The 43,474-nt window shown below is 67.3% G+C and carries 40 protein-coding genes; 31 read left to right on the top strand and 9 right to left on the bottom strand.

Going from position 1 to position 43,474, the window contains the following annotated elements; genetic code table 11:
• Window positions 1-63: 63 nt before the first annotated feature.
• From D7X99_RS30600 to D7X99_RS30620, 5 genes are all read left to right on the top strand, one after another.
• Complete coding sequence (locus D7X99_RS30600) at window positions 64-501, top strand: host attachment protein (RefSeq protein WP_121780862.1); 438 nt, start codon at window positions 64-66, stop codon at window positions 499-501.
• Between the two features lie 78 nt (window positions 502-579).
• Window positions 580-2,472: a methyl-accepting chemotaxis protein gene (locus D7X99_RS30605; protein ID WP_121780863.1), complete on the top strand. Its 1,893-nt coding sequence runs from the start codon at window positions 580-582 to the stop codon at window positions 2,470-2,472.
• A 13-nt stretch (window positions 2,473-2,485) separates the two neighbouring features.
• Window positions 2,486-3,085 carry an HAD family phosphatase gene (locus tag D7X99_RS30610; protein ID WP_121780864.1) on the top strand — a complete coding sequence of 200 codons (600 nt, stop codon included), beginning with the start codon at window positions 2,486-2,488 and terminating at the stop codon, window positions 3,083-3,085.
• Between the two features lie 123 nt (window positions 3,086-3,208).
• A complete protein-coding gene (locus D7X99_RS30615) occupies window positions 3,209-3,463 on the top strand; it encodes a helix-turn-helix domain-containing protein (RefSeq protein ID WP_121780891.1) in 255 nt (84 codons plus the stop codon).
• Entirely contained in the window at window positions 3,460-4,692 is a 1,233-nt protein-coding gene (locus D7X99_RS30620) for a type II toxin-antitoxin system HipA family toxin (protein WP_121780865.1), read from the top strand. Before D7X99_RS30615 ends, D7X99_RS30620 begins: the two co-directional genes overlap by 4 nt.
• A gap of 5 nt (window positions 4,693-4,697) precedes the next feature.
• Here D7X99_RS30620 and D7X99_RS30625 read toward each other — a convergent pair whose 3' ends face one another.
• Together D7X99_RS30625 and D7X99_RS30630 are read right to left on the bottom strand one after the other, a co-directional pair.
• Window positions 4,698-5,348 carry a glutathione S-transferase family protein gene (locus D7X99_RS30625; RefSeq protein ID WP_121780866.1) on the bottom strand — a complete coding sequence of 217 codons (651 nt, stop codon included), beginning with the start codon at window positions 5,346-5,348 and terminating at the stop codon, window positions 4,698-4,700.
• A 38-nt stretch (window positions 5,349-5,386) separates the two neighbouring features.
• Entirely contained in the window at window positions 5,387-5,998 is a 612-nt protein-coding gene (locus D7X99_RS30630; protein WP_121780867.1) for an adenylate/guanylate cyclase domain-containing protein, read from the bottom strand.
• A gap of 306 nt (window positions 5,999-6,304) precedes the next feature.
• Here D7X99_RS30630 and D7X99_RS30635 point away from each other — a divergent pair, with 306 nt between their 5' ends.
• Complete coding sequence (locus D7X99_RS30635; protein ID WP_121780868.1) at window positions 6,305-7,147, top strand: hypothetical protein; 843 nt, start codon at window positions 6,305-6,307, stop codon at window positions 7,145-7,147.
• A 52-nt stretch (window positions 7,148-7,199) separates the two neighbouring features.
• On the opposite strand, the gene D7X99_RS30640 is transcribed toward D7X99_RS30635, so the two are convergent.
• Window positions 7,200-9,278 carry a S46 family peptidase gene (locus D7X99_RS30640; RefSeq protein WP_121780869.1) on the bottom strand — a complete coding sequence of 693 codons (2,079 nt, stop codon included), beginning with the start codon at window positions 9,276-9,278 and terminating at the stop codon, window positions 7,200-7,202.
• Between the two features lie 129 nt (window positions 9,279-9,407).
• On the opposite strand from D7X99_RS30640, the gene D7X99_RS30645 reads away from it, so the two are divergent.
• Window positions 9,408-10,550: a triacylglycerol lipase gene (locus D7X99_RS30645; protein WP_120578153.1), complete on the top strand. Its 1,143-nt coding sequence runs from the start codon at window positions 9,408-9,410 to the stop codon at window positions 10,548-10,550.
• 36 nt (window positions 10,551-10,586) lie between these two features.
• Window positions 10,587-11,450: an N-acyl homoserine lactonase family protein gene (locus tag D7X99_RS30650; RefSeq protein ID WP_121780870.1), complete on the top strand. Its 864-nt coding sequence runs from the start codon at window positions 10,587-10,589 to the stop codon at window positions 11,448-11,450.
• 3 nt (window positions 11,451-11,453) lie between these two features.
• Here D7X99_RS30650 and D7X99_RS30655 read toward each other — a convergent pair whose 3' ends face one another.
• Entirely contained in the window at window positions 11,454-11,984 is a 531-nt protein-coding gene (locus tag D7X99_RS30655; RefSeq protein ID WP_233613854.1) for a DUF4442 domain-containing protein, read from the bottom strand.
• 40 nt (window positions 11,985-12,024) lie between these two features.
• On the opposite strand from D7X99_RS30655, the gene D7X99_RS30660 reads away from it, so the two are divergent.
• From D7X99_RS30660 to D7X99_RS30715, 12 genes are all read left to right on the top strand, one after another.
• Entirely contained in the window at window positions 12,025-13,395 is a 1,371-nt protein-coding gene (locus D7X99_RS30660) for an FAD-dependent oxidoreductase (RefSeq protein WP_121780872.1), read from the top strand.
• A 163-nt stretch (window positions 13,396-13,558) separates the two neighbouring features.
• Window positions 13,559-14,122, top strand: a complete 564-nt coding sequence (gene dps, locus D7X99_RS30665) for a DNA starvation/stationary phase protection protein Dps (protein ID WP_120578157.1) — start codon at window positions 13,559-13,561, stop codon at window positions 14,120-14,122.
• 101 nt (window positions 14,123-14,223) lie between these two features.
• A complete protein-coding gene (locus tag D7X99_RS30670; protein ID WP_121780873.1) occupies window positions 14,224-15,099 on the top strand; it encodes an SDR family oxidoreductase in 876 nt (291 codons plus the stop codon).
• Entirely contained in the window at window positions 15,096-15,713 is a 618-nt protein-coding gene (locus D7X99_RS30675; RefSeq protein ID WP_121758292.1) for a glutathione S-transferase family protein, read from the top strand. The genes D7X99_RS30670 and D7X99_RS30675 overlap by 4 nt, the downstream gene beginning before the upstream one ends.
• 18 nt (window positions 15,714-15,731) lie before the next feature.
• Window positions 15,732-17,198, top strand: a complete 1,467-nt coding sequence (locus D7X99_RS30680; RefSeq protein ID WP_121780874.1) for a YdiU family protein — start codon at window positions 15,732-15,734, stop codon at window positions 17,196-17,198.
• 84 nt (window positions 17,199-17,282) lie between these two features.
• Window positions 17,283-17,783, top strand: coding sequence for a hypothetical protein (locus D7X99_RS30685; protein WP_121780875.1), 501 nt, complete (start codon window positions 17,283-17,285; stop codon window positions 17,781-17,783).
• 52 nt (window positions 17,784-17,835) lie between these two features.
• Window positions 17,836-18,792 carry a hypothetical protein gene (locus D7X99_RS30690; RefSeq protein WP_121780876.1) on the top strand — a complete coding sequence of 319 codons (957 nt, stop codon included), beginning with the start codon at window positions 17,836-17,838 and terminating at the stop codon, window positions 18,790-18,792.
• Window positions 18,793-18,882: 90 nt separating this feature from the next.
• The gene (locus D7X99_RS30695; RefSeq protein ID WP_121780877.1) at window positions 18,883-19,422 is read left to right on the top strand and encodes an inorganic diphosphatase; all 540 of its coding nucleotides are present in this window, start codon (window positions 18,883-18,885) and stop codon (window positions 19,420-19,422) included.
• Between the two features lie 6 nt (window positions 19,423-19,428).
• Complete coding sequence (locus tag D7X99_RS30700; protein WP_121780878.1) at window positions 19,429-20,316, top strand: CHAD domain-containing protein; 888 nt, start codon at window positions 19,429-19,431, stop codon at window positions 20,314-20,316.
• 77 nt (window positions 20,317-20,393) lie between these two features.
• Window positions 20,394-22,229 carry a DUF4114 domain-containing protein gene (locus tag D7X99_RS30705; RefSeq protein ID WP_121780879.1) on the top strand — a complete coding sequence of 612 codons (1,836 nt, stop codon included), beginning with the start codon at window positions 20,394-20,396 and terminating at the stop codon, window positions 22,227-22,229.
• A gap of 86 nt (window positions 22,230-22,315) precedes the next feature.
• Window positions 22,316-24,475, top strand: coding sequence for a DUF4114 domain-containing protein (locus D7X99_RS30710; RefSeq protein WP_147476301.1), 2,160 nt, complete (start codon window positions 22,316-22,318; stop codon window positions 24,473-24,475).
• A gap of 325 nt (window positions 24,476-24,800) precedes the next feature.
• Window positions 24,801-25,688: an RNA polymerase factor sigma-32 gene (locus D7X99_RS30715; protein WP_120578168.1), complete on the top strand. Its 888-nt coding sequence runs from the start codon at window positions 24,801-24,803 to the stop codon at window positions 25,686-25,688.
• A 90-nt stretch (window positions 25,689-25,778) separates the two neighbouring features.
• On the opposite strand, the gene D7X99_RS30720 is transcribed toward D7X99_RS30715, so the two are convergent.
• Entirely contained in the window at window positions 25,779-26,630 is an 852-nt protein-coding gene (locus D7X99_RS30720; protein WP_147476302.1) for a hypothetical protein, read from the bottom strand.
• 159 nt (window positions 26,631-26,789) lie between these two features.
• Between D7X99_RS30720 and D7X99_RS30725 the strand changes: the two genes are divergently transcribed.
• The 3 genes from D7X99_RS30725 to D7X99_RS30735 are packed head-to-tail and all read left to right on the top strand — an operon-like array spanning window position 26,790 to window position 29,132.
• Window positions 26,790-28,046 (top strand): Hsp70 family protein, encoded by a 1,257-nt coding sequence (locus tag D7X99_RS30725; protein WP_121752104.1) that lies wholly within the window; start codon window positions 26,790-26,792, stop codon window positions 28,044-28,046.
• Window positions 28,047-28,049: 3 nt separating this feature from the next.
• On the top strand, window positions 28,050-28,544 hold the full coding sequence (locus D7X99_RS30730; RefSeq protein WP_216671980.1) for a hypothetical protein: 495 nt from the start codon (window positions 28,050-28,052) through the stop codon (window positions 28,542-28,544).
• Between the two features lie 18 nt (window positions 28,545-28,562).
• On the top strand, window positions 28,563-29,132 hold the full coding sequence (locus D7X99_RS30735) for a hypothetical protein (RefSeq protein ID WP_121780883.1): 570 nt from the start codon (window positions 28,563-28,565) through the stop codon (window positions 29,130-29,132).
• A 509-nt stretch (window positions 29,133-29,641) separates the two neighbouring features.
• Here D7X99_RS30735 and D7X99_RS30745 read toward each other — a convergent pair.
• The 4 genes from D7X99_RS30745 to D7X99_RS30760 all read right to left on the bottom strand — a co-directional run bounded on the left by D7X99_RS30745 (window position 29,642) and on the right by D7X99_RS30760 (window position 34,724).
• Window positions 29,642-30,535, bottom strand: coding sequence for a hypothetical protein (locus D7X99_RS30745; protein ID WP_121780885.1), 894 nt, complete (start codon window positions 30,533-30,535; stop codon window positions 29,642-29,644).
• 5 nt (window positions 30,536-30,540) lie between these two features.
• On the bottom strand, window positions 30,541-33,159 hold the full coding sequence (locus tag D7X99_RS30750; protein WP_121780886.1) for a TonB-dependent receptor: 2,619 nt from the start codon (window positions 33,157-33,159) through the stop codon (window positions 30,541-30,543).
• A gap of 30 nt (window positions 33,160-33,189) precedes the next feature.
• The gene (locus D7X99_RS30755) at window positions 33,190-34,002 is read right to left on the bottom strand and encodes an OmpA family protein (RefSeq protein WP_121780887.1); all 813 of its coding nucleotides are present in this window, start codon (window positions 34,000-34,002) and stop codon (window positions 33,190-33,192) included.
• A 119-nt stretch (window positions 34,003-34,121) separates the two neighbouring features.
• Complete coding sequence (locus tag D7X99_RS30760) at window positions 34,122-34,724, bottom strand: chalcone isomerase family protein (RefSeq protein WP_233613855.1); 603 nt, start codon at window positions 34,722-34,724, stop codon at window positions 34,122-34,124.
• 384 nt (window positions 34,725-35,108) lie between these two features.
• On the opposite strand from D7X99_RS30760, the gene D7X99_RS30765 reads away from it, so the two are divergent.
• From D7X99_RS30765 to D7X99_RS30800, 8 genes are all read left to right on the top strand, one after another.
• Window positions 35,109-36,104, top strand: a complete 996-nt coding sequence (locus tag D7X99_RS30765; RefSeq protein ID WP_121780888.1) for a DNA cytosine methyltransferase — start codon at window positions 35,109-35,111, stop codon at window positions 36,102-36,104.
• Window positions 36,105-36,106: 2 nt separating this feature from the next.
• On the top strand, window positions 36,107-38,308 hold the full coding sequence (locus tag D7X99_RS30775) for an ATP-binding protein (RefSeq protein ID WP_147476303.1): 2,202 nt from the start codon (window positions 36,107-36,109) through the stop codon (window positions 38,306-38,308).
• A gap of 2 nt (window positions 38,309-38,310) precedes the next feature.
• Complete coding sequence (locus D7X99_RS42445) at window positions 38,311-39,435, top strand: two-component system response regulator (protein ID WP_147476304.1); 1,125 nt, start codon at window positions 38,311-38,313, stop codon at window positions 39,433-39,435.
• A 52-nt stretch (window positions 39,436-39,487) separates the two neighbouring features.
• Window positions 39,488-39,901, top strand: coding sequence for a very short patch repair endonuclease (locus D7X99_RS44720; protein ID WP_121780889.1), 414 nt, complete (start codon window positions 39,488-39,490; stop codon window positions 39,899-39,901).
• Between the two features lie 178 nt (window positions 39,902-40,079).
• Window positions 40,080-42,257: a molybdopterin oxidoreductase family protein gene (locus D7X99_RS30785; RefSeq protein ID WP_121780890.1), complete on the top strand. Its 2,178-nt coding sequence runs from the start codon at window positions 40,080-40,082 to the stop codon at window positions 42,255-42,257.
• A gap of 82 nt (window positions 42,258-42,339) precedes the next feature.
• Window positions 42,340-42,654: a hypothetical protein gene (locus tag D7X99_RS30790; protein ID WP_120578479.1), complete on the top strand. Its 315-nt coding sequence runs from the start codon at window positions 42,340-42,342 to the stop codon at window positions 42,652-42,654.
• A gap of 4 nt (window positions 42,655-42,658) precedes the next feature.
• Entirely contained in the window at window positions 42,659-43,024 is a 366-nt protein-coding gene (gene tnpB, locus D7X99_RS30795; RefSeq protein ID WP_120578478.1) for an IS66 family insertion sequence element accessory protein TnpB, read from the top strand.
• A 46-nt stretch (window positions 43,025-43,070) separates the two neighbouring features.
• Window positions 43,071-43,474 (top strand): IS66 family transposase zinc-finger binding domain-containing protein (locus D7X99_RS30800; RefSeq protein WP_171805363.1); only part of this gene is annotated, 404 nt, incomplete at its 3' end.

The raw sequence follows: 43,474 nt of genomic DNA on the forward strand, positions 1-43,474 counted from the left end.
GTGGGGGAAGCTTGCCGGTGGGCGGGGGGGTCCGCATCCCTCAAGAGACAAGGAGGCGTGAAGATGGCGGACAAGAGGCTCTGGATCCTGGTGGCCAACGCGAGTCGCGCCCGGCTCTTCGCCACGGATGCGAAGGCGGAGAAGTGGGACCTCATCGAGCAGTTCCAGCATGACGAGAGCCGCACCAAGCCCGTCGAGCTGTTCAACCAGGCGGACAACCCCAACGCCGGCACGCTGCACGGCCCGGTGCCGGAGAACGACCCGAACGGCCGCAGGGAGCTGGAGCACGAGCGCTTCGCCCGGGAGCTGTCCGGGCGCCTGGACAAGGGGGTGGACTCGCACGCGTTCGACCAGCTGGTCATCGCGGCGCCTCCGGCCTTCCTGGGCATGCTCCGGGGGCTGCTCAGCACGCGCGTGAGGCAGCGGGTGCGGCTGGACCTGGACGCGGACTACTCCAGCCTGCCCGCGAGGGAGCTGCCTGACCGGGTGCCGGTGCTGTAGGCGGCCAGCCGGACAGGGGGTTCGGGGCCCGGGTTCTGGTATAGGAATCCGGGTCCTCTTCTTTAGCGCCGGCGTGCCATGCCTTCTTTCATCCTGCCGTCCCTGACGCTGCGTGGGCGGCTGCTGCTGTACATGACCCTGGTGTCGTGCGTGCCGCTCCTGGCACTGACCGGCATGCAAGACAAGCTGATGCGCCAGCAGACGGAGGCGCAGATCAACACCTCCCTGCGCATGGAGGCGGAGGGGTTCAAGGACCTGCTGGAGTCCACCCTGGCGGAGCGCGAGGCGAGCGCTCACAGCTGGGCGGAGGATCCGGTCCTGCGCCAGGCGCTGCGCACGAAGGACCCCACCGCGAGCGACGCGATGCTGTCGCTATTGCAGCGGCGCTACCTCACCCTCAACGGCATCGTGCTCTTCAGCGACGACGGCGCGGCGGTCTCCGCCAGCACGACAGCGCTGCGCGAGGCCTACGCCGGGAGCGCGGACGCGGTGCGCAAGGCGCCGTGGTTCCAGAAGGCGCAGGCTGGCACCACCACCGCCGAGGGCGTGGAAGCCGAAGACCCCATCTACAGCGTGCACGTGCTGCCGCTGGCGGTGCCGGTGATGGACGAGCGAGGCCAGCGGCTGGGCGTGCTGCTCGCCGCGTTCGACTGGGGCCAGGTGGGAGAGCTGGTGAAGCCCGCGCTCGCCCGCGCCCAGCTCCGCGGCCACGCCACCTTCTCGCTGGAGATCCAGGGCGCGGACGGCCGGACGCTGTTCGACACGCGCCAGGGCGAGCACGACGACTCGGGCCGCGTGGGAGTGGTCGCGGTGAACGGCTCGGAGGTGCGCGACGTGGGGGACGGGTGGAGGTTCATCGCCCAGGTGGACCCCGCGGAGGCCTACGCGCCCCTCAACGAGATGCGCCGGCTGGTGCTGGGGCTGGCCGCCCTCTTCGTGGCGTCGGTGGGCCTGGGCTCGTGGGTGCTGGCCCGAGGCATCACCCGGCCGCTGCGCGCGCTCGGTGAGGTGGTCCGCCGCGTGGTGAAGGAGGGCGACCTCACGCAGGAGATGGAGGTGAAGGCGGGGCGGGACGAGGTGGGCGAGCTGACGCAGGCCTTCGCGCAGATGATGAAGAACCTGCGCGAGACGGCCACCAGCCTCCAGGAGGGCACGCACGTCCTCAGCGAGACCGTGGCGGAGCTGAACCTCGCCTCCGAGGTCCAGGAGCGCAACGTGGCCCGCCAGGCCGCCGCGCTCCAGGAGACGCAGGTGACGGCGCAGGAGATCAAGCAGACGTCGCTGCTGGCCGCGGAGAAGGCGGAGACGGTGCTGGGCGTGGCGTCGCGCGCGGAGGAGGTGGGCCGCGCGGGCGAGGTCGCCATCCGCGACAGCCTGGGCGGCTTCCAGGGGCTGCACGAGCAGTCCGGTGAGATGGCCATGCGCATCGTGCAGCTCAACGAGCGCACGCAGCAGATTGGCGGCATCACCCAGACGGTGAAGGACCTGGCGGACCAGTCCAACATGCTCGCGCTCAACGCGGCCATCGAGGCGGTGCGCTCCGGCGAGCACGGCAAGGGCTTCAGCGTGGTGGCGCGCGAAATCCGCAACCTGGCGGACCAGTCCATCCAGGCCACGGAGAAGGTGCGCGACATCCTGGGGGACCTGGGCCACGCCATCATCTCCACGGCGAAGATGACGGAGCAGAGCCACTCCAGCGTCGCGGAAGGGCTGGAGCAGGTGCGCACCAGCGGCGAGCACCTGAAGGAGCTGGCCACCATCGTCCAGGACAACGCCGCGGCGGCGCGGCAGATCGCCGGAGCGGTGAACCAGCAGAACGCGGGCATCGCGCAGATCTTCAGCGCCGTGACGGATTTGTCCTCCATGATGACGGAGACGCAGACCAGCCTGAAGTCCACCACCGGCGCGGCGAAGCGGCTGCAGGAAGTCGCCAGCCAGATGGAAGGCGTCGCGCGCGCCTACCGCATCTGAAACAGGAGTCACCGTGTCCGCCGTGAAGGCCGTGTTGCTGGACCTGGGCAACGTGCTGGTGTTCCACGACAACTCGCTGCTCTTCGCGAGGCTCGCGGCGCGGGCGGGGTTGGAGCCGCAGGAGGCCGCGAGGCGGCTCACCGGCGCGGGCTGGACGGCGGCGAACCGGGGCCTGCTGGACGCGGAGGGCATCCGCAAGGACGTCTGCGGCGCGCTGGGCGTGGACCTGCCCATGGAGGAGTTCGCGCCCATGTGGAGCAGCCACTTCAAGGTGCACGACGCGGTGCTGCCGCGCGTGGAGGGGCTGGCCGGGCGGGTGAAGTTGGTGCTCGTTTCCAACACCAACGCGCTGCACGTGGCCTACCTGAAGCCGCTCTTGCCCGTGCTCCAGCGCTTCGACGCGCTGGTGATGAGCTGCGAGGTGGGGCACGTGAAGCCGGAGCCGGCCATCTACCAGCTCGCGCTCCAGCAGGCGGGCTGCGCGCCGCAAGAGGCCGCCTTCTTCGACGACCTGCCGGAGTTCGTGGACGCGGCCCGCGCGCTGGGACTGCGCGGGTACGTCTTCACGGATGCCCCTGCGTTCGACGCGCAGCTGAAGTCGCTGGGGCTGTGAGCCCCGAAGCGGATGGATTCAGAGTCCATCCGCTCGCATGGATATTGACGTGACAGCCTGTCATGCCGATACATTCCGGGATGAAATCCATTCGAACGGATGGATTTTGGGAGTCCACGGCACATGGCTCGACCGGAAACCTCCTGGCTCCGTCCCCTCGCGGAGGCAGTCAGGGCACAACGCACGAAGCTTGGATTGACCCAGCAAGAGGTCAGCGTCCTGGCGGGTTGCGGACCTGTCTTCATCTACGACGTGGAGAACGGCAAGAAGGCCACGCTGCGCCTGGACAAGCTCCTGGACGTCCTCCATGTCCTGGGACTCCAGTTGACGCTCGAGCCGGGCCAGCACCGCCTTCGGGTGAGCGAGCCGGCGTCATGATCCGCCCGACCGACATCGAGGTCGCGGAGGTGTGGCGCGAGTCCACCCACGTCGGCTCCATCACCCGAACCGCTCACGGCTCCATCTTCGAGTACGCGGCGGACTTCTTCGAGCAACACGCGGCAAGGCCTGGTGGCATCGCGGTCCACCTGCCCTATTCGAGACGCCGCACCGAGACCCTGGGCACCAACCTCCACACCTACTTCGCGGGACTCCTTCCTGAAGGACTCCGGCTGCGGGTCCTCCTCCAAAACGTCAAGACGTCGGAAGACGACCTGCTCAGCCTGCTGGTGGCGGCGGGGGCCGATACCGTGGGGGACCTCTCCGTCGTTCCCCAGGGACAGACATTCCCGCGACCCGTCCCTCGCGGAGCGAAGTGGAAGCCCGAGTCCGTTCTCTTCACGGACCTCTTCGCCCAGAGCCTCCCGCGCCTGGGGACGGAGAACACCGAGCCGACGATTCCAGGCGTCCAGGAGAAGCTCTCCGCCTCCACCATCTCCTTCCCGGTGTCTTCGTCGGGGCAGCGTGACTACATCCTGAAGCTCAACCCACGGGACAAGCCCGAGCTCGTGCGCAACGAGCACTTCTTCATGAACATGGCGAAGCAGTGCGGCTTGCGCGTCGCCACCACGCGGCTCATCCATGACCGTGATGGGAACGACGGGCTGCTCGTCGAGCGCTTTGATCGCAGCTGGATGAAGGCGGAGAAGCACCTGCGCCGCATCCACCAGGAGGATGCCTGTCAGTTCCTGGATCGCTACACCAGCGACAAGTACCGGCTCACCTGCGCGGCCATCGCCGAGGGCCTGCGAGAGAACTGCGCCGCGCCCGTTCCCGAGCTCGCGCGCTTCCTCCACCTTCTCGCGTTCAGCTACCTCATCGGGAACGGGGACCTGCACGCCAAGAACGTGAGCATCCTGGCGGAGGGGCCCGGAGGCGGTTTCCGTTTGTCACCCGCCTATGACCTGCTCACCACCCTGCCCTACGGCGATCACCGCATGGCCCTGAAGTTCGAAGGGCGCGACGACAACTTCCGGCGCGCGCACTTCATCTCATTTGGTGAGCGTTACGGCGTGAACGCGAAGGCCGTCAGCGCCATGCTCGACAAGCTGTGCACCGGCGCGGAGCCCTGGCTGGAGCGCCTGGAGGAGATTGGCTTCGACGCGCGCCGCACGGACTTCCTGCGGCGGACGATGCACAAGCGCCTGCAGGAACTCCGCGCCCCGTAGCGCGCCTACCGGTAGCGCGCGAGCGGCGGCTCACCGTGGGCGGCCTCCGTCCACTTGAGCATCGCGGGCAGGCCCAGCACCGCATCGCGGTACGCGGCGATCTCCGGGCGGAACGGGATGCCGTAGGTGACGAAGCGGGTGATGACGGGCGCGAAGAACGCGTCCGCGATGGAGAAGGCGCCGAAGAGGAAGGGCCCGCCCTTTCCGTAGCGCTCGCGGCAGCCCACCCACAGCGCCTGGATGCGCGCGATGTCCGCGTGCACGCCCGGCGCGTCCACCCCCGGCACCGTCTTGCGCGCCAGGAGGTCCATGGGCAGGTTCGTGCGCAGCGCCGTGAAGCCCGAGTGCATCTCCGACGTCACCGAGCGCGCCATCGCGCGCATCGCGCTGTCCGCGGGCCACAGCTTCGCTTCCGGGAAGGCCTCCGCCAGGTACTCGCAGATGGACAGCGAATCCCACACCACCGTGTCGCCGTGCTTGAGCACCGGCACCCGGCCGCTGGGCGAATGCAGCGCGATGAGTGCCGCCGTCTCCGGCGTGTCCAGCGGCACCAGCACCTCCCGGAACGGCTGGCCGGTGTGGGCCAGGGCCAGGTAGGGGCGCAGCGACCACGAGGAGTAGTTCTTGGAACCAACAACCAGGGTGAGCTCGGACATGGCGCGGCACCATACCGCCGCGCGTCCGGCAGTCAGCGTCAACCGTCCGCGCGCGCGCGCTTACGGCCCAGCAGTGAACGCACGCGCGACATGAGCGCCCGCTCGCCGCGGCCCTCCGCCGGCGAGTCGATGCGGAACACCGCCACCGGCAGCCGGATGTTCTTCAATTCGTTGCGGCCCAGCTTCACGGGAGGCGCCTTCAGCCGTCCCTCCAGCTGCGCGGCCACCGTCTCGCTGACGTAGACAGTGCCCGGACGCGCCAGGGACTCGATGCGGGCCGCCAGGTTGACGCCCTCGCCGAAGATGTCGCCGTCGCGGTGCACCACCATGCCCAGGTGCGCGCCCGCGCGGACGGACATCCGACGCTCGGTGGGGACGGCGCGGTTGCGAGCATCCACGGCGTCGCGCCACTCCAGCGCGAAGGCCACCGCGGGCGGACCCGACTCGAACTCCAGGAGGAAGCCGCCCTCCTCCATCCGCTTCACCTCGCGGCCACCGTGCCGCGCGAGCAGCCCGCGCACCAGTTGGCCCTGCTCTTCATGCAGCGCTTGTTGTAGCGACTCATCCCGCCAGCGTTGACCTGCAGGGGCCTCCATGTCCGTGAACATGATGGCCGACATCGTCCGGGGCTCCGGGGCCTCCACCACCATCGTGCATCCTCCCTCCCCCCGGCGTGAGACGACCGAGATGCTACCGCACGTCGGGCGCCGACTCCCAACCACCCCGGGAAGGCGCCCGGACGGAAGGCGTTCCGGGGAACGCAACCGTGCGAAGACAGAGGCGGATCCAGGTCCGCATCCCCAAGGTAGCGACTTCCTGACGCGACGCACCAAGCACCCGTGAGGTTCTGGACCGGGGCTGTCGTGCACCCGACGCGTCGCGGTGGGAGACGTCCAGTGCGAGTCAGGTGACGGGGGCGAGCCACGTCCGCGCACGGCCATGGGGGCCCGCGGGCGATGATCCACTCAGACGAGAAGGTCCGGCAGATGGCGCGCTCGCTGCTGCCGTCGAAGCACCGGAAGCAATCGCGCGAGGCGCGGGAGCGCATCCACCGTGAGGCCCGCCAGGAGGTCCGCCTGGAGCTGGCGGCCTGGGTCCGAAGTGGAGACCTGGAGCAGGACGTGCCGCTCCTCGCGCCGTGGGAGCGCAAGGAGATCCGCATGGAGGTGCGGTGGCGGCGCGACGGCGACAAGGTGATGCCGTTCATCCGCTGGGCCACCGCGCGCACGCGCGAGCTGCGCCGGGAGGACCGCTTGAGCCACGTGCGCAGCCTGCTGCCCAGGGGCGTCATCGGCGAGCACGCGCTGGGCCACGTGAAGCACACGACCGCGTTCGAGGATCCCATCGAGAAGGCGTGGCGCAATCGCTACTGGCTGCGCAAGCAGGCGCAGCGCAAGGGGGCACTGTGGGATCGAGGTGAGCAGGCGCGGCTTCTGCGTGCGCTCATCCAGGAGCCCGACGGCCAACGCACCTTCAACCGCTTCCTGCGAGAACGCCACGCCTGTGCATCCGCGCCGCGCAACCAGGGGTCCTGGCCCAGGAAGGGACTTCCGCCGCACCGGCCGCTCCTGGGCCTGCATGACGTGCTTCCCTTCCTGGACACCCTGACGCGTCATCCCTGGGGCAACGCCGTCCGCACCTGGGGACAGCAGGAACCGCCGGCACACTGGGTGCGGCTGTTCCTCCAGCGCTTCAAGGCGCACCGGGGTTACATCCCGTCGGTGCGCGCCACGCTGGAGGCGGAGGGCCTGCTGGAGCGCCCCGAGAAGGCCCGGCTCTGGAAGCCCCCGGGACGATGAGCCCTCCCGAACCTGTCCGGCCGCCGGACAGGTCGGGACCGCGTCGACGCCCTCAGCGAGCCGGAGCCGCGGACGCCGCCTGCGCGCCCTTCAGCTCATTGACGACGCGGGTGGCGCCGTACACGTGCTCCAGCGCGGCCATGATGCCGTCGCCGTGCACCGCCACCGCGCGGTTCGTCTCCGGCACGTAGAGGTAGCGGCCGCCCAGCGACGGGAGGTTGCCGTCGAAGATGAGCCCCACCACCTGCCCGTCCCGGTTCACCACCGGAGAGCCGGAGTTGCCGCCGATGATGTCGTTCGTCGTCGCCATGTCCAGCGGCGTCGCGTCCGGCACCTTCCCCTTCGCCTTCACCCACGGCGCCGGCAGCTTGAAGGGCTCCTTGCCCGTGTCGCGCCCGTAAGCCCCACCGAACGTGGTCAGCGCGGGCACGGCCTTGCCGTTGTCCTCCCAGCCCTTCACCTGCCCGTAGTTGAGCCGCAGCGTGAACGTCGCGTCCGGAGCGCCCGCCGTGCCGTTCACCAGCAGGTACGCCTTCGCCAGCCGCTCACCGTTGCGCTTGAGCACCGCCTCCACCGTGTCCTCGTAGCGCTTGCGCGACGCGCGCGTCTCCGCGTCCACCTTGCGCGCCAGGACGATCATCGGATCCTTCGACGCGTCCACCGCCGCCTTGCCGCCCTCCAGCAGCGCCTTGCGCACCTTCACGTCGCCCAGCTTGGAGCCCTTCACCAGCGCCTTCGCCAGGTCCGCCGGGGCCTCCTTCTCCAGCACCAGGCGCACGAACGGATCATCCGCGCCCAGCGTCTCGCGCAGCTTGTTGAAGCCGAACGTCAGCGTCAGCGTCTCCAGCTCCGCCGGGATGGGCGCCTCCCGCAGCAGCCGCTGCTTCAGCGCCGGCAGCTGGCCGTCGGTGTACTCGCGCAGGCGCTCCGCGTTGGCCTTGGGCAGCTCATCCGCCGCGCGCACCAGCGCCTGGGCGTAGGAGAACAGGTCGGAGCGGAACGCATCCCCCGCGCCCTTCATGCGGTGGTCGTTCGTCATCCGGCGCCACGCGTCCAGCGCCTGCGCCGTCTCCTCCCACATGCCCTGCGTCAGCGCCTTGGCCTGGGGGTTCGCGTCGATGCGCTTGCGCAGCTCCGCCTCCTCCTGACGCTTGCGCGCGAGGACCGCCGGGTCCGCCAGCGTCTCCTGCCGACCCTTCAGCGCCTTCAGTCCGTTCTCCACGCCGCGCAGGCTGGAGCGCGCCACGCGGAAGCGCTCCGGCGACGCGCTGGTGAACTCGCGCAGCGCCCCCCGCATCTCCGACAGCTGGAGCAGCGTCTGGGGCAGCGCCACGTCGCGCTGGAACTCCAGCTCCGCCACCGTGCTCTTGCGCTCCGTGCCGCCCGGGTGGCCGGAGACGAAGACGAGGTCCCCCTCCTTCGCGCCCTCCTTGGCCCACGGCAGGAAGTCCGGGCTCTTCGCCGGCGCGTCGTCCTGCCACACGCGCACGAAGGACACGTCGTAGCCGTAGCGCGGGAAGTTGAAGTTGTCCGCGTCCCCGCCGAACGCCGCCATGGAGAACTCCGGCGCGAAGACGAGCCGCACGTCCTGGAAGCGGCGGTACTTGTAGAGCTGGTACCTACCGCCGTTGTAGAGCGTGACCACGTCGCACCGCACGTCCGCGCCGGTGGTGCACGCGGCCTCCACCGCGGCCATCTCCTTCTTGAGCGCGGTGTTGAAGGCGGCGCCGGTCAGGCTCTTCGTCGCCGCGTTCATCCGCTCGGTGACGTCCGTCATCTCCACCAGCTGGTTGGCTTCGACCTTGGGACAGCGCCGCTCCTCCTTCGCCGTCTTCGCCTGGAAGCCCTTCGCCAGCAGGTCGTCCTTCGCGGTCGTCAGCTCTTCGATACAGCTGCGCACGCAGTGGTGGTTCGTCATCACCAGGCCGTCCGGCGACACGAAGCTGGCGGAGCAGCCACCCGCGAGCCGCACGGAGCCCAGGCGCACCTTGTCCAGCCACGCCTGGGTCGGCTCGAAGCCGTAGGCCTTCTTCACCTGGGCGGCGGGAAAGGCGTCGTAGGTCCACATGCCCTCTTCCGCCGCGGCGGGGAGGGACGACAGCAGGCCAAGCGCGAGCAGTCTGCGGTACACGGGGAGTCTTCCTTCGTGGGTAGGGGAAACGGGCGACCGTTTTGTCAATGCGTCCGGGCGCGCGTCAACCCCGTGGGACGCCGGGTATTCCAAGCCCATCCGGGGAGCGTGGGGTATGCTGGGCGACCCATGTCCGTGAAGCACCACGTCTACCTCGTCCCTGGTTTCTTCGGCTTCACCAACCTGGGCGAGCTCCTCTACTTCGGCCACGCGTACGAGTTCCTGAAGCAGGACCTCGCCCGCAGGGGAATCGACGCGGAGGTGGTGACGATCGTCTCGCACCCCACTGCCTCCATCCGCCAGCGCACCGCGGACCTGCTCAAGGCCGTGAGCGAGACGGCCTCCGGGGATGACGGCCCCATCCACCTGGTGGGCCACTCCACCGGCGGACTGGACGCCCGGCTGTTCGTCTCCCCTGGCGCGCAGGTGTCGGACGCGCTGGAGCTGGAGCCCTTCGCGCGCCGCGTGCGCTCCGTGGTGACGCTGTCCGCGCCCCATGCGGGCACGCCGCTGGCCACGTTCTTCCTGGGCCTCTTCGGCCAGCAGCTGCTGAAGCTCCTGTCGCTGTTCACCATGTACGTGCTGCGCTTTGGCCGGCTGCCCCTGAGCGTGGTGTTCCGCTTCGGGCACCTGATGGCGCGGGCGGATGATCAGCTGGGGTGGAAGGCCACGCTGCTGGATCAGCTCTTCGACCAGCTCCTGGGCGACTTCTCCAGCGAGCGGCGCGACGCGGTGACGAAGTTCCTGTGGGACGTGGGCCGAGACACGTCGCTCATCCCCCAGCTCACGCCGGAGGGCATCGACCTTTTCAACGGCGGCACGCATGACCGGCCCGGCGTGCGCTACGGCTCCGTGGTGACGCAGGCCCGGCCGCCGTCCCTGCGCACGCGGCTGGCCGCGGGCCTGGACCCGTACGCGCAGCTCACGCACACCATCTACGCGTTCGTGTACGGCAAGACGCAGAAGATGCCGCTCACGCAGCTGCCCCTGCACACGCCCGCGCAGACGGCGGCGCTGGTGCAGGCCTACGGCGCCATGCCCGGCCCCACCGCGTGTGACGGCATCGTGCCCACGCGCTCGCAGGTGTACGGCCGCGTGCTGGCGGCGGTGCGCGCGGACCACCTGGATGCCATTGGCCACTTCGACCAGCCGGCGCACCAGCCTCCGCACGTGGACTGGCTCATCTCCGGCTCCGGCTTCCGCCGCCCCCAGTTCGAGGCGATGTGGAAGACCATTGGCGACTTCCTCATGGAAGAGGAAGCGCCGCGCTAGCTTCCTCGCCTCGCTTCACCGCCCTGGAGCCGCGCCATGAAGACCCTTCGCTTGTGGTCCGCCTGTCTCACGCTCACCGCCTGCGCCAGCACGAACACCGCTTCACGCACGCCCCCCGCCGCGCCCGGCGTGAAGCTCTACGCCATCAATTGCGGCCGCGTGGAGCTCGGCGACTCCGGCTTCATGGCGGACGACGGTTCGATGAAGGGCGTGCCCGCCGAGACCGTCGTTCCGTGCTACCTCATCCGCCATCCGAAGGGAGACCTGCTCTGGGACAGCGGCCTCTCCGAGAGCATCGCGGACATGCCGGACGGCCTGCGCCCGCAGGGCCAGCCCGTGCACTTCGAGGTGAAGAAGAAGCTCACCGCCTCGCTCGGCGAGCTGGGGCTCTCCCCCGCCGACATCGAGTTCGTGTCGTTTTCCCACCTGCACTTCGACCACGCAGGCAACGCCAACCTGTTCGCGGGCTCGACGTGGATCGTGGATGCGGAAGAGCGCGACAGCGCCTTCTCCGAACAGGCCCACCGGCGCGGGGAGGTCCCCCACTACAGCGCCCTGGAGCAGGCGAAGACCGTGCGCATCGAGGGTGACGCCCCCTACGACGTGTTCGGCGACGGCACCGTCTCCATCCACCAGGCGCCCGGGCACACGCCCGGCCATACCGTGCTGCTGGTGAAGACGGCGAAGTCCGGCGCCGTCCTGCTGACCGGCGACCTGTGGCCGCTGCGCGAGTCCCGCGAACGGCAGCTGGTGCCGGTCTACAACGCCAGCCGCGAACAGACGCTGGAGTCCATGAAGCGCGTGGAGGCGCTGGCGAAGGACTCCAACGCCCGGGTCATCCGCGAGCACGTGCCCGAGGACTTCGCCGCGCTGCCCGCGTTCCCCGCGCCGCTGGAGTAGGCCCTACCCGCGCTTGAACACGGCCAGGAAGCGCGATTCGGCGACGCACTGGCCGTCGGTGCCCAGCAGGCGCACCGGGATCCACGCCTCCGACTTGTCGCCCGTCGCGCGCAGCTCCGACGCGAGCTTCTGAAGAAGCTCCTCCCCCGGCTCGCACACCGCGCTCACCGCCGTCTTCGCCTTCGCGTGGAAGGCGACCTCCATGCGGTTGACCAGCATCTTGTATTGGCCAGGCGGGAAGCGGCGGAAGAGCATCACGCCCATCGTCAGCTCCATCACCGTCACCTGGGCGCCCAGGTACACGCTGCCCACGTGGTTCTTCGTCTTGCGGTTCAGCGGCACCGTCGCCTTCACGCGCGCGTCCGTCACCTCGTCCACGCGGTAGCCCATGGCCGCAGCCAACGGGACGATGTTCTTCACCGCCAACGTCGTCAGCGCGTTCGCCGCGCCCGGCGACACCTGCCGCACCTTCTCCACCATCTCCAACGCGAACATCCGGTCCTCCACCCTTCCCTGCTGACGTCCCGCGCGCATCCTAGCCACCCGGCGCTTCCGGCATAGAGTCCGCGGACCTATGGGTGATAGCGCGGACGTGGTCGTCATCGGCGCGGGCGTCGCGGGACTCACCGCGGCCCGGGACATCGCTCGCACCGGCGCCACCGTCGCCGTGCTGGAGGCACGAGACCGCGTGGGCGGACGCACCCTCACCCGCGAGCTGGGTGGAGGGCTCGTGGACCTGGGCGGCCAGTGGGTGGGCCCCAAGCAGCGCCACGTGCTCAAGCTCGCGGACGGCCTGGGCCTCCAGCGCTTCCCCCAGCACCACCAGGGCACCAAGGTGCTGGAGCTGCGCGGCGAGCGCCGCACGTACCAGGGCAAGGTCCCGTCCCTGCCCCTCCTGTCGCTGTTGGATTTGCAGCGCATCGTCTGGAAGCTGGATGGACTGGCGAAGCGAGTCCCCCGCGAACAGCCCGCCGCCGCGCCGAAGGCCGCCGAGTGGGACGCCCTCACCGTGGAGGACTGGAAGCAGCGCCACGTGCCCACCTGGGGGGCCCGCGCCGCGCTGGACATCGCCACCCGCGCGGTGTTCGCGGCGGAGCCTTCCGAGTTGTCCTTCCTGCACTTCCTCTCCTACGTGCACTCCAATGGCGGCCTCATGCCGCTCACCGAAATCGAGGGCGGTGCCCAGGCGGAGCGCTTCGTGGACGGGGCGCAATCCCTCTCACGGCGGCTGGCGGAAGGACTGCCCGAGGGCCGCGTCGTCCTCTCCGCGCCCGTGAAGGCCCTGCTCCAGGACGCTCGCGGCGTCACCGCCACCACGGAGGATGGCCGGACCTTCCGCGCTCGCTACGCGGTGGTGGCCACTCCGCCCGCGCTCGCGGAGCGCATCGACTTTGGCGCGGACCTGCCGCCGGGCCGCCGCCGCGCGCACGCGGACATCCCCATGGGCAGCGTCATCAAGGTCGTGGCCACCTACGCCACGCCCTTCTGGCGCGAAGCGGGCCTGTCCGGCGAGGCCGTCAGCGACGCGGGCCCGGTGCGCCTGTGCTTCGACGACTGCGGTCCGCACGGCCACCACCCCGCGCTCGTGGGCTTCTTCCTGGGCGACACCGCCCGCGCGTGGACCGGGCGCCCCGCGGAGGACATCCACCGCGCGGCGCTCGCGGACTTCGCGCGCTTCTTCGGCCCCCAGGCCCTGTCGCCCGTGGCCATCGCCGCGCTGGACTGGAAGCAGGAGGCGTTCAGCGCCGGCTGCTACACGGGCCTGCCCCGCCCCGGCACCCTCACCGCCATTGGCGACGCGCTGCGGGCGCCGTTCGGCCGCGTGCACTGGGCGGGCACCGAGACGGCCATCGAAGGCTGTGGCTACCTGGACGGCGCGGTGGAGTCCGGCGAGCGCGCCGCCACGGAGGTCGCCGCCCGGCTGACCGCCCCCGACGCGGGCTGATCATCCATGACGCCCGGCCGCCCGCCCTTCGAGCCAGCCGGGCGGCCAGGCGAAATATGCCGCGCCGTGGCCAAGGGCACGGCCCATCCCCACCCTGTGGGAAGCGCCGAGACGTCATGCCGACGGCCTGCCGCGCGCACCCCACCAGCGAGGGACCAGGACCATGTACACGACCAGCCACGTGAACCTTCCCCAGGACGCGCGCGAGGAGCTCATCGACATGCTCAACACGCTGCTCGCCAACGCCATCGACCTGCACTGGCAGGTGAAGCAGGCCCACTGGAACATCCGCGGCACGCACTTCTACAGCCGCCACCTGCTCTTCGACGAAGTGGCCAAGCACGCACGCAAGCACGCGGACTCCTACGCCGAGCGCGCGGGCGCGCTGGGCGGCTACGCCCAGGGCACCATCCGCCTGGCCACCAACAACAGCCAGCTGCCCGAGTACGACCTCCAGGCCGTGGACGGCGAGGCCCACATCCGCGCGCTGGTCGAGCGCGTGGGCCGCTACGCCGCCAGCCTCCGCGACGGCATCAACAAGTCCGACGAGGCGAACGACCCCGTCACCGCGGACATCCTCACCCAGACCCTGGGCGAGACCGAGGAGGACCTCTGGTTCCTGGAGAGCCACCTCAACGGCGACGCGCGCGCGGGCGCCACCCTGCCTCCCAAGGGCGGCAACCGCCGGGGCCGTCAGGCCGAGGACATCAGCCAGGCCTCCACCTGACGCCTGACGCCACTCGCATCCGCCTCCCTGGCAGGTTCTCCTGCGCGGGGAAGGCGGGGAGCGTATAGAACGCGTCCCCGGATTCCAGGAGGACGCGTCCCATGGCGGCAGGGCTTCCCGAAGACCGTCTCGACGGCAAGGTGTGCCTCATCACCGGGGCTACCGGTGGCATTGGCCAGGAGACGGCCAAGGCGCTGGCGCGGCGGGGGGCCACGCTGGTGCTCTCCGGCAGGGATGAGGCCCGCACGGCGGCAACGGTCGCCGCGGTGCGCGAGGCTGCCCCCGGAGCGCAGGTGGAGACGCTGCTCGCGGACCTGTCCTCCCTCCAGTCCGTGCGCGACCTGGCGAAGGCGTTCCGCGACCGCCACCCTCGGCTGGACGTGCTCATCAACAACGCGGGCCTCATCATCGACCGGCGCCAGGTGACGGTGGACGGCTACGAGGCCACGTTCGCCACGAACCACCTGTCCCACTTCCTCCTCACCCACCTGCTGCGCGACCTGCTGGTGGCGAGCGGCCCCGCGCGCATCATCAACGTGTCCTCGGAAGGCCACCGGCTGGCGCACTCGGACTTCCTGGACGACCCGCAGACGGAGAAGCGCCGCTACGACGGCATCCGCGTCTATGGCAACGCCAAGCTCAGCAACATCCTCTTCTCGCGCGGGCTGACGAAGCGGCTGGCCGGCACGCAGGTCACCGCGAACGCGCTGCACCCCGGCGTGGTGGCCACGGGCTTCGGGCTCAACAGCCAGGGCTTCTTCAAGCACCTCATCAAGCTGGGCGCGCCCTTCATGCTCTCCCCCGAAAAGGGCGCGAGGACGTCCATCTACCTGGCGTCGTCGCCGGAGGTGGCGGGCGTCAGCGGCGAGTACTTCATCAAATGCCGCAAGGCGAAGCCGTCGTCCGCCGCCCGGGACGAAGCGCTCGCGGAGCGGCTCTGGCAGGTGAGCGAAGAGCTCACGGGAGTGAAGGCATGATCGACCTGTACACGTTCAAGACCCCCAACGGCCGCAAGATCTCCATCGCCCTGGAAGAGCTGGGCATCCCCTACAAGACGCACGCGGTGGACATCTCCAAGGGCGAGCAGTTCAAGCCCGAGTTCCTGGCCATCAATCCCAACAACAAGATTCCGGCCATCGTGGACCACGACGCGCCGGGTGGACGGCCGTTCGCCCTCTTCGAGTCCGGCGCCATCCTGCTGTACCTGGCGGAGAAGACGGGCGCGCTGATGCCAGCGGATCCGCGCGGCAAGGCGGAAGTGACGCAGTGGCTGATGTTCCAGATGAGCGGCCTGGGGCCCACCCTCGGCCAGCTCAACCACTTCGGGCGCTACGCCTCCGCGAAGATTCCCTACGCCATCGACCGCTTCGAGGCCGAGGCGAAGCGCGTCCTGGGCGTGGTGGAGCAGCAGCTGTCGTCGCGGGACTACCTGGCCACCACGTACTCCATCGCGGACATCGCCACGTACCCGTGGCTGAAGGGCTCGCGGGACTTCTTCCCGGAGCTCTTCAACAACATGCCCAACATCCTCCAGTACCTGCACCGCGTGGGCAGCCGTCCCGCGGTCCAGCGGGGCATGCAGATTCCCTGACGTCTGTTGTTTCCATCCATGGCCTCGCTCGAACAGCTCGTCTTCGACAACAGCTACGCCCGCCTGCCCCCCGGGTTCGCCGCCCGGGTGGCCCCCGCGCCCTTCCCGGACGCGCACGTGGTGAGCGTGAACCCGGCGGCCCTGCGGCTCTTGGGATTGGACGCGGAGGAGGCCGCGCGCCCGGAGTTCGCGCGCGTGTTCGGCGGGGCCACGCCGCTGCCCGGCATGGAGCCCCTGGCCATGGTGTACGCGGGGCACCAGTTCGGCGTGTACGTGCCGCGCCTGGGAGACGGCCGCGCGCTGCTCCTGGGCGAGGTGCGCGGCCCGGACGGCGACAGATGGGACCTGCAGCTGAAGGGCGGCGGGCCAACGCCCTTCTCGCGCGGCGGTGACGGACGCGCGGTGCTGCGCTCCACCGTGCGCGAGTATCTGGCCAGCGAGGCCCTGCACGCACTGGGCATCCCCACCACGCGGGCCCTGTGCATCCTGGGCAGCCGCACGCCGGTGTACCGCGAGGAGGTGGAGACCGGCGCCATGCTGGTGCGCCTGGCCCCGTCGCACGTGCGCTTCGGCACCTTCGAGTTCTTCCACCACACCGAGCAGCCCGGCCACGTGGCCACGCTCGCGGACCACGTCATCGCCGCGCACTTCCCGCACCTCGCGGGTCAGGAGGGCCGCCACGCGCGCTTCTTCGCGGAGGTGGTGGAGCGCACCGCGCAGCTGGTGGCGCGCTGGCAGGCGGTGGGCTTCGCGCACGGCGTGATGAACACCGACAACATGTCCATCCTGGGGCTCACGCTGGACTACGGCCCCTATGGGTTCCTGGACGACTTCGACCCCGGCTTCGTCTGCAACCACTCCGACCACCAGGGCCGCTACGCGTTCGACCAGCAGCCCCGCGTCGCGCTGTGGAACCTGGCCTGTCTGGGCGAGGCGCTGCTCACGCTCATCACCGAGGACGAGGCGCGCGCCACGCTGTCCCTCTTCCAGCCCACGTTCGCGCGGCACTTCCTGACGCGCATGCGCGAGAAGCTGGGCCTGACGCAAGGCCGCGACGAGGACCGCTCGCTCCTGGAGGACCTGTTCACGCTGATGGCCGGCTCACACGTGGACTACGCGCGCTTCTTCCGCGCGCTGAACCGGTTCGACTCCAGCCCCGGTGCTCGCAACGACGCGCTCCGCGACCACTTCCTGCCGCCAGAGGGCTTCGACGGGTGGGCCGAGCGCTACCGGGTGCGGCTGGAGTCAGAAGGGAGCGTGGACGGTGAACGCCACGCGCGCCTGGACCGCGTCAACCCGAAGTATGTGCTGCGCAACTGGGTGGCTCAGCAGGCCATCGCCCGGGCTCAGGAAGGCGACTTCGCGGAGGTGGACCGCGTGCTCGCGCTGGTGTCCGCGCCCTTCGACGAACACCCCGGCCAGGAAGCCTACGCGGCCTCGCCGCCGACGTGGGGCCGGCACCTGGTGGTGAGCTGCAGTTCCTGACGCGCGGGCACAACGGGATGCCGGGCAGGCGGGCAGGCGCCCGCGGACGGGAATCCCGTGGTCGCGGTGCCTAGCTTGGAAGGCATGATCGAACCTGCCGCTCCGCCCCGCATCGTGTTCCGAGCCCTGGGTCCTGGCCTCGTCGGCGCCGCCGCGCTCACGCTGGTGCACGAGAGCGCCCGGCGCGTGTTGAAGCACCCGCCACGCATGGACGTGCTGGGCATGCGCTCCCTGGAGAAGGGCGTCCGCTTCTTCGGCGGCGAGCCCGCGAAGGGACGCCAGCTGCATCGCCAGACATTGGCGGGCGACATCCTGTCCAACGGCCTCTTCTTCTCGCTCGTGGCCCTGGGACGTCCCAAGCGGCCGTACCTGCGCGGCGCCGCGCTGGGCCTGCTCGCCGGCCTGGGTGCGGTGGTGCTGCCTCCGAAGCTGGGATTGGGCCGCAAGCCGTCCCAGGCCCGCCCGTCCACGTCGCTGCTCACCGTGGCCTGGTACACGTTGGGAGGACTGGCCGCGGCGCGCGCCACACGGAAGCTGGTGGCGCGCCGTCAGCCGGAGCCGCCCCTGGGCCGGCCCCTGCATTAGCGCCGGGCGGTGACTGGAATGCGTTGCACGCGGTGGACTACAAGTCTCCGCGATGCATCACATCGACATCCCTTCCGGCGCGATGAACGAGTTCGACCTGCCACCCATCTGCATCGTCACGGGTGAGCGGCAGGGCGTGGTCTTCAAGCCGGTGGGGTTCTCCTGGTATCCGCGCTGGGTTGGCTTCCTCGCCCTCCTCAACCTGCTCATCGCCATCATCGTCGCGTCCGTGATGACGAAGCGGGTGACGGGCACCCTTCCCTTCACGGAAGAGGCCTGGAGCCGGTGGAAGCGCGGGCAGATCATCATGGTCGTGTCGGTGGTGGCCGGCATCGCGCTGCTCATCCTGGCGTTCTCCCTGCTGGCATCCGACGCGCCCGAATGGCAGGGCCTGGTCGCGCTGGCGTCGAGCGTGGCCCTCCCCGTGCTCGCATGGGTCTTCTTCCTGCGCGCCCGGGGCCCCCAGGTGCGGCGCATCGACCCGGACAACATCTCGCTCGCCATCCCCAACGGTCCCGCGGCGTATGCCATCACAGGCCACTTCCTGGCCGGGCTGCCTTCCCCGGTACTGGATGACGGGGAGAGACTGGACGCGAACGACGCTCCGGATCGCGCCGTCTGCGCGCGGCACGACGACATCGTCGCGAACCAGGTGTGCACCCGTTGCGGCGTGTTCATGTGCCCGCGCTGTGAGCGCCGCGTCCGCAGGGAGTCGCCGCCGATGTGCCTGGGCTGCTGGGAGCTGCGGGGCCGCACCATCGGCGCGCAGGCGAAGGACCCCGGCATCACGCTGGCGAACTCAGGCCTGTTCGTGGGCGTCATCTCGGTGATTCCCATATGCTACGTGGTCCAGGTCGTATCGCTGGTGCTCAACACCGTGAGCCTGGTGCGCAACCGGCATCCCGACTCGCCCCGCATCGACCGGAAGAAGGCCATCGCCGGGCTCGCGCTCACCGGCATCGGGCTGTTGCTGACGCTCGGAATGCAGCTGTATTCCGGGGACGGGTAGGCGCTCGGCGCCCCCCAAGGTTGGCGAGTGAAACCCCCTGGCACGGGGGCACTTGCCGGAGACGGAACGGCGACCCCAGCCTGAAGGTCCATGGCCACCGACTTCACCCTCCTGCCCCTGCGCGGCGCTCAGGATGCGTTGCACGTCGTCGTCGAGTCGCCCCGCGGTTCGACGGTGAAGCTGAAATACGACTCGAAGCTCCAGGCCTTCACGCTGTCCCGGCCGCTGACGCGCGGCTTCCGTTACCCATTCGACTGGGGCTTCATCCCCAGCACGAAGGGCCCGGACGGAGACCCGCTGGACGCGCTGGTGTACTGGGACGTGCCCACCTGGCCCGGCGTGGTGCTGCCCTGCCGGCCCCTGGGCGTGCTCCTGGTGGACCAGAAGCCGAAGGGCGCGACGAACGGCGAGCGCGAACGCAATGACCGCCTGCTGCTCGTCCCGGTGAACGCCACCCGCTCGGACGACCTCAATTCCTATCAAGACCTGTCCAAGCGCGAGCGCGAGGAGCTGGAGCACTTCTTCCTCGCGGTGGTGCACTTCGCGGACAAGGACGCGCGCATCCTCGGTTGGGAGGGCCCGGACGCCGCGGAGCGCATGGTTCAACAATACGCCCTCAAGGAGGACTGACCCGCCATGCCGCCTCCCACTCCCATCCGGGGCCTGGGCCCCGACACCGCGCTGGGCGACGCCGCCCGCCGCATCCTCGCCGGCCGGCTCGCCGACGTGCGCCACCCCGAATCCCAGCTGGACGACGAGCTGGGCGAGGACGGCGTGCACGACATGCGCGTGGCCACCCGCCGCCTGCGCGCCGCGCTCCAGGTGTTCCAGGCCACCGGCAAGCTCACCCGGCTGGAGGCGGACGTGAAGCGCCTCCAGGACGCGCTGGGCGACGTGAGAGATTTGCACGTCCAGGACAAGTGGTTGGACACCGCCGCGAAGGGCAAGAAGGACGCGGGCAAGGCGCTGGCCGGCCTGCGCGAATCCCACCTGTCCGGACTGAAGACCCGGGAGAAGAAGCTGCGCGCGGAGTTGGAGCGCTGGACGGACAGCACCGTGCCGCGCCTCCTGAAGAAGGTGGACACGCTGGAGGACACCCACCGCTTCGCCGGCAAGCGCGTGCGAAGCCACCTGCGCCTGCGCCTGCGCCGCGTGGAGAAGCGCCTGGAGCGCTACGCGGACGCGCCGGACGCGGCCTCCGCGCACGCCCTGCGCAAGGACTTGAAGAAGCTGCGCTATGAGCTGGAGATCTTCCAGCCCGCCTTCCGCCGCACCGTGGGCGCGCTGCTGGAGGTCCTGGTGCCGCTCCAGGACGGCCTGGGCGAGCTGCACGACGCCGACGTGCGCCTGGAGCTCTTCGAGCGCGCCGCAGCCGAAGCCCCGCCCGGCCAGCGCAAGGCCGCGCGAAAGCTGCTGCCCCAGGCCCGCGACGAGCGCGCGGAGCGGTCCGCCGAAATCGCCCGCGAGGTGCAGCGCTGGCACGCGGAGGCCATCCCCAAGAGGCTGCGCAAGGCGTTGACCTGACGCACCTGGGTACAATCATCCTGTCAGGCGGTTCTGGTAGACCCCTCGGGGCTGTATCCATCCCGAGGAGTCTGTCCTTGCACCCGAATCCCTCTCGTCTCCTGGCCCTCGTGGCCGGGAGCGCGTTGTTTGTCATTCCCTCGCTACGTCCTGCCCATGCGGCCGACACCTGCGGCCCCGGGGACCTGTACGCGGACGTGCAGCCCGCGTTCACCGCCGCGGGGTTCGACCAACTCCAGCAGGTGACGCTCACCCCTCAGCGGACGCTGCGGTCGGTGAACCCGTTCTGGACGCCCACGTCGGTGGACTCCTTCGTGTTCCCGTCGGACCAACACGTCACCATCAGCTTCGTGTACGAAAGCGCCGGCGCGAGCCACGCGCTGGGCTACCTGTACGTGAGCGACCTGCAGGCGCGCGGCTACGTCAACGCCCAGGGCGACCTGGTGGATGGCAATGGCAACGGCATCGCGGACCTGCACGAGGACCTCTACAACCTGGCCCCGCCCTCCGGTGCCCAGGCCCGCCCGTACATCGGCGTGAGCCCCCGCTGTTTCCAGATCTTCTCGTCCCGTGGCTTTCTCTACCGCCAGCCGGACATGGCGCTCAACGCGAACTGCGCTTCGGCCTTCCTCCCCAACTTGAACATGACGGATGCCCGTCCCGGCCGCACCTCCTCCGCCTACAACCTCATCGTCGACGTCGTCGGGAGCACCCAACTGGGAGCGGGCGGCAACGGCTTTTCGGACAACGGTCTCTTCACGCGCATCCCCAACCTGCTGGAGCCCGCCCACGCGTCCAACAACAACATGGGCATCGGCCACCTGGCCTTCCTCCTGGCCGACGACGACTTCGACAGGGAGACCTACCAGGGGCTGGGCGCCGTCGCTGACGCGACGGAGGTGAACGACGGCGTCCCCGACTACGACGTCTCCGCCTATGACGGCCATGGCCGCCCGAGGACCTCCAACCCGGATCCCGGCATCACGACCTACGACCGCACGGTGGACCTGGGGGTCATCCCGGGCGGACAGGAGGTGGTCTTCTTCCTCGTCTCCGCCTTCGAGCCGATCCACAACACGGACGCGGGCATGGTCTTTCCCTGCCTGCGCAGGGATGCCGACCTCAAGTGCACGCTGCACCTGAGGACGCCCATCAACGTGTTCTTCTCCAAGGCGAAGTGGAACCTGGATCAGGACTTCATGGGCCAGAACCCCGTCGTGTCCCGGAACATGGGTTGTGATTACGACGAGGCCTGCAACTGGACCAACCCGAACTCGTCTTCGCGCGCCTGCACCCTGGCCGGCACCAGCCAGAAGTTGTGCGGGTGGTTGGATTCCGGGGCCCGGATCCGCATGGGAACGTTGCCCTACGGCAACACGACCCTGCCCATGACCGCCACCACCGTCGCCGCGCCGGGCAACCTCGTCATGCCCCACGCCGTGCTGGGCAACGTGGGCCCCGCGTCCGACCGGTGGCTCCTGGCCTTCGAGGACCTCCCGGGTGGAGGCGACCGGGACTTCAACGACGTCGTCTTCATGCTGCGCAACCAGGCGCCCACGGCCGGCCGCGTGCGCTCCACCGTGCTGAGCCCCGAGTCCTCCAGCTGCGCCATCCAGCAGGTGTACATCCACAAGGACGACGCCCAGGACCCCACCTGCACCCCTCCGGTCGCCATCAACTACGCGGTGGCCACCGACTGCCGACTGTGCAGCGCCAGCACGTGCTTCCCCAATCCCACGCCCACCTGGCATCCGGTGACGTTCGACTGGAACCGGGATGCCTTCCTCGACGTGTCTGGTACTCCCGGCCATCAGCTCTGCTGGAAGGCCGACCTGAACCCCGGAAGCGGTTCGTGCCAGGCCACCATCAACAACGTGGACATCGGCTACGAGTCCGGACCCGTCAATCCCTGACAGCCAGGGATTGGCCACCGCTGGAGATACCCGTCACCTCCATCTGATAGACCCTCGGGGCCGTCTCCACCCCGAGGAGTCTGTCCTTGCAGCCTCATCTCCTTCGCCTCCTGGCCTTCGTGGCCGGGGGGCTCCTGCTTGTCATTCCCTCACCGCGCGCGGCCCACGCGGTGCCCTCTGGGACAACCAAGCCCTTTCATGTGCTGCCGCGGCTCACCGGCTTCTCGCAGTCCTCGGCGGTCCTGCCTCCCGGCGGCACCGCGGAGGTGGGCATCCTGGCCATGGATCCCCAGGGAAATCCGCTGACGTTCTCCTGGGACGCCAGCGCGGGCACCCTGGGGACGCAGGTGGACACCGGGTCCTCGAGCCTCCAGACCTGGACCGCGCCGCAGTGCCTGGCGGAGGACGCCACGCCGGTGGCCGTCACGGTCACCAGCTTCTATGGCCAGTCCATCTCCTCGCAGTTCGGATTCAGCGTCGCCCAGGACCTGGCGGTGAACCGTCAGCCGCCGTTCGTGGACTCGGGCTTCGAGCTGTTGGAGAACGCAACCGCCGTGCTCCCGCAGGAGCTGTGGTTGACCGCGCCTGCGGCCCCCACGTCCGCGGAGCGCATCGTGTTCGCGAAGGACCAGCAGCTGAGCGTCACCTTCATCTCCAAGGAATCGGAGGCCACGCACGCGTTCGGCTACGTGTACTACGACGACCTCGTCGCTCGCGGCTACGTGAACGTCCAGGGCACGCCGGGGGATTCGTCGGACGACACGCTGGTGGACGCCAACGGCAACGGCATCGCGGACCTGCACGAGGACCTCTACAACCTGGCCCCGCCCTCCGGTGCCCAGGCCCGCCCGTACATCGGCGTGAGCCCCCGCTGTACCCGGACCTTCTCGTCCCGTGGCTTCACCTACCGCCAGCCGGACCTGGCGCTCAGCTCGACCTGCGCTTCGGCCTTCTTCACCAACCAGGACATGACGGATGCCCGCCCCGGCCGCACCTCCGCCGACTACAACATCATCGCCGACGTCGTGGGAACCGTCCCCCCCATCCCTTCAGCGAACGCGGGCACCGGCTTCTCCGACGAGGGGCTCTTCACGCGCATCCCCAACCTGATGGAGCCCGCCCACGCCGCCAACAACTTCATGGGATTGGGCTCGATGGTCTTCCTGAGCACCGAGGACGACAGCGATCGGGCCACCTATCGCGCGATGGGCCTGGTGCCGGACGCCGATGAGTTCGAGGACGGCATCCCTGACTACGACGTGTCCCGGTACGACACGCGGGGCCAGGTGCGCGCCGTCAACCCGGATCCCGGCATCACGACCTACGACCGCACGGTGGACCTGGGCATCATCCAGGGAGGCAAGGAGATGGTCTTCTTCCTCGTCACCGCCTTGGACGCGGACCACAACCTGGACAACGGCACCGTCTTCCCCTGTCTGCGCAGGGACGCCGACCTCAAGTGCACGCTGCATCTGAAGACGCCGCTGTCCGTGTTCTTCTCCAAGGCGAAGTGGAACCTGGACCAGGACCCCGTGGGCCGGATGCCGACGACGCAGCGGAACATCGGCTGCGCCTTCTCCGACCAGTGCGACCCGGACCATGCCCAGTCCTCCACGAAGGCCTGCCCCGTGGTGACGAACGGCCAGAAGATGTGTGGCTGGATGGATTCGGACGTGCTGCAGCGCATCGCCGGGCCGTCCTACGGGCGCCTCGTCCTTCCCAAGGAAGGCGCCACCGTCTCCGCGTCGGGCAACCTCCTCATGCCGCACGTGCTGCTGACGACGCCCTCAGCCCTGCCGGGCCGGTGGATGCTGGGCTTCGAGGACCTCAATGGCGGCGGCGACCGCGACTTCAACGACGCCGTCTTCCTGTTCCAGGCTCAGGCGTCCAGCGCCGCGCGCTCGAAGGTGTTGAACCCTCCGGACGCAAGCTGCGCCGTGTCCCGCGTGCGCTTCACGAAGACGGACACCGTGCCGACAGGCTGCGCCACCAGCCAGCCCGCGCCCTCCTATGCGCTGGCCACCGACTGCCAGGTGTGCGGCGACGGCGGCTGCGCCTCCAACCCCACGCCCACCTGGCATCCGCTGCCGCTCATGCGCGGGGCGGACAGCGTCACCGTGGATGTCTCCGGCACGCCCGGCAACCAGCTCTGCTGGAAGGTCACCCACCCCGGTGGCGCCCCCGCCTGCCTGCCCGCGGCGGTTCAGGTGAACGTGGGCTACGAGCTCACGCCCGTGGCCCCCTGAGCGGGCCGCCACCTTCCGGACACCCGCCGCCCCGGTCCCCTGGTGTGGGGGCCGGGGCGTGCCCACATCCCTGCTGGATGTGATCCGCCCTGTGCCCGGGTCGGAGGGCAGGCAACCCTCCCTTCGGGGCACCCGGAAGAAGTGTCGGAACCCCGCGCTGTAAAAAGTGCCGGGTTCCGCCCTAAGCATCGAAGCCAATTCGCGCAACGGCCTGGAATCATTGAGGTTGCCCGTCGGCTGGCATTGGCCCGTGCGTTGCTAAAGGTCTCCCCGTCGCAGCAAACGGCGGTCGCACACACCGCCCTCTTCCCCGAGAGAGACCCCCATGCAGGCTTCCAGCTCCTTCTCTTCCGCCGACTCGCTCTCCACGTACCTCTCGGAGATCAACCAGTACCCGCTGCTGAACCCGCAGGATGAGCAGTCGCTGTCGCGCGCCTTCCGCGCGGGCGACCTGTCCGCGGGTCACCGCCTGGTGACGAGCAACCTGCGCTTCGTGGTGAAGGTGGCGTACGAGTACCGCTCCTACGGCCTGAAGATGTCCGACCTCATCCAGGAGGCGAACATCGGCCTGATGAAGGCGGTGCAGAAGTTCGACCCGGAGAAGGGCATCCGCCTCATCTCCTACGCGGTGTGGTGGATCCGCGCGTACATCCAGAACTACGTGCTCCGCAACTGGAGCCTGGTGAAGCTGGGCACCACGCAGGCGCAGCGCCGGCTGTTCTTCAGCCTGGCCCGCACGCGCCGCGAGCTGGAGAAGCTGGGCGCCGGCGATGGCCACATCGTCAACGCGGACGAAATCGCCAAGAAGCTGAACGTGAAGCCCACGGAAGTGCGTGAGATGGAGCAGCGCATGGGCGGCCGGGACCTGTCCCTGGACGCGCCGGTGGGCGAGGACGGCGACGCCACGCACCTGGACTTCGTGGAGTCCGATGCCGCGTCCCACGCGGACGAGGTCGCCGACCGGCAGCAGGCGGGCCTCACCCGCAACCTGGTGCAGCGCGCGCTGACGCGCCTGGATCCGCGCGAGCGCTTCATCATCGAGCAGCGCGTGATGAGCGACTCGGAGATGACCCTGAGCGAGCTGGGCGAGCACTTCGGCTTCTCCCGCGAGCGCGCCCGCCAGCTGGAGATCCGCGCCAAGGACAAGCTGAAGGCGGAGCTGGCGAACCTGATGGCCGAGGCCGGCCTGGACCAGGCCGAGCTGGCCGCGTAACGCGCGGGTAGCAACAAGTCTGCGACACGGCACGGCCCCGTCCCCTCGCGTTGGGAAGCGCGAAGGCACGGGGCCGTGGCATGTCTGGAGTCACGGTGACCGGGGCACGCCGGGCGAGGACTCGCCGCTCTCCGCCGGTGCGGGCGCGGCCGGCTGCGCGCGGGACGTCGCGTCGATGCGCAGGGCCTGCGGCTCGCCGCTGCTCGCGTCCGTGCGGTAGGAGGCGCGGACCTGCGCGCCCTCCTGGATGTCCGCGGCGCTCGCGGCCCGGCCGTCCACCTGCACCTGCGTGCTGGGGCCCACCTTCAGGCGCAGCCGCGGCTCTCCGCGCTGGCTGACCAGCACCTCCTGGGCGCTCGCGCTGAGCACGTCGCCGGAGATCTGCTGCTCCTGGGCGGGTGCCGCCCGCGAGTTCTGGGCGATGGCGGCCTGCTGCGTGGCGGCGTTCGGATTCGCGGCCTGTTGCTGCCAGGCGTCCGGGTTCGCGACGCGCTGGTTCGCGGCGGCGTTCTCGTTGGAGGCCTGCTGCTGCTGCGTGGTGAAGTTCTGCTGCGCCTGGCGCTGGGCGGCCAACGCGCTGGCCTGGGCCTGCTGGGCCACGGACTGGGCCTGCTGGGTGCGGGCCTGCGCCTGCTGCTGGCTGGCCTGGGCCTCCTGGGACTCCTTCTGGGCCTTGGCCTGGGCCTCCTGGAGCTCCTGCTGCTTGTGCTGCACGTCCTCCTGGGCGCGGGCGGCCTCGCGCTGCTGGCTGGAGGCCTCCTTCTGCGCGTCACGTGCGTCGTCGAAGGCCTTCTCCGACTGGAGCTGGGCCTGCTCCACCTGCTGTCCGGGGGTGTTCTTCTCCGCGGTGTCCTGGCGGGAGCGGTCTCCGTCCTGGCAGGCGGTGGTGCCCACTACGAGTGCGGCGACTCCGGCACCCAGCCATGCTGCGCGCGATTTCATGGGGTTCTCCTGTCAAAGGGATGACAGGGCAAAGATGGCGGTGGCCCGTGGAGCGCCAAGCCATCCGTTGGCGAGCGCCCGCCCGGCCGCCCGCCCTGCGGCAGACAGTCACTTTGGGGCTACCGCGTCCGGAAGAATGGCGATAAGGGGCGCCCCCCCATGCGCGCCTGCGGACTCGACTTCGGAACCAGCAACACCGCCCTGGCCCTGCCGGACGGCACCGTGTTGCCGCTGCAGCCCCACACCCCGGAGCCCCGGCTGTTCCGCTCCGTGCTCTTCTTCGCGGAGGAGGAGCGGGAGGTCTTCACGGGCGCGGACGCCATCCAGCGCTACCTGGAGGACAACAACGGCCGGTTCATCCAGTCCGTGAAGTCCTTCCTGCACAGCTCGTCCTTCCGGGCGACGCAGGTGAAGGGGCGCACGTACACCATCGAGGACCTGGTGGCCATCCTGCTGCGCCGCGTGCGCGAGGCAGCCGGGGCGCACCTGGGCGAGCCGCCGGACGCGGTGGTGCTGGGCCGGCCCGCGGTGTTCACGCCGGATGCGGATGCGGACGCGCTGGCGGAGAAGCGGCTGCGCAAGGCGGCGGAGATCGCGGGCTTCACGCACGTGCAGTTCCTGATTGAGCCCATCGCGGCGGCGCTCGCGTACGAGGCGCGGCTCGAGAAGGACGAGCTGGTGCTGGTGGCGGACTTCGGCGCCGGCACGACGGACCTGACGTTGATGCGGCTGGGGCCGTCGCGGCGAGGGAACCTGGACCGCAGGCCGGACGTGGTGGGGTCCACGGGTGTGCGCATCGGTGGTGACCGGTTCGACGCGGAGATCATGCGGCACAAGCTGCTGCCGAAGTTCGGGGCGGGGTCCACGTACAAGGTGAAGGGCTTCAGCCACAAGCGGCTGCCCATTCCGCAGCACGTGCTGGCGAAGCTGCTCAACTGGCACGAGATGTCCTTCATCCGGGAGAAGTCCACGCAGGAACTCCTGGAGGTGATGCTCGACACGAGCGACCACCCCGCGGAGATTCAAGCGCTCTACGACCTGGTGATGGACAACCTGGGCTACCGGCTGTTCCGGGCGATTGAAGCGACGAAGGTGAAGCTGTCGAGCGAGGACGTGGCGACCATCGACTTCGAGGACGCGCGCATCCACCTGCACGAGCCGATGACGCGGGCGGAGTTCGAGACGGCGAGCCGCACGTTGTTGGATGAACTGTCGCAGTGCACGGAAGGGCTGTTGGCGAAGCACCCGGAGGCCAGGGAGATTGACGCGGTCTTCCTGACGGGCGGTTCGTCGCAGATTCCGGCGGTGCGGGAGCTGTATGTGAAGCGCTTCGGAGAGGACCGGGTGCGCACGGCGGACGCATTCACCTCCGTGGCGGAGGGCCTGGGCCGCGCGTCCGCGTGGCTGACGGGGTGAGCCATGGCGGCACAGGCAGCACGGCGACGGTGGCTTCAAGTCGCGGCCGTGCTGTGCCTGTGCGCGGCGTGTGTCGGGCCCACGGACCGGACCTTCGTCACGGGGCGGATTTTGCCCCGGCAGATCCGTTTCGTGACTCTGAGGGAAGCAACGCCAGGAGAAGAAGGCGGTCAGCGCTCCGCCTGCATCCACATCCGGATTACTCGCGCCAACACCAGCGAGACCGTGCTGTGCAGGTTCGGCGTTGAAACGCCCCTGCGAACCCACGAAGGCGTCCTCTCACTACCGCTGGCGCAGCGCATCGCGGCGGACCGTATCAATGAGGCCTCTCAGGCAGTCTTCGGCTCCGCCACCGTCGACTCACCGCTCGGAATGCTTTGTGAGTTGATGAAGGCACAGCTGCGAACGACCTTCGAGGCGTCCCTTGCTGGAGCCCGGTTCAGGGCGCAATGCGATGAACGGGCGCCTCCGGTGCTGTTCGGACACGTGACTCTCTGACGCTGGAGCCCCCGCGCCATGCCTCCCAGCACGAATGAACTGCTGACTCTCGCTCGCCATTACTGGCCTGCTTCGTACGAGGAGTCCCTGGACGACGCCCATCCTGAACACAAGCGCCGCCAAGAACGTTGGGAGCAGGTGCGACAGCAGAATGAGCGCTGGGATGCATTCCGGCGGCAGCTGGGCATGCTGCTGCCAGACTTCACCCTGGCGGAAGCCAGCACGACCTCCCAGGCCTCCTTGCGCTGCGCCGTCTATCCCGCGAAGGGAATCCCCATGAAGCCCGTGCCCTGGGCCCTCGTGGGCTGCATGAGCATCCTGGCACCGGTCTACACGGTGTATGGACTCACGTTCGACTACGCGGGACGCAAGCGAGGCAAGGCCCACCTGCACCTGCCGCCCTTGCTCGCGGACATGAACGACACCGCGCGCATCATCGCCCGGGAACTGGAGGCCCACTTCCATGTCACGGCGCTCCCGCCCGAAGTCGCGGCCCTTCCTGTCCCAGTCGCCGTGGAGTGGACGCGTCCACCCCAGACCACCCTGTTCGACGCACTCTTCGACAGCGCCCCCACCATCGTCCCGTGAGCAGGGGGCCGGCTACGGGGCGCCACCGTCCAATGCAACACCTTCCAGGACTCCTGAATCAATGCCCGGAGGCGCCGGAGGAGCTTCAGGTTCCGCCCCCACGCTACGCCTCAGGATTCGACCATCGAGGCTGACCGCGTAACGCGCTCCCGTGTCCACGCAAATGAAGGCGTTGCTGCAGGCATTCGGAGCCTCGTGGATCAGGATGAAGAAGACGTCGTCCTGACGGATGACCCGGTAGCGATATGCCTCCGGTCTTCCCCAGCACGGCGTGTCCTTGGACTGTTTCGGGAAGAAGTCCTCCATGGCGACCTGGACGGCCCCGAGCAGGTTGCCGTCCAGCACATACGCCTGCTCATTGCTCCCCACATGTACCGCTGACTGCGCGTAGAGCGGTGGAAACGCGATGCTCCGGTCTCCCTCCCAATCAGGGGCCCGGGCTCCCTGTCCTCGCAGGCAGCCCGCCAGGAGCAGCACCCCGCCCACCACAGCGATGGCCCGAACGGCGCTCAGGGCCCCACGTCCACCGTGCGCGTCGTCCAGTCCGTGCCGCCGCGGCCGTCTCGGGCCACCACCCAGACCGTGATGCGCTCGGGCGTCTGGGCTGTCGTGTACGTCGTCGTCGGGTCGCCGGGCTTGCCGTCCACCGGCTCCAGCGAACGGAACGACCCCACCTCGCCCTCGCCTGTCGCGAACCAGCTGTAGAAGACCTGCTCCGTCTTCGTCCCGTCCGCCGTGGAATAGGACTCCTCGCTGCCCTCCCCCAGCACCGGCGTGAACGTCACCTCCGAGTCCAGCGGCAGCGGCCCGGACAACGGCGCGTCGTTCCACAGCACGTCCTGCATCACCGGGTTCTGGTTGGGCGTCTCCGTCGAACGCAACGTGATGCGCCGCACGCCCCGCTCCACTCCCTCCGGCGTCCCGCTGCCGTCCGTCGCCTCGTACCCCACGAACAGCGGCAGCCCTGCCTGCAACACCTGCTGCACCGCCGGTTCGTTGAAGTCGAACGTCCCCCCCTGCCCGCCTCCCGTGCTCCCCGTGGCCGCCTGGAACGCCGCGATGAGCAGCGCCTGCACCGCCGGGTCACTCAACGACAACACCCCGCCCGGCAACGGCACCCCGCTGTCCCCCGGACACGCCACGTCTCCGTAGGGATTCACGTCCGGCCGGCACAGCGCGTACGTCACCGTCACCGGACGCGCGTCCGGCGTCACCGCCAACGCCGTGAACGTCACCGGCGGCGGCAGCGTGGAGGCGTTCGGATCCAACGCCAGCTCCGGCGGCTCCGCCTTGATGCCGAGCACGCGCACGCTGCGAATCTCACTCTGGGCTTCGAAGTCGGGGCCACTGCACGCGCTCGACCCCAACAACGCAATGACAGACAGCAGGACGGGAGTGCGCATGGCGTTCAGAAGGCTCCCTTCAAGCCGAGCACGGGCAGGATGGGCAGGCCCTTGAAGTACTCGCGCTTGGAATAGTTGTAGTTGTAGGCCACGCCCTCGACCGACTGGTTGTTGTACGCGTTCGTCAGGTCCAGGTAGAGGTCCAGGTTCCAGGTGTCGAAGATGAGGTTCTTGTCCACGCGGATGTCCAGCTGGTTGAACGACGGCAGCCGCTGGGAGTTGACCAGCCCGTAGTACGGGATGAACACGTCCGTCGTGTCGTCTCGCTTGGAGCCCAGCACCGGCGTCGTCGGGTTGCCGGACGCGAAGCGGAACCGCGCGCCCACCTCCCAGCCCTTCGGCAACTTGTAGCTGGCGATGGCCGTCAGCACGTGCGTCTGGTCATTGTCGAACTTGCGCCAGCGCGCCCCCGGCGCATCCCGGCGCTCGCTGCGACTGAGCGTGTACGAAATCCAGCCGAACAGCCGGTCCGTCAGCGCCCGGCGCACCAGCAATTCAAAGCCATAGATGCGCCCCACGCCGCCGTTCTTCAGGTTCTCCGGCACGGACTCGCCGTCGCGCACGACGCGCGCGTTCGAGCGGACGATGAGGTCATCCAGGTCGTTGTAGAAGACCTCGCTGCCCACGAACCACTCCGGCCGCGCCTGCCACTCCGCGCCCACGCTGTACTGGAGCGACCGCTTCGCCCCCAGGTCCGGATTGCCGAACCCCGGCGACGGCTCATCCTGCACCGGCGGGCTGTGGTAGACGCCCGCGCCGCCCTTCAGCGTCAGCGTCTCCGTGAGCGCGTAGCGCACCGCGAGCCGCGGGTTCACCGTGCGCTTCACCTCCTGCTGGTCCGTGAAGATGTAGCTCTCCGTGCGAATACCCGGCACCACCAGCAAGTCCTTGATGGGCCGCCACCGCACCTCCGCCCAGGCGGACGGGTAGTACTGGGTGAACTTCCCGTCGATGTTGATGAGGTCCTCCGTCACCAGCGGCGACGGCGGCTCACCCTCGCGCGGCGGCTGCTGGATGCTGGCCGTCACCTTCGCCAGGTTCGCCACCACGTCCAGACCGCCCGCCACCATCACGCTGTCGTTGAAGACGTACTCCACCGTGGGCCGCAGATACAGGTCCGTGGACGCGATGCGCAGCCCGCGCTCGCCAATCTGGAAGTCCAGGAGGGTGTTGCCCACGAGCCCATGCGTGTCGACCGTCAGCCTGCCCTCGCGGAACTGGTGCCGCAGGCGCAGCTGGTTGAAGCCCGTCGTCACATCCAGGCCGCCATTGACGGACGGGTCGCCGTCCGCCGGCTGGTCCAGGAGCAATGCCAGACGGTCACGCGACGTCAGGCCCTGCAGCGTGAAGGTGTGGCGGCGGCTCGGCTTCCACACCAGCTTCGCCTGCGCGTCGTAGTAGCGCGGCGCCACCTGGAGGCTGTCGTCGTCGAACGGCACCGCCTTGAGCACCAGGTCGATGTACGAACGCCGGCCGCCAATCGCGAAGCTCAGCGTGTCCGTGATGGGGCCTTCAATCACCGCGTTGGATTCAATGAGGCTGATGCCCACCGTGGCGTGGTAGCGGTCCGTGCGGGGCTCGCGGCTGCGCACGTTGATGACGCCGCCGGTGATGTCGCCGTAGTACGCGGAGAAGTTGCCGGGCAGGTAGTCCACCGCCTCCAGCAGGTCCGAGTTGTACACGGAGGTGAGACCACCGAAGTGGTACAGGATGGGGATGCGCAGGCCGTCCAGGAAGACGCCGGACTCCTGCGGGCTGGTGCCTCGGATGACCAGCGCGCCGCCGTTGAACGCGGGCCGCGCCACGCCCGGCAGGTTCTGCACCACCTTGAGCGTGTCACCCTGCGTGCCCGGTATGCGCTGCACCTCCGCCACCGAGATGGTCGTGCGCGTCACCTCCTTGCGCTCGCGGTCGCTGCGGACCACCGTCTCGTATTGGCTGAAGATGCGCTTCTGCACGTAGTACGTGGCCCGCGTCTCCTTGCCCTCTTCAATCGTCTCCTGCGTCTTGAAGCGGTCGTAGTTGCCCAGCACCACGACGACCGGGTGCGTGCCCACGGGGACTCCCCGGAAGGAGAAGCGCCCTTCGCCGTCCGTGACGGTGGAGCGGTCCAACTCCGTGAGCACCACCTCCGCGCCCACCAGGGGCTTGCGCGTGCCGCGCTCCACCGCCTGACCGCTGAAGTTCACCGGCCCCTGCGGCTCCGCGACGCCGCCGTCCGGCGAGGCCTCCGGTTGCGGCTCCGGCGCGCGGAAGACGAACTGGTAGGCGTACTGGATGCGCACCGGCGCGGGGACGTTGTCCACCTCCGCGGGCTCGAACTGGAACTGCTTCACCGCTTCCGTGGCGGCCTCGTCGAAGCCGTGGCCCGCGGGCTGGGTGATTTCGACATTCGTGACGGCGCCCGTCTCCGAGATGTCGATGAACATCACCACCGTGCCCTCGAGCTGCTGGGCGGCGGCATCCGGCGGGTAGGCCGCTTCGACCTGGCGCAGGAGGGCGGGCGGCCTGGTCAGCACGCCCGTGGGAGCGCCAGCATCGCCGGCGGGAGTTCCTGCGTCCGGAGCCTGTGCCACGGCTCCGGTCGCAAGCAATACATAGACGACGCAGAGGAGCGTTCTCATGAAGGGTGCGCGGGTCTCCCGCGCCCCCTCCTAGCGCCCCCCGAGGCCGGGGGCGAGCACGATTTCGATGCGCCGGTTCTGGCTCTTGTGCTCCGGCGTGTCGTTGGGAACGAGCGGCTGGTACTGCCCGTAGCCCGCCGCGGACAGCATGGTCGGGTCCACGCCAGAGTCCTGAAGCGAACGAACCACCGCCATCGCGCGCGCCAGGCTCAGCTCCCAGTTGGTGGCGAACTGTCCGCCGCCGGTGGGCACGTCGTCCGTGTGGCCTTCCACGCGCACGATGCGGCCCTTCACCGTCTTGAGCGCGTCGGCGATCTTCACCAGCGCGTCCTGCCCTTCCTTGCCCACGCGCGCGGAGCCGGACGCGAAGAGGATCTTGTCCTTGAGCTGCACCGTCATCCGGCCCTTCATCTCCGACAGCTCGATCTTGCCGTCGGAGATCTCCTGCTTGAGGGAATGGGCCAGGTTCTCGTACTCGGAGCTCTTCTTCTCCAGCTCCTCCTTCGCCTGCGCGAGCTTCTTGGCGTTGCGCCCCAACTCGTCGTTGAGCGCGGCCAGCTGCGCGTTCTTCTCCTCCAGGGCGCGGCGCTCGGCCGCGGCGCCGGTGAGGCGGTTCTCGGAGGCGTTGAGGCGCGTCTCCAGCGCGGTCTTCTCCTGCTCCAGCGCGGCCTGCTTCTCCTCCAGCTCCTTGATCTTCGCCTCGGCGGCCGCGCGGGCCGCCTTCTCATCCGTGAGGTTCTTCGTCAGCCCTTCCGCCTCCAGGGCCTTCTCGTTGAACTTCCCCTGCGAGACGCAACCCGTGGAAAGGGCAACGAGGGCAGCCAGAACCAGACGTGTCCGCATAGGTGCGATTCCTCCTGACAAGGATGTTGGTGGGTCCGAGATTACCGCTCTCGGGCCCGCAGCCTAGGAGAAACGCGCATCCAATTTGAGGCCAAATCTTCCCCGCCGGGCGAGCGGCCCTACTTGGGGAAGATGGGGTGGGTGTCCAGCCAGGAGCTGAAGAGGGCGTCGGCGAAGGACTTGCCGGGGATGTGGACCCCGCCGGACGCGCCGCCGGAGACGTGGAGGCCGGAGCCGGGCAGGTAGGTGAGGACGAGGTCGTCGCCCTTGCGCACGTCATGGAGGGACGACAGCAGCTTCTCCAGGGACTGGTTGAGGGCGTCCTGGCGCATGGCCGGGTTCTGGCGGAGGCCATCGCGGAAGCTGCCCACGAGCTGGTCCTTGCTGATGGTGCGCAGGAAGCGGAAGTGCAGTCGTTTCAGGCTGTTGGACGACACAGCCTCCTTGAAGCAGGTGGGCTCCTCCTCCATGTAGAGGCTCCACACGTACACGTTGAAGAAGAGCTTCTTCTTCAGCTCCATGTGGGTGAGCGCCAGTGTGCGCCCCTCCACCTGGAGGGAATCCGGCATGTTGACCCCGCCCGCCTGTCCCGCATGGGCGGCAGCGCCCACCAGCAGGAGCATCCCCAGCGCGAGCCCTCGCGCCCCCTTTGTCCACGCCGTCCCCATCATCGCCTTCCCCTTCACCTTCTTCCCAACGCCGGTGATCGCAACGGTGTGCATGCTCTAGAAAACCGCCACCGGCGGCGATCATTGGTTTGTGCACCATTGGACGGCAACCGGACGCCCAAGGCAAGGCTGTTGGGGGTTCAAGTGACTCCCCGATCCCTACAACCACCGACACGAGACTACACCCAACATTCTTTGAAGCTGCGGCCTTGGGAAAACTTCACCTACACTTCAGGCCCATAAAGCTGTTTGTTCTACAACAATCACCCCAAGAATATCGGCTGCCAAGCATCAAGCGCCAAGCCTGCCATCTTCTTTGGCACTTTCACCGAGCCTATCGATTCAATGTCCCTTCAGCACTCCCGGTCAGCCAAGATGACTGACGCGTCAACTCACCAATAAAGCTGTTCCTCTCATTCTCGACTCCCCATTTCATCAATGTCGCTCCGAACAATTGACCTTTTCTGCGGTGCCGGAGGAAGCAGTTGGGGCGCGCAGGCAGCTGGCTGTGAAATAGTAGCTGGATTTGACATGAACGAAGGCGCTCGCAGCGCCTACTCATCCAACTTTCCGCACGCAAAGCTCTTTGGCGACAGACTGGAGAATCTAGACCCAGCCAGTCTTCAATCACAACTCGGCGCAATCGATCTACTGCTCGCATCTCCAGAATGCACCAACCACAGCCCAGCCAAAGGCAAAGCCCCGCGTTCCGAAACAAGCCGGGACACCGCATTCCAGGTCGTGCGCTTCGCGGAGACCTTTACGCCGCGATGGATTGTCATAGAAAACGTAGTCAACATGCTCAACTGGCATCGATATTCAGAATTCAAGTCAAGACTTGTCGAACTGGGATACAACACCAAGGAATACAAAATAAACGCCGCCGACTTCGGCGTTGCACAGACACGAAAGAGACTATTTGTCATCTGTGACAGGGCGAACTCCCCGCCAGAAATCACTCCAGCGCTGGTTCTCCAGAAATCAGCCAGAGACATCATCGAGTGGGATTCGAAATTCCCTTTCACACCGCTTCATCGGCCACAAAGAGCAAAACGCACAATCGAACGAGCCGAGCGAGCACAGGCGATCCTTGGAACGTCTACGCCGTACCTGATGGTCTATTATGGCACAGATGGTTCTGGGGGGTGGCAATCTCTGGACAAGCCTCTGAGAACTATAACAACGCTCGACCGTTTTGCCCTCGTCGTTCCCGGCAAAAGCGGGCCCGAGATGCGCATGCTTCAGGTTCCAGAGCTAAAGGCAGCAATGGGCATGCCGAAACGATTCATTGCCGGAACCGGGCCAAGACGAGAACAAATCAGGGCCATTGGCAATGGTGTCTGCCCTCCCGTAATGAAAGCGATCATCAAGAAACTATTGGCAACGAAATCCGTACACCCTCCGCTCCCAAGCGCCAATCAGTCAGCCAAATAACGATGACGACCAAGAAGACAGGAAAGCTCCAGCCTCGTGCCCGGCTAATTAGAACGCTTGGGGAGGAGTTAATCAGCAGCGAAACGGTTGCGGCGATTGAACTCGTCAAGAACGCGTATGACGCCGATGCAACCAGAGTGCTCCTTCGGTTCGTCCCGCCCCTAACCAAAGGAAAGGGCGCCATCGAAATCATGGATGATGGGAACGGGATGGACCTCAAAACAATTGAAAGCGCCTGGCTTGAGCCAGCAACTCTTTCGAAACGAGCTCAAAAACGGAGTTCCCAAAAAAACCGAAGAGTACTTGGAGAAAAGGGAATCGGGCGCTTTGCAGCCTCCAAATTAGCCGATCAGCTTGAGGTCATATCAAGGAGGCGTCGCACAGCGACCGAAGTTGTTGCAGATTTTGACTGGAGCCTTTTCGACGACCCTTCTGCGTATCTCCAGGACATCCCTATACAATACAGAGAGCAACTCCCAGTCAACATTCAGCCCGAAGGAAGCATCAAGGCGATACTTAACATCAGCAGCGAGGCTCCTGACTCCAAACTCACGCACGGGACAATCTTACGAATGAACGTGCTGCGAGAGTCATGGGATCGAGCCAAACTTGAAAAACTGCGGCATGGACTATCTCGACTAGTTTCTCCGGCGACAGGGGGCGCAGATTTCCGAATAGAACTCGACCTCCCAAAGCAGTTTTCAAGCCTTGCCGGGCCAATTCTCCCCCCGGCAGTGCTTTCGCGCCCCAAATACACAGCAACGGGACACGTCGAGTCTTCCGGCAAATACAAGATCAGCATTCTGCTTCCTGGAGACGCGCGCCCGCAGGAATCCAAGGGCCGCCTCGGCATTCTAAGCGACTCGAGCAATGAGCAGACAGGCGTATCCGATGTCAGCCCTACCGGCCCAGCCCCCCAGTGCGGGCCATTCAAATTCGAATTTAAAATTTGGGACCGAGACCAGCGAGACCTCAAACCACTTGCGGGCTCTCTCAATTCAACCCTTGAGGCAATACGGCAGGATCTGGATAACGCAGCCGGAGTAAACGTCTATCGCGATGAATTCCGTGTCCTTCCATATGGCGAGCCAGGGAATGACTGGCTCCGTCTTGACTCACGACGAATTCAAAATCCATCCCTGCGACTCTCAAACAACCAAATCATCGGCAACATCTTCATTACCGCCGATGAAAATCCCGAACTCAAAGACCAAACGAACCGCGAAGGCCTAGTCGAAGGACCAGCCCTAAGCGACTTTCAGACACTAATCAAAGCCATACTCTCAATCATCGAACTCCCCAGAAGCAAGCTTAGGCAGAAAGAGCGAGAGCGCGAAAATTCGAAACGCGGGAAAGGCCTCTTCGACGGACCAGAACTAGGCGAGATTCGAGCGCATGTCGGGCGAAATTACCCACGAGACAAGAAGCTAAAATCTCTGCTTGAGAAGACAGAATCGGAACTTGGCCGCAAAACAGAGCAAGTACAGGAGGCCCTCGCCCGATACCGGAGACTTGCCACTCTAGGCCAACTTATCGATACGGTGCTGCATGAAGGCAGGCACCCCCTTGCAGGCATTCGCAACCAAGCGCAAGCAGGGCGACGCGAGTTTCGTCAAAACAACACTCTGCCGGAGCCCACACTCGAAAAACTCCTAACTCGCTTCGAAAAAATCGACAACAATGCGGCTCTTGTCGGCGCTGTGTTCAATCGAATCGAACCCTTTGGCGGTCGCAAGCCAGGAAAACCAAAAGAAGTCATCCTGGAAGACGTAATTTCATCGGCATTCGCCGTCCTGGAAGGCGATGCCAAAGATCGAAAAGTGGAATTCAGCCTACCCAGCACCAAAACCACCGTTCGCATTGAACCGACTGAGATTCAGCAGGTAATCCTAAACCTCCTTCAAAACAGTCTGCACTGGCTTCGACACACCGACGAGAACAACCGAAAGGTTCAAGTTGACGTAACCAGACAGCGCGATGACTCAGTGGCAATAACATTCTCCGACAGCGGTCCGGGAATCGCCAGCGAGTATCGGGATCAAATATTCACACCTTACTTCTCAACAAAACCCGACGGGGTCGGACTCGGACTTGCCATTGTTGGCGACATAGTGACCGACTATTACGATGGAACTCTGGAACTGCTGGATTCAGGGCCGCTCCCTGGAGCAACATTCCGCGCGATTCTCCGCAAGAGGGTTTAAACGTGTCAACCGCCGCATCATGGAAAGTTCTCGTTGTCGACGACCAAAAAACCATCTGCGAGGATTTACACGAGGCGCTACATGGTTTTTCTCCGCTCGACTCCGGTCCACGCCTACATGTTGAAACCGAGACGAGCTTCGACAGAGCATATGCACGAATACTCAGCGAACGATTCGACTTGGTAATTCTTGACGTCAGAAAGGATACGCCAGAAGCCGACACGCAGGCAGGCTCCCGAATATTCGAGAATTTCAAGAGTCATCGTTTTGTTCCTGTCATATTTTATACGGCACTTCCACGGACCGTAAGCGATGCAACCGGCTCTTTCGTCGCCATAGTCGAAAAGTCAGAGGGCACTGACGCGGTAATTGGGAAAATTAAATTAATATTCTCCACAATGCTTCCTCACCTCCTTAGACACATTGAAGAGGAACAACGAAAGTACTTGTGGGTGGAACTGCCAAAGCTCATTAGTCAGCACAAGCGCCCCCTTGATCCGGCTGAACCAGTATATCTCCTTGCACGGCGCCTAGCCCAAAAGCTCTCTGGTGAATCCATTCGAGATTTCCTCAAATTGCCTCAGGACAAGGTCCACCCATCGGAGTTTTATATCTTCCCACCAACTCATCCTGACCCGCTTTCCGGTGACATCTATCAGGCGCCAAACACGCAGCCCCAGGACTATTGGGTCACCATTACGCCCTCATGCGATCTAGCGACACGTGCTAACGGGAAATGTAATGCGGAGTTTGTTCTGATGGCAGGCACAGAGTCTCTAACCACCACTTCCGAGCACAGAGCCTGGCAAGCGAGCAAGGGAAAATCATCTCCGGATGGCTCTGTTGGCACACGAGAGAAGCTTGAGAAATCAATCACAAACAATCGTTCAGGCGGCCAGGCGTCTCGCTATCACTTCCTGCCCGGCATAGGCGGAATGCCTGATCTTGTCGTGGATTTCCAGAACACACGTGCGGTTCGCTACTCGGAATTGACCTCCACCTGGATAAGAATCGCGTCACTGGATAATCCTTTTGCGGAGAATCTACAGAATCGATTCATCAATCACACAGGTCGTGTTGGCGCCCCCGACATAAATCCTGCAGCAGTTCTGAAACGATTTTCGTAGCCTCACCGGCGAGTGACACAATCCGCATGCCGCCGCCTCCCCAGACCTGGACATGGCTGACATACTCACACCTGAACAACGCAGTTACTGCATGTCCAGGATCCAAGGCAAAGACACAAAACCTGAATTGACGGTACGAAAAATCGCGCGCGCCTTGGGCTTCAGGTATCGACTCCACGCGAAGAGCCTTCCAGGGACGCCAGATTTAGTATTCTCCTCACGCCGAAAGGTTATCTTTGTTCATGGCTGTTTCTGGCATCGACATTCCTGCAGGTACGGCCAAGTTGAGCCCAAGACACGCCGAGAGTTCTGGCTCAATAAACTTCAAGGAAATGTGGCCCGAGATCGGAGAAACATAAGAAATCTCCATAGACTAGACTGGCGCGTTCTGACCATTTGGGAGTGCCAAACAAGAAATCCAATAGTCTTGGCGAGGCGACTGAAGAGATTCATCGATGCAGACTGAGTATAACCAGCTCAATATCGCACAGATGCGACTGCCGGGTTGTTCATTACTTTTCAATAAAGCGCTCCCGGTCACGTATCCCACGAACTCAATTCTTCAGGGCTCTCGAACATGCACCGGGGTCAACTGGTGTTGATGCATTGATTGCGAGCCATGAGCCCTGCTCCGTCATTTTTCCATGAGCCTGCCCTCTTCGAACCAAGTCCACTTCCGCACCTGCAATCTCTGTGAAGCCATGTGCGGCGTGCGCATCGAAGTGGCGGATGGGCGCATCACGTCCATCAAGGGTGACGCGGAGGACCCGTTCAGCCGGGGCCACATCTGTCCCAAGGCCGTGGCGCTCCGCGACCTGCACGAGGATCCGGACCGGCTCCGCCATCCCATGAAGCGCACCGCTTCCGGCTGGGAGCGCGTGTCCTGGGAGGACGCGTTCCGCGACATCACGCAGCGGCTCCATGACATCCAGAAGGAGCATGGGCCGAACGCCGTGGGCGCGTACCTGGGCAACCCCAACGTCCACAACCTGGGCGCGATGATCTTCGGGCCCGGGCTGCTTCGCGCGCTGCGCTCGCGCAACCGGTTCTCCGCCACCTCCGTGGACCAGCTTCCTCATCAGCTCGCGGCCCACCTCATGTTCGGCCACCAGTTGCTGGTACCCATCCCGGACATCGACCGCACCCGGTACATGCTCGTGCTGGGCGCGAACCCGCTCGCGTCCAATGGCAGCCTGATGACCACGCCGGACGTGCGAGCCCGGCTGCGTGCCATCCAGGAGCGCGGCGGCAAGGTCGTCGTCATCGATCCCCGGCGCACGGAGACGGCGGTCATCGCGGACCAGCACGTCTTCGTAAGGCCCGGCACCGACGCGCTCGCCCTCTTCTCCCTGTTGCATGTCGTGCTGGAGGGAAGCGCGCACCGTATGGGACGGCTCGCGGAGTTCGTGGACGGATTGGACACCGTGCTGCCGCTCGTCCGGGACTTCCCTCCGGAGCGCACGGCGCCTCACACGGGCATCGCACCGGAGGTGCTTCGCGGCATCGCCCGGGACTTCCTCGCCGCTGACGGGGCTGTCTGCTACGGGCGTGTCGGTGTGTCCACGCAGCCGTTCGGCTCGCTCTGCCAATGGCTCATCAACGTCCTCAACATCGTCACCGGCAATCTGGACCGCGAGGGCGGCGCGCTCTTCACCCTTCCTGCTTTCGACCTCATTGGCGGGCCTCGCGCGTTCGGTGTCAGCCCTGGCAGCCATGGGCGCTGGAAGAGCCGGGTCCGCGGCCTACCGGAGTCCTCCGGTGAGCTTCCCGTCGCCGCGCTCGCGGAGGAGATCCTCACCCCGGGCGAGGGCCGCATCCGCGCGCTCATCACCCTGGCCGGCAACCCCGTGCTGTCCACGCCCAATGGCACGCAGCTGGACACAGCGCTGGGGCAGCTCGACTTCATGGTGAGCGTGGATCCGTACCTCAACGAGACCACCCGCCACGCCCACTACATCCTGCCGCCCGCGTCCCTGCTGGAGCGAGGACACTACGACCTCGTCTTCCACGTGCTCGCCGTGCGCAACACGGCGAAGTATTCGCCGCCGGTGTTCCCGGCGGGTCCGGACTCACGTCAGGACTGGGAGATCCTCCTGGAGCTCCAGCACCGGCTGGAGACCCTGCGCAAGGGACGGAGTGTTCGCGCACTGCTCCAGTACCAGGCCCTCAAGCGCATGGGGCCGGAGCGCATCCTCGACCTGGGCCTTCGCATGGGGCCCTATGGCTCGCGCTTTCATCCGCTCAAGAAGCACGGCCTGTCGCTCGCGAAGCTTCGTGCCGCGCCTCATGGCATCGACCTGGGCCCGATGAAGCCCAGCCTGCCCGGCCGGCTCCGCAACCGCTCCAAGCGCATCCAGTTGGCACCGGAGCTGCTCGTCGCGGATGTGGCCCGGCTCCGCGCCGCGTTCCCGGACGACGCGGCACCTCGCGAGGGCGAGCTGCTGCTCATCGGCAGGCGGCACCTGCGCGACAACAACTCGTGGATGCACAACGTGCCGGGGCTCGTGAAGGGCCGTCCCCGCTGCACGCTCATGGTCCACCCGGACGACGCCTCACGCATCGGGCTCGCGGATGGCGCCAACGCCACCATCCGCTCACGCGTGGGGGAGGTCACCGTGCCCGTCGCCGTCACCGCCGACGTGATGCCCGGCGTCGTCAGCCTGCCGCATGGCTACGGACACCAGCGCCCAGGCATCCGCCAGCAGGTCGCCAGCGCGCACGCGGGCGCCAGCATCAATGACCTCACGGATGACCAGGCGCTGGACGCCGTCAGCGGCAACGCCGCGTTCAGCGGGACACCGGTCCAGGTCCGACCGGCCTGAGCCTCTTTCAGCGTAACCGTCCGGCCAATGACGTGCCGTGAGGGATTGCCGGGGGCGCGGTTCGCGGCGGACGCTTCCGGGCATGTCGAAGCAGGTGGAGAAGCCGGAGTGGGCGCGGATTGCGGAAGCGTTCGAGGCCAGCGGGCAGACGCAGCGGGAGTTCGCGTTGGCGCGGGGCGTGCGGCTGAGCACGTTGCAGTCGTGGGTGTACCGGGCACGACGAGCCGCGCCGTCGCGAGCGGAAGCCGTGCGGCTGTTGCCGGTGCAGGTGGCGCCGCCGCCGGTGGCGACGGAGTGCCTGCTGGAGGTGGTGGCGGCGAGCGGAGCGCGGGTGCGGTTCGCCGTGGGGACCGACGTGGCGTACGTGGCCCGGCTCGTCGCCGCGCTGGGACGGTGAGCGGGTGTTCGCGCTTCCGGCGTCGGTGCGCGTGGTGCTGGCGGTGGAGCCGGTGGACATGCGCAAGTCGATAGACGGCCTCATGGCCTTGGTGCGCGGCGCGTGGGGCGAGGACGTCTACTCGGGGCACCTCTTCGCCTTCGTCTCCAGGCGGGGCGACCGCATCAAGGTGCTGACGTGGAGTCGGGGCGGCTTCGTGCTGCTGTACAAGCGGCTGGAGGCGGGCCGCTTCCGGCTGCCACCGGTGGACGCGGGCGCGCAGGCGGTGACGCTGGACGCCACGCAGTTGGCGATGCTGCTGGATGGCATCGACGTGGCCCAGGTGAGGCGCCAGCCCGCCTGGACGCCTCCCGGGCGCACTGGCACCTGACGCGCCCGGCCCGGGACGCCGCGCGGCGGTGGCGTGTTGAGGCTTGGTGCCCCGAGAGCTGCCTCAGGACCACTTCTGCCCCTGGCGCGAGGAGGCGGAGGAACTCAAGGAGCGCCTGACGTCGCTGGAGGCGAAGATGGCGACGCTGGAGCGCCACGTCTTCGGCCGCAGGGCGGAGAAGCTGCCCCCGGTGGCGACGCAGCTGCGCAAGGACGCGGATTCGACGGCGGCCCGGGCCGAGGCGGCGAAGAAGAAGCGCCAGGAGAGAGCCACCCGGAAAGCCGAGGAGGCTCCGGCGCGAGAGATTCGCCACGCGGTGCCCCCCGACGAGCGCCACTGCCCGGCGTGCGGCAGCGAGGACTTGAAGCCCCTGGGCCAGGGCCGCACCTCGGTGGTGTACGAGTACGTGCCCGCCCGCTTCGAGAAGCAGGTGCACGTGCAGGAGGTGCT

Source organism: Corallococcus sp. AB032C, assembly GCF_003668935.1.
Lineage (GTDB): Bacteria > Myxococcota > Myxococcia > Myxococcales > Myxococcaceae > Corallococcus > Corallococcus exiguus.

Excerpts from the sequence above, each read along its gene's own strand:
- D7X99_RS30650 (WP_121780870.1), top strand. The coding sequence starts at position 10,587 with ATGAAGACCCTTCGCTTGTGGTCCGCCTGTCTCACGCTCACCGCCTGC.
- D7X99_RS30630 (WP_121780867.1), bottom strand. The coding sequence starts at position 5,998 with ATGGTGGTGGAGGCCCCGGAGCCCCGGACGATGTCGGCCATCATGTTC.
- D7X99_RS30760 (WP_233613855.1), bottom strand. The coding sequence starts at position 34,724 with ATGCACACCGTTGCGATCACCGGCGTTGGGAAGAAGGTGAAGGGGAAG.
- D7X99_RS30605 (WP_121780863.1), top strand. The coding sequence starts at position 580 with ATGCCTTCTTTCATCCTGCCGTCCCTGACGCTGCGTGGGCGGCTGCTG.
- D7X99_RS30695 (WP_121780877.1), top strand. The coding sequence starts at position 18,883 with ATGGCCACCGACTTCACCCTCCTGCCCCTGCGCGGCGCTCAGGATGCG.
- D7X99_RS30725 (WP_121752104.1), top strand. The coding sequence starts at position 26,790 with ATGCGCGCCTGCGGACTCGACTTCGGAACCAGCAACACCGCCCTGGCC.
- dps (WP_120578157.1), top strand. The coding sequence starts at position 13,559 with ATGTACACGACCAGCCACGTGAACCTTCCCCAGGACGCGCGCGAGGAG.
- D7X99_RS30720 (WP_147476302.1), bottom strand. The coding sequence starts at position 26,630 with ATGAAATCGCGCGCAGCATGGCTGGGTGCCGGAGTCGCCGCACTCGTA.
- D7X99_RS30675 (WP_121758292.1), top strand. The coding sequence starts at position 15,096 with ATGATCGACCTGTACACGTTCAAGACCCCCAACGGCCGCAAGATCTCC.
- D7X99_RS30645 (WP_120578153.1), top strand. The coding sequence starts at position 9,408 with ATGTCCGTGAAGCACCACGTCTACCTCGTCCCTGGTTTCTTCGGCTTC.
- D7X99_RS30700 (WP_121780878.1), top strand. The coding sequence starts at position 19,429 with ATGCCGCCTCCCACTCCCATCCGGGGCCTGGGCCCCGACACCGCGCTG.
- D7X99_RS30715 (WP_120578168.1), top strand. The coding sequence starts at position 24,801 with ATGCAGGCTTCCAGCTCCTTCTCTTCCGCCGACTCGCTCTCCACGTAC.
- D7X99_RS30625 (WP_121780866.1), bottom strand. The coding sequence starts at position 5,348 with ATGTCCGAGCTCACCCTGGTTGTTGGTTCCAAGAACTACTCCTCGTGG.
- D7X99_RS30790 (WP_120578479.1), top strand. The coding sequence starts at position 42,340 with ATGTCGAAGCAGGTGGAGAAGCCGGAGTGGGCGCGGATTGCGGAAGCG.
- D7X99_RS30775 (WP_147476303.1), top strand. The coding sequence starts at position 36,107 with ATGACGACCAAGAAGACAGGAAAGCTCCAGCCTCGTGCCCGGCTAATT.
- D7X99_RS30620 (WP_121780865.1), top strand. The coding sequence starts at position 3,460 with ATGATCCGCCCGACCGACATCGAGGTCGCGGAGGTGTGGCGCGAGTCC.
- D7X99_RS44720 (WP_121780889.1), top strand. The coding sequence starts at position 39,488 with ATGGCTGACATACTCACACCTGAACAACGCAGTTACTGCATGTCCAGG.
- D7X99_RS30745 (WP_121780885.1), bottom strand. The coding sequence starts at position 30,535 with ATGCGCACTCCCGTCCTGCTGTCTGTCATTGCGTTGTTGGGGTCGAGC.
- D7X99_RS30655 (WP_233613854.1), bottom strand. The coding sequence starts at position 11,984 with ATGCGCGCGGGACGTCAGCAGGGAAGGGTGGAGGACCGGATGTTCGCG.
- D7X99_RS30750 (WP_121780886.1), bottom strand. The coding sequence starts at position 33,159 with ATGAGAACGCTCCTCTGCGTCGTCTATGTATTGCTTGCGACCGGAGCC.
- D7X99_RS30615 (WP_121780891.1), top strand. The coding sequence starts at position 3,209 with ATGGCTCGACCGGAAACCTCCTGGCTCCGTCCCCTCGCGGAGGCAGTC.
- D7X99_RS30735 (WP_121780883.1), top strand. The coding sequence starts at position 28,563 with ATGCCTCCCAGCACGAATGAACTGCTGACTCTCGCTCGCCATTACTGG.
- D7X99_RS30660 (WP_121780872.1), top strand. The coding sequence starts at position 12,025 with ATGGGTGATAGCGCGGACGTGGTCGTCATCGGCGCGGGCGTCGCGGGA.
- D7X99_RS30755 (WP_121780887.1), bottom strand. The coding sequence starts at position 34,002 with ATGCGGACACGTCTGGTTCTGGCTGCCCTCGTTGCCCTTTCCACGGGT.
- D7X99_RS30635 (WP_121780868.1), top strand. The coding sequence starts at position 6,305 with ATGATCCACTCAGACGAGAAGGTCCGGCAGATGGCGCGCTCGCTGCTG.
- D7X99_RS30690 (WP_121780876.1), top strand. The coding sequence starts at position 17,836 with ATGCATCACATCGACATCCCTTCCGGCGCGATGAACGAGTTCGACCTG.
- D7X99_RS30685 (WP_121780875.1), top strand. The coding sequence starts at position 17,283 with ATGATCGAACCTGCCGCTCCGCCCCGCATCGTGTTCCGAGCCCTGGGT.
- D7X99_RS30680 (WP_121780874.1), top strand. The coding sequence starts at position 15,732 with ATGGCCTCGCTCGAACAGCTCGTCTTCGACAACAGCTACGCCCGCCTG.
- D7X99_RS30600 (WP_121780862.1), top strand. The coding sequence starts at position 64 with ATGGCGGACAAGAGGCTCTGGATCCTGGTGGCCAACGCGAGTCGCGCC.
- D7X99_RS30670 (WP_121780873.1), top strand. The coding sequence starts at position 14,224 with ATGGCGGCAGGGCTTCCCGAAGACCGTCTCGACGGCAAGGTGTGCCTC.
- D7X99_RS30730 (WP_216671980.1), top strand. The coding sequence starts at position 28,050 with ATGGCGGCACAGGCAGCACGGCGACGGTGGCTTCAAGTCGCGGCCGTG.
- D7X99_RS30765 (WP_121780888.1), top strand. The coding sequence starts at position 35,109 with ATGTCGCTCCGAACAATTGACCTTTTCTGCGGTGCCGGAGGAAGCAGT.
- D7X99_RS30785 (WP_121780890.1), top strand. The coding sequence starts at position 40,080 with ATGAGCCTGCCCTCTTCGAACCAAGTCCACTTCCGCACCTGCAATCTC.